We start from the raw sequence: 57,671 nt of genomic DNA, 5'->3' as shown, positions 1-57,671 counted from the left end.
CGAGCCCGCGCCGCCCTGCAGAAGGTCGAAGCCGAGCTCGAGCGGCGCCGCATCGACCAGGCCGACGAGGACAGCCACGACGAGCCCCAGCCCCCCAAGCCGAGCGCACAGGACCGCACGGCCGCGATGAGCGACGAAGACCTCACCGAGGCCATCAACCGCTCCGAGCGTGACCGCGGCACCTACGGCTCCCGCCGCGGCGACCGGCTCAATGAGGACGAGCAGGCTCTGTACGCCGATCGTCGCCGCCGGACCACCGAACGCGTCAACCAGGCCGAGAGCCCCCAGGACCTGAGCGACGAAGACCTCGCCACCCGCATCAAGGAGCTGCAGTCCCGGGAACGAGCCCACAAGTCCTCGGGAACGATCCACGAGGAAGAAGACCTCGCCCCCGAGCGGGACCTATGGAACCAGGTCACCGAGCGTCTGGCAGATGCCGAGACCGAGCAGCAGGCTCGCCGTCTCCACGCCATCCAGCAGCGTCCGCCGGTCCAAGGCCTCGACGACGACGCCTTGGAGAAGGAGTTCCTGAGCCTGCCCGCCCGCCTGCGACACCTGGGCGCGGAGCAGAACGAGATCCTGACGGCCCGCTGGCACGCGGTGTACGAGGAACGGCAGAACCGAAAGGCCGATGTCTACCGCAACGGCCCCGACCCTGCCGGGCTCAACGATGCGGACCTGGACACGGCGTTCCGCGACCTCCACAAGAAGCGGAACCTCACCACCGGCCGGGAGCGGGAGGCCCTGGAGGAGCGGCTGAAGGCCCTCTTCGAAGAACAGAACCGCCGTGGCGCCGAGGGCCGTGAGCAGAAGGTCAACCGTGCGGAGACCCGAGAAGACCCGCTCACCAGCTCGTACGGCATCTCCGTCCGGGTCGACGGCAACGCCTACGGCCAGATCAGCTACCACGAGCACGACTCCCCGTACGCGGGCGGCCACAAGGCCGGATGGAACGCACAGCGCCAGCGTCACGGCAGCACCCTGGGCGCCTTCCCGAGCATGCCCGAGGCTCTGGCCGCGATCGTCGACAGCTACGACACCGACCCCGCGAGCGAGCCGGTGCGCCTGTACGGCCCCGTGCGCCGCGTGTGGGTGCCGAAGATGTTCTTCGAGCTGTACCAGTCCTCCCGCCGGGTCGACGCCTTCCCGGCGGCGAGCAAGGAGCGCCAGACCCTCTACGGCCTGTTCAAGGGGCACGGTTACGGCTGGTCCGACAACACCAACCCGATCACCGGGAGGATCGGCAAGGGCGCGAACATCGACGTGCCCGAGGGCCTGCTCGCAGAGTTCCACCGGGTCACCGAGGATCTGTCGCGCGAGATGATGCTCCGGTCCAGCGACCGGGAACTGGACTCGTCGGATCGGTCGAAGGCCCGCTCCCGGCTGGCCTCCATCAACGCTGCGCTGCACGGGATCGACGGGCAGCGCACCGCAGTACGCAAGGATGGCGGGGACGACGACCGCAAGGTCATCTCCCGCGAGGAGATCGAGGCGCAGCAGGCAGCCCTGCGCGCGGCTCTCGGAACGGATGAAGGGGCTGACGGTGAGCATCTACAGCCAGACGGCCAGGGACCACTGGACGAAGTACCGTCCGCGGGAGCTGGCGGCGATGGACGACGCGGAGACGTTCTTCCTGCGCAAGGGCAGGGAGATCGAGACGGCGATTCTGGCGGCCGAGGAGGCGCTGGAGGCGACCGTGCCGGCGGCGACGGAGTACGAGGGCCGGGCGGGTCAGATCAGGCAGATCAGGGCGGACGCGACCGCGATGGTTCTGCGGGATCTGCTGCCCGAGCCGGAGCCGGAGACCGAGGAGCTGCCGGCGCTCAGTCCGGAGATGCGGGATCTGCTGGCGATGCAGGACGCGGTGTACGACATGTAGCGTCGCGCTTCCGGCCGAACCCTGCCGACGCCGCCACCAAGGGCCCGATCCAGCGTGCCGCCGCGAACGTCGAGGCCATCCGGGTCCTGAAGCGGCTCGAGCGGGAGAACCGCCCGGCCACCGAGAAGGAGAAGGTCACCCTTGCCCGCTGGAGCGGGTGGGGCGCGGTTCCGATCATGTTCGCCTCGGAGCCGAACGAGAAGGAACCCCGCTACCAGCAGGGTGGCGCACGGTACGGCAAGTTCGCGCAGGACCACGCCCGCTGGGCGGAGTACCGCGACCTGCGCACCATGCTCTCCGACGAGCTGACGCCGCTGGAGTGGCAGCAGGCCCGGCGCGGCACGCTGTCGATGCACTACACGCCGCAGCCCATCGCCGAGGCGATGTGGGAGGGCCTCAAAGCACTGGGGTTCGAGCGCGGTGACGTCCTCGAGGCCGGCTCCGGCTCCGGCACATTCTTCGGCGTCTCCCCGGAAGGCGCCCGCCTAACTGGCATCGAGCTGGACCCGACCACAGCGCGGATCGCGAAAGCGATCTACCCGGACGCCAACGTCCTGAACGAGAACTTCGCCGAGACCGACGCCCACCCCGGCACGTTCGACGCGAGCATCGGCAACGTCCCCTTCGCCTCGGTGCCTTTCGGCGACAAGCGGTACCCGGCGGAGTCCCTGCACAACGGGTTCATCACCAAGGACCTCGCACTGACGAGGCCGGGTGGAATCACCCTGCTCATCACCTCCCGGCACACCCTCGACTCCAAGGGCGACAAGGCCCGCAAGCAGATCGCCAAGTACGGCAACCTCATCGGCGCTGTCCGCCTGCCGTCCGGTGTCTTCAACGACGCCGGGACCAGCGTCGTCACCGACGTCCTGGTGCTGCGGCGCCGCGCCGACGGTGAGGACCCGGGCGACACCTCGTGGCTGAATGCGCCCGAGCGGAAGGTCGGGGACGTCCGCGAGCACGTCAACGCGTACTTCACCGAGCATCCCGAGCACATCCTCGGCGACCTGACCACCGAGTCGTCTCCGTTCGGGCCGCGCCTGACCGTCAAGGGCAACCCGGCCAAGGCCGCCGACCAGCTCCGGGACGCGTTGAAGAACATCGCCACCACGGCGAAGGCCGACGGCAACGGGTACGAGCCGCACCCCGACGGCGACAACCGGCCGCCCGTAGTCCTCCAGACCGCGCGAGAGAAGCACGCCAACGACTGGACCGGCCGTCTCTACGAGGGCGACGACGGCAAGCTCTACCAGCACGTCAACGGCGGGAACCCCGTCGTAGTCGAGCCGTCCGACGGCCGCGAGGACCAGCTCCGCGCCCTGATGGAGCTGCGCGACGTCGCTGCCGAGCTGCGTGTGCTGGACCGCAAGAACGCGGAGGACGAGCGCGCCGAGAAGCTGCGCGCCCAGCTCCGCGGCCTTCACACCGCGTACGTCGAGCAGTACGGACCCCTGTCCAAGCCCGGTCAGTTCCGCAGCATGAAGACCGGCACCCGGCCGGACGGAACGGAGGAGCGGACACCGACCGCGTTCGGATATTTCCGCTCCGACCCGGACGCCGGTTCGGTCCTCGCCCTGGAACGGTGGGACGCGGACAAGCAGGAGCCGATCCTCTCCCGCGTCTTCGACGAGCGTGCCGCCGCGCGCCGGCAGCCGCTCGACCGGACCGACGACCCGAAGACCGCTCTGTCCGCGGTCGTGGCCGCGACCGGCGAAGTCGACCTCGGCGAGATCGCCCGCCTGCTGAACATGGCCCCCCAGGACGCCCTCCGGGCCCTGGGCAACGAGGTCTTCACCGACCCGACCACCGGCCGCCTGGAGCTGGCCGGCGCCTACCTGTCCGGCCCCGTCCGCGACAAGCTCGAAGCCGCACGCCGAGCCGCCGCGAAGGACCCGGCGTTCGCCGTCAACGTCTCCTCGCTCGAAGCGGTCCAGCCACCCGACCGCACCATCGGCGAGTTCACGCCGGAGATGGGCGCGCACTGGACGCCGCCCCAACTGCTGCAAGGGTTCCTGCGCGAGTACCTGGGCGACAAGACCCTGCGCGTCGCACATGACGACCGCTACGGCTGGATGCTCTACACCGGCCAGGTCCCCAAGGCCAACAACGTCCTGCACGGCGTCGCAGCCGACGAGGAAAAGGGCACCCGGGGCAAGAACGCGGTCGAGATCGCCCGCGCCATCCTCGGCCACGGCTCACTGACCATCTACCGCGACGACAAGCGCCGAGACGTCGACGAAGAAACGTCACGGCTAGTCCGGCAGAAGGCCGACCAGATGCGGTCGGAGTTCGCGAAGTACGCGACAGCCAACGCCGACCGGCTCACGCGACTGACCGACTCCTACAACAAGATCATGAACGGGCACGTCGTCCGTTCGTACGACGGCATGAGCCCGTCCCTGGACGGCTTCACCCCAGACCGCACCCCGCACGCCTGGCAGCTCTCCGGCGCCGCCCGCATGCAGTTCGAACGGTCGGTGATCCTCGCCCACGAAGTCGGCCTGGGCAAGACCGGCACGCTCGTCATGGGCACCCAGGCCCTCAAGGCGTCCGGACAGATCGAGAAGCCGTACGCCGTCGTCCCCGACCACCTTGCACAGCAGTGGTACGACGAGGCGCGGTTCCTCTATCCCAATGCCGAGATCCACCTGATCACCAGCGGGGACCTGGCCGACGGGCGCCGTGACAGCACGCTGGAGTGGCTGCGCGCCAACAAGCCGGACCTCGTGATCTTCACCGAGCCGGCCTTCGGCTCTATCAAGATGAGCCCCGAGGCGCAGGAGCGGTACGAGTTCCGGGCGCTGGAGGCTCTGCGGGAACAGCTCGACCGGCAGTACGAGGACGCGACCAACCCTGATCACCCGTTCATCGTCGCCAAGATCGAGCAGCGGATCGCGACGATCCAGAACAAGATCAGCAAGAACGCGGCGCCGATGCGCACGCCGGGCCAGACGTACTGGGACGACCTCGGATTCGACTACGCGGTCATCGATGAGGCCCACCGGTACAAGGGCGTCGGCTTCCGCTCACGCGAGGGCGGCGGTGACCCCGCCTCCATCCGCGGCATCGACCTGCACCAGAAGCTCACCGACCTGCACCGCCGGCGTGCCGGCCGCGCCACCGTCACCCTGGCCACCGGCACACCCTTGTCCAACAGCATCACCGAGCAGTTCACGATGCTCGCCCTGGCCGCCCCGTGGGTCCTGGACTCCTACAAGGCCGGCGCCCCGGACCTGTGGGCCGCGACCTTCGGTCGCAAGACCCTCCGTGTCGAAAACGCCCCCGATGGGTCCGGTCTGCGCGTTGTGGAGCGCTTCTCCGAGTTCCACAACCGCCGTGCCATGAAGACCATGTGGGGCCTGGTCGCGGACACCAAGCGCGCTGACGACGTCGACATCCCCCGCCCGAAGATCGCGAACGGCGGCCCCAACCTGGTCATGGTCGATCCGACCAAGGACCAGACAGCCCGACTGAAGCAGCTCGTCGCCCGCGGACGCGCGATCCACAACGGCGACGTCGACCGCTCGCAAGACAACATGCTCGCCGTCTCCAACGAGGGCACGTCCGTCGCGCTGGACCCGCGGCTCGTCGACGCCAAGGCGCCCGCCGGCAACAAGCTCGCCGCCGTCGCCGCCCGGCATGTCGAGCGCTACCACCAGCACAAGGACCGCATCTACAAGACGTACTACGGCAGCACCGAGGACCACCCGACCCCCGGCGCCCTCCAGATGATCTTCCTGAACGAGGGCGTGCCGGGCGGCAACAACCGCGGCTCCTTCGACGCGTACGCCGAACTCAAGCGGCTCATGGTCGCGGGCGGCATCCCCGAAGAGAAGATCGCGTTCGTCCAGGACCACAAGAAGACGGGCAAGCCCGAGGAACTGGCCGCGCTGTTCCGTCGCGCCCGCGACGGCGAGATAGCCGTACTCATCGGCTCCAGCAGCGTCGCTGGCACCGGCATGAACGCCCAGAACCGCATGGTGTCGCTGACCCACGTCGACCTCGACTGGGGCGCCGCGCAGATGGAGCAGCGCAACGGCCGCGCCATCCGCTACGGCAACCAGAACCCCGTAGTCGACATCGACATCTTCGCCACCAAGGGCAGCCTCGACGGTTGGAAGGCCGGGTTCGTTGCATCCAAGGCCGAGGGCCTGGTCGACATCCAGCGCCCGGAGATGGCCGACAGCGACACGCGCGACACCGTCACCGAGCTGGACGTCGACTACCCCGACTACGAGACGATGGAAGCGGAGATCGGCGGCAACCCCTACATGAGCCAGCTCATGAAGGCTCGCCGCACGCTGCGCGACCTGGAGATTGACCAGCACAACGAGGCTGCCGAACGCGTCCGTCGCCAGGAGGCCCTGGCCGACCTGAAGCAGGAACTCGCCGACACCCGCGACGCCATCGCCCGCCGCGAAGAGGCCCTGCCCCGCATCCGCGACGTCCGCGACTCCTTCGCCATGAACCTCGGCGGCCTGTCGTACACGGAGCGCGCCGACGCTGCGGCAGCTCTCCACCGGCAGGTCACCACCCAGCTCCTGGAGCACAACCGCGACGGCATGGGCCCGTGGAAGATCCTGGGCCAGCTCGGCGGGCTCGACATCGGCGTGCGCACCGAGCGCCGCGCGGACGGCAAGCTCGTCGCACACGTCGGCTTCCCTGACCTGGCACGCTCCGACTTCGAGCGGGGTCCGGACGACCTGAAGAAGAAGGGCGCCGGGTCGGGCATGATCACCCGGCTCACCAACGCGCTGGAGAAGGCGCCTGTCCTTCAGCAGGCCGACCGTGCGCGGCTGCCCGAACTCGACGAGCAGATAGCCCTCCTGCAGTCGGCGCAGGCCGCTGCGGACTTCACCCCGCAGATCGAGCACGCGCGGGTGCGCGCGAACCTGCTGGACGACATCGTCGGCCGGATCGCCGACCTCGACAAGCTGCCCGAGATCGACGAGGACGAACTCGACAAGAAGCTGACCAAGACCCAGCGCCGCCAGATCGTCGAGGAACGGCGGGGGGCCCGCATCCCGCTCCAGGCCGCTGTCGGCGCCGCAGTCCTTACGCTCGAAGACTTCGACCGTAAGTTCCCCGAGCCCGAGCGCGCAGACAAGCCGGAGATATCGGAGGAGCGGCAGCCGGAGCAGGACCGGGTGCGGCTTTCCACCGAGGAGGTATCCCAGGCCCTCCGCCAGCTCCGCCCCGACAGCGACGACACCAGCGAGGAGCCCGCCGACGCGCCGGACACCGCAGCAGACGCGGGAGACGGCGACGGCGGTCGCGACCTGCCGACAACGCCCACCGCTTCCGGCGGCGAGAACCCGGAGGACGACGACACCGAGCAGCCTGCGTCGGTCCAAGGCGACGACGCGACCCAGCCGCAGGTCCCGGCCGACGAGGCCCAAGACGCCTCGGACGCCCCCACGGCCGCCGACGACACGGTCACCCTCGCCCGCGACGAGGTCACCCAGCAGCTCGACGACATCCGCCCCGAGGGGACCAAGGCGCCGTCTGCCATGACCGATCAGGAGATCGCGGACGAGATCGTGGCTCTGATGGGTCGGGAGATGGCCGACGGCGAGCTGACCGGCACCGACCGCACCCGCATGGCCGTGCTGGAGGCGGAGAAAGATCGTCGCGCCGGGCGTACGCCGAAGCCCGAGCCGAAGACACCAGCCCCCGCCGAGCCTGATGGCGGCCTCTTTGACGTCGACGAGCCGCAGCCGCAGAGCCCGGTCGCCGCAGATCCGAACAACTCGCTTGATCAGCCTGACGATCTGTTCGGCACTCCGGACATGTTCGCCGACCACGAGGGACGCGACACCCGCCGTCTCCGTCCGGTGCAGATGCGCAACCCCGAGGAACTGGCGGAAGGAGACCGGTACACCGACGCGGACGGTCGTACGCGCACGGTCGCTGAGCCGCCGCGACGTACCGGTCGGGGCCGCGTTCGGGTCGTCACTGGCGACGGCGAGGAGCGGTTCTACAACCGTGACGCCGAGCTCCGGCTGCGGTACCCGGACGAGGAGATTGACGACGACCGCGATGAACAGTCGACGTCTGGCCTCGGCACCGGTGACGCCCCCGCGACCCCTCAGGGAGACGAGACCGGCCGCGACGAAACTCACAAGCCCAACCAGCAGGACGACATTCAGCCGGAGGACGACGGCGAGCAGCCCCAGGGCGAGGAGCAGCGTGGCGAAGAACCGCGTCGCAGCGACCGCGAGGCGGACGGCGCGGCGCCGGACGTAGCCCCCGCAGGCGCCGGCGGTTCGCAGACGCCGGACGCCGACCATGACCGGGACGCCAACGGCGCGGACGCCGGCGAGCCCGACACTCAGGACGACGAGGACGACCGCGAGCGCCGTCGCCGTCGCGTCCGTCGTGGGGGCGGCGGCACCGGCGGAGGAGGCTTCGGCGGTCCGGGCGGCCCCGGGCTGCCTCGGCTCAATCTGCCGCACCCTTCGCGCATTCCGGCGGCCGGCAGCGGCGGAACGGACGGCGACGGCACCGACCGCGGCAGCGTGGCCCCCGACCGTACGCCGCCGCGTACCGTGGCCGACCTCCGCGACGCGTGGCGCCGCGGCCACCGGCTGACCACTGACGAGAACACCCCTGAGCGGCGGGCGTTCCTCGCGCAGCTCGCCGATAACCCGACGCTGACCCTGTCTTCCGGCGGCGGGCTGGTCACCTGGACAGACGACACCGCCCCCGATGGGATGCGGCGTTGGCAGTTCGCGCAGGCCCGCAATGGCGGCCGCTTCGGCAAGATCACGCTCACGGCGCGCACTGCCGACGACGCCCGTGACCTCGCTGACCTTTTCGAGATCACCACCAACGCGAACGGGGAGCCGATCGACTGGCACCAGCCGCTCACTCTGGACGTCATCGGCCAGTGGCGCGACCGTCAGGGCCGCACGCTGCCCGATGCTCTGCGCACGCTGCGTGACCTGTTCCAGGACGGCGACGAGCAGGACAGCGACACCTCGCAGCCCAAGCCGGTCGCCACTCTCCCGGAGGACCTGACCGACCTGAGCGACGACGACCTCGCCGCAGCATGGGGGCAGGGTCTTTCCGAGGCTGACCAGATGCGCGTCGCCGAGGAGATGGACCGGCGCGACAGCGCCGACCAGCGAGTGCGGGATGTCATCCCGACCGCGCAGGCAGCCGACGCCGAAGAGGTTCGACGCCGCGGCGAGGCGATGGACGCCGCGCTGGGCTTCGGGAATGCCGATGTCACCCGGCGCCCGCAGACCCGTGAGGAGCGCCTGCAGCGTGAATTCCAAGATGTCGACGAGGCCCGCTACTCCGCCGCGATCGACGCCACCAACGGCTACTTCTTCAGCAGGGCGAGCCGCAACCTCCTGCCGGTGAGCGAGCGCGACCTGTTCTCCGGCGGTTCCCTGTCCCAGTTCGGCCGGTGGCGGGACTACGCCAGCGAAGAACTGATCGAGTGGTTCGACAACAACGGCGGGCGCCTGACCTACAACCAGTACAAGCAGCGCCGCCGCGCGGACGAGAGAGTCGAGCGCAAGCGGTACGAGGAGGCGCAGCGGCGAGCCGCAGCCGCCAATGACACGGCCGCTCCCGAGGCGGTCAGCACCGCAGGACTCAGCACCGCCGACATCGACCTGCCGTCGTTCACCCTGACTCCTGAGTCCGAGGAGGACGCGAACCGCCGCTTCGGCGGCGCCAACCAGGTCCGTGCCCTGGCCGAGCGAGCCGACCTCCGCCCGGCTGCCGCCGACGCCGGCACGTTCGACGTCTGGATGGACGGCCGCCGCATCGGCACCGTGCGCAACGTGAACCGGAACTCGCCTGAGCGCGCGCAGATGTGGGACGCAACGCCGCTGCTGACGGTCGACCACGACCACAACAGCCGCTCCGCCAACCGGGACCTGGCCGTGGCCAACCTGGTGGTGCGGGCCGACCGGAGCCCCGCCGACGCCACGAACCCCAACGAGGGCACCTGGAACACGGTCAAGGTGCACCTCGCGGGCCGCTCCCCGGAGCTGCCGGAACTCCCCGGCAGCCTCAGCAGCGACCCGGCGGTCAAGGAGCGGTACGACCGGCTCGTGCAGCTCATCGAGTCGTTCCGTTCGCAGCAGTCGCCCAATGGGAACCTGGCGAAGGACCTGGCGCAGGCCCGCGACGAGTTCCAGTGGCTGCGCGACACCCTGGTCGCCACCCAGGGCAACCGACAGGACCGCGACGCTGTCAAGGACCTCGAGCGGCGGTCCCTCTGGGCGGAGCGCCTGCGCGATGGATTCGCACAGAACGACGAACACCGGGCCCCAGACGCGTCCGGCGACGAGCCGGACGGAGCAACCCCGGCGTCGACCGCCGCAACCCCCGGCGGCGCGAAGGAGCCGTCCGTCGACGAGGAGGCCGCGCCCACCCCCGGCGGCGCGGCCACGCCTACCCCGGGCGACGCGGCCACGCCTACCCCGGGCGGTGCGGCCGTCCCGCGTGCGGGCGCGGTAGACCAGCCGCGCCCGGCGGACAGCACCCCGGACGCCCCCGAGACCCCGCGCGGCGACAACGCCCCGGACGCCGGGGCCGCCCCCGAGACGAGCCGCGATGACGACTCGGATACCGCGCGCACTGGCGCCGACGCAGCGCCCGCCCTGGATGCCGGCCCGGCCCGCGAGCCCCGCCCCGCGCCGGGGCCGACCCAGGCGCCCGACCTCACCGACGAGGACGCGAACGAGCCCGAGCACCGTCCGGACCCCGAGCCCATCGGCGGGCAGCCCGCGCACTGGACCAGCGTCGATCAGCTCCAGCCCGGCGACATGGCGCGCATCGACGGCACGACCCGCCGAGGCCGCGCCGTGACCCGCGCCGGGTACGTCCTCGATGCCCCGCAGCGCGTCACCGTGACCCGCCGAGGCCGCACCGAGGACATGTGGCGCACGACGATCAGCGAGAGCCCCGACGGCCGAACCGGCAGCCGCGGCACCATCTACACGCCGCTCAACGCCAGCGCCGCCCGCGCCGAGGCCCCGAAAGCCAACGCACCCGGCCCCCCGGCGAGCGGCGCCCAGGACGACGTCGTCAGCGGCGACCTGCCCGACACCATCGCCACCGACACCCGCGGCATCGGCCTCTTCCCCGGCAGCCACGTCACCGGCAGCGGCGACCGCGAAGGCACGGTCACCGGCGTCACCGACACCACCGTCTCCGTTCGGTGGGCCGACGGCGAGACTGACAACGGAATCGCGCCGACTTCCCTCACGGTCGGTGACACCGACGACCGGCGCCCCACCGGCTGGACCCCCACCGGCCAGCGGCTCCGCCCCGGCCACGTCGTCTCCGACGAGAACGGCGCGCTCCTCGGCCCGGTCGACGAGGCCAACGGCGACAGCATCACAGTCACCACCGCGGAGGGCACCATCACCCACCACGCCGCGGACCTTCGCGTCGTCGGGGAAGTCCGCGACGACACCCCCGAGACCGCCCCCGTCACCGGCATCAGCGAGACGACCGCCGACGAGATCAACAAGGGCGACGTCGTCGTGCTCGACCTCGACGGCGCTCCGACCACCGTGGAAATCCTGGATACCAACCGCGACGGCGACCGCGTCACCCTCCACTACGTCGACACCACGACGGGCGAACTCGGCGCCATCGACATGGACGCCACGGCCGTCGTCCACAAGGCCGAAGGCCCGAACGGCGCCGCACCGGACCTCGGCCCGGACGATGCGCCGGCCGCCGACGACGAACTCACCATCCACGAGCCGCTGCCCTCGCTCGATCCCGTCAACGGCCCCACGGTCGACCCCGACCTCACCCCGGCCGACCGCGACGCTATCGCCGACAACGGCAGCAGCCCCGAGGACAACCCCGACGCCCAGCAGGCCGCCGCCCGGCTCGGCGCCGACCTCCCCGTCACGCCGGAGCAGGCCACCGCCCTCGCGACCCAGCTCCGGGCGAACGCGGACCCGGCGACCACAGAGGGGCGGGCCGCACTGCGCGCCGCCGACCACCTCGACCGCGCTGCCGGCCACGCCGCGCCGGAAGGACTCGACCGCCCCCGTCCGTCCAACGCCGCGCAGATCGGCGAGGGCGACATCATCGCCATGCCCGACGAGCGCCGCGGCGACGAGATCCACGTCTACCGCGTCATCGACGTGGAGGAAGGCCCCGGCGGGGTGCGCAGCCTGCTCCTGGAGGACGAGAACCGGCAGTGGAAGCGGCGCATCGTCCACGCCGCCATGCCCGTCTGGCAGCTCCCCGAGCCCGCCCCGGACACCACCGGCAGCGACACCCCAGACCCGGCTCCCGCCCCGGCGCCGCGCGACCCCACCCCGCCGATCGCCGCGGTGCGGCGCCAGATCGTCGCCGACCACAGCCGAACGGTGGCCATGCGCATCATCGACGAGGCCGTTGCCGGGACCGAGCCGCCCGGCGACATCCACGCCCTCCGCGAGCAGATCGCGCAGCGCCTGACCCCCGATGCCCTACAAGGCGCCCGCAACGCCGCCCGCCAGGACGCGAACGCCGCCCTGGACGCCGCAGGCATCACCGGCCGCGACCGCGCCGCCGTACAGCAGGCCCTCCGCCGGGCCCGCACGAAGGCGCACGAGCGGACAGTCCGGGCCGCGCTCCGCACGATCAACGACCTCGAACCCCTCCCCGGCGAGCCCAACGAGGACCTGGCGCAGCGTGCAGCTGGCCTGCTGCGGCTCATCCCGGACCAGTTCGACGCCCCGTCCCCGTCGCGCCCCCGCAATGTCCCGGACGGTGACGGGTCCGCCGACGCCACCACGCACGTCGACGACGCGGTGACCGCGCTCCTGCGGCAGCTCGAAGAGGCCGGGGTCGACCCGGTCGACACCGATGCACTGACCCGGCTCCTCACGGCGCAGCTCGACGGAACCCGGCAGGCCGCCGCTCGGCGCATCGTCGGCCGCGCCGCCGCCACGGCCCCGGACCGTGCCCGGCAGCCCGGCTTCCTCGCGCGCGTCATCGCTCTGCTGGGTCGCATGGGCCGTCGCCTCATCGAGCTGGTGAAGGCCGCCGCCGAGAAGATCGCCGAGCTGTGGCGCAACAGTCGTGAACGGCTCTCCCGCCTGAAGGCGTTCCTGCGGCGCCTGGTGGGCCGGGTGCGTAACTGGCCGGAGTCCCGCCGCCTGGCGCGTCTGCAAGCCGCGCTCGACTTCCCAGACGTCGAGGGCGAGTCGCTGGCCGCACGGGTGTCCCAGTGGGCGAGCCTGCTGCCCGAGCCGGGCCGCTTCGGGCAGGCATCCCGTCGCGTCTCCTGGTGGCGGCCGACGACGTGGGCGCAGCTCGCCGCGGGCAGGCTCCCCGGCCGCACCGCAGAGACCCGGTGGGTGCCGGACCGTGCCTCAGATGGCGGGCCGGGCCTCACCGCGTTGCGGCACATGGCCGCGTTGCGGGCGGCCGGCACGGACGTCGACCGGGGCGTGACCCGCCATCTGGCCGATGCGCTCGGCGACGACTTCGGCGGTGACCCGCACGGCACCCTTCGCCACGCAGACGACTACGTGGCCGCCACCGAGCGGCGTCTGCTCAACCTCCAGGCCGCGCGCAGCAGCAACGCCATCCAGGACCTGGACGTGGACGTGGAGATCGCTGCCGCCCGCATGGAAGCCGCGGCCGCTCGCCGCGAATGGGAGGAGCTGCGGACCCGCTACGCCGCGGCGGTGCCCGACGCCGTTGCGGCGGCCCTGGCCGATGTCCGCGATCTCGGCCCCCAGGGCGCCGCAGGCATCGTGTTCGGCCCGGACACCACCCCGGACGCCGAGCGGGCCGTGCGCGACGTGCAGCGCCTCATCCCCAGGGACTGGCTCGCCATCCCGGACGGGCGTCGGCTCACCGCCGTCACTGGTGAGGCAGGCCGGTACGAACCCGATACGGGCCGCGCCACAGTCGCCGACCTCGGCGATGCTGGCGTGGGCACGGCCGCGCACGCCTTGGCGCAGCACCTCGCCGGGCACCTGCCGGACCTGGACGCCGCGCAACGTGCCTTCTGGTTCACCCGCACGCACACCGGCCGTCCGGGTGCCCGCACGCTCCACCACAGCGCCCTGGGGCGTCTCCTAGATCAGCAGCAGACGCAGACGGACACGGGTGAGAGCCTCGCCCGGTCGTTGCAGGCCATGTTCACCGGCGACTGGTACGAGGACGACGACTTGAGGTCGTTCCTGCTCGGCCTGCTCGCCACACGATGAAGGAGAAGAGGATGCCCCACACTGTCACCGGCCGGTTCGATGACGGCTCCGCCTACCAGGTGCAGATCACCGGGGACGCGGACCGGCCGGTGGTTGGCTCCGCCCGCGCGGCAGCGCTCGTCGAGCTGCATGCAGGCGAGCCGATCCTGCTGACGCCGACGGGGCCGCTGCGGGCGGTGTCTGGGGACGACGAGGACACCGTTCTCGCCGTCATCCGCCGGTACACCGACGTCAACGGAAGCAGCCGCGCAACACGAAAGAAGGAGTGATGGCCCAGGCCGGAGGACACAGTTGGCAAATCCTGGCCGTTGCGAGACGTCGGCTTCCATGGCGCGTTGAGGATCTCGGAGGCCGATAGCCCTGGCGGGGGCTCTCAGACGCACCACCCACAAGAGGGACATGACGTCCCTCGCTCCCACTCTCGGCCTGATGAGCTGTCTGATCAAAGACCGACTTCTGACGACCGGCGCTCGCTCCCGTGCGGACCCGCGGTCCCCTCACCTCCGGAGAGCCGATGGACGACACCAACACCGCGCGGCGCATCATCACCGAGGACGAATACCAGGACACGGTCGAGCTGCTTTGCGAAGTCGCCGGCCGACACGGGACCAGGCTCTCCGCCGACGCGGTGGTCCACATCATGGAGGCCCTCCTGGCGAGCGCCGGTCTCCTCGCTCCACCTCCGGCTCCGGAGCCTGGCACGTGCACCGCGCTCCTCCCCGACGACCAGGGCATGTGGTGGCAATGCGAGGAGGACCCCGGCCACGCCGACACGTCCCACAGCGACGGCGAATTCCGCTGGACCGACGAGCATCCCGAGGCCGTGCCGCCGCAGGGCTGACCCACCGATGAGCAAGCCAGACACCACGGTGCCGTTGGCGTAGCAAGCGGCCAACAATTCGCCAAGAGTGCCCCGGAGTCCGGGGCCATCTACCGTTCGATGGACAACGTCATCTCGGTGGATGCGTTGCGATCCTCACCAGGGAAGCCGTCCCCGTGAGACGGGCAGCACAGGACACTAACCAGTCAGCCTCCTCACTGTGCGCGCCGTGAACAGATACGGAATCGCCATCAAGGCACTCCCGAAGGGCGGCAAGCCGTTCAGGGACGACGACGAAGACCAGGACAAGGACACCGCGGCCACCGACGGTGCCGACACCGGCGCGCCGACGGACGATGCCCACCCGAGCACGGAGCCCGCCGCCGTCTCCAGCGAAGAGGCACCGGCTCCTGAGTCCGCCGACGAGGAGGTGCCCAACGAGGCGACCCCAGGCGACGGAGCTGCCGCTACCGAGAGTGCCGAGATGCAGGGTGACGAGCCCGCCCCCGGCCCGGAGGACGACGCGCGGCCGTGGTCCGGTGACATGTACGACGAGGGCGACGAGACCGATCCAGCCGACGCTTTCGCTGCCTACAAAGGCACCGACGGTGAAGAGGCATGGCTGGACCAGGCCCCAGACGGCACACTGACGGGGTGGGTTCGCGACGTCACCGGCCAGGTGTGGCGGTATACGGACCCGGATGTCTGGGCCATCGACGTCGACGATGCCCAGATGACCCGCACCCACAGCCAAGCCAACGACAGCAGCGGGGACGCAGCAGGCGAACACGGCGGGCAGGACACTCTGTTCCCGCCGAAGCAGAAGGAGCAGAACAAGTGGAGCTGAACCGCCAGAGGTATCTGGCGCTCCTCAACGAGGGCAAGGTCGCGTTCGCGACAGGAGACCCCTCCGACGCCTGCCCCTACGACCAGTACAGCGGCGACCAGGCACAGCAGTTCGGCGCCCGCTACTGGACCAAGGGATGGATCGCGGCACGCACGGCCGCCGAGGCGAAGATCCCCCAGGACCGGGTCAGCACAGGACAGTAATCAGGCGAGCACGGCACGGTCCCCGGCGGCCAACAGTCCACCCGCCGGAGGTTCCTCGCCGTGCCGACCGCCCCCACGCCCCGAACCCCTGCGCCCCGCAAGGGCATCTGCAGGGCCATCTTCGCCGTCACCGGCGTCGTCGACGAAGTCGCGGACCTGATCACCCCCGGCGCATTCGCCCACACCCTGGCGACCAGGCCCGTCAAAACAGTCTGGCACCACGAGTGGAAGGAGCCTGTCGGCGTCGTCCTTGAGATTGCCGAATGGCAGCCCGGTGACCCCCACTTCGCCGAAATCCCGAACTGGCCCGCCGGGGCCGGGGCACTCGTCGCGACCATCCAGTTCAACCTGCGCACGTCGAAGGGCCGCGACGTGTATGAGCAGGTGCGGCAGTGGCATAACCACGGGGAAGCCCAGTTTTCCATCGGTTACCGCGTCCCGCCGAGCGGCGCGACGAAGCGCTCCGACGGTGTACGCGTGATCCACAAGCTCGACTTGTACGAGGTCTCCCCGGTCCTTCACGGCGCGCACCCCATGACCAGGTCGCTGGAGGTCAAGGCCGACCCTGGATCGGCCGAGCTGGAGCACAAGACCACCTCGTCCAGCGGCCACATCGACGTCAAGGCCGCCGAGCAGCAGGTGGGCCAGGGCGTCATGGTCGCGCTCTATGTGCCCGCTGGCATCGCCGGGAAGATCGCCCGCCGCGACGGCACCGCCGCACGCGACCTGCACATCACCCTGGCCTACCTCGGCGACGCCGACCAGCTTCCCGGCCACCCCGACGACCTCTCCGGCATTGTCGCCGCAGCCCTCGACGGTGCCGCCCCGCTCACCGGGAAGATCGGAGGAATCGGCCGCTTCCCCGACACCGGAGCCGGCGAACCGGTGTTCGTCCCCGTCGACGTGCCTGGCCTGAGCGAACTCCGTGAGCGCGTCGTCAGCGCCTTGGCAGTGTCGCCCCTGTCCCGGACACTGCGCACGGACCACGGGTTCACCCCACACATCACCCTCGGCTACGGCCTGCCGGCGGATATCCCGGCCGTGCCGCCGATCCCCGTCACCTTCGACACCGTGCACGTCGTACGCGGCCCGGACGCTACCCCCATCCGCCTCACCGGCCCGGCCGCCGATGAGTCCTCTGCGGGTCCCGCACCTGCACGATTGAGCACGACTGACCTGCAGGCAAGCATCGAGACCGCCCGCGCCGCAGTGCTCGAAGCCAAGGCAGCAGGCGGACTCGGCAGCAACCATGCCACCGCCATCTACCCGGCCACCCGCGCCGCCAAGAGCAACAGCGCTCGCGCCGCCGTCCTCGAAGCCAAGTCCCGCATCACTCCTGGAGCCACCGTGTCGCCGATCCAGCCGCTGCCCGCCTCGTACGAGGAGATCCGAGACCGCGTCGGTGCAGCCGTCCGCCGCTTGCTCGCCACCGAAGACGGCACCTGGACGTGCGTCGAGGCAACCTACCCGGACCGCGCGATCGTCTCCGTCCACCAGGAAGGCGGCGACCCCGTCAACTACGCCGTGCCCTACGACAGCGCCGGCCCCGAAATATCCCTCGGGGCCCCGCAGCTCGTCGAGCTGACCACCGTGGTCATTCCGGACCAGGGGCCAGCACGCACGGCCGATAGCAGCGAGACCACAGACGGCAGGGTTGTCCGGCCGACAATGCGCGCCCTCGCGGACGCCACCGCCCGCATCCAGGCCGCCGACGGCGCCGAGCAGCTTGAGCCCGTGCGCACTACCGTCGGTGAACTCCTCGCCGCCCTCTCCTCCAAGGGTCTCGACATCGACCCCGACGACGAGGCCCACCAGGAGCAGCCTGTGGCCGCTTCGTCTCCGATGGCCGGCAGCGGCATCGACCTGTGGGACGACGACCCGTACGACGAGCCCCACGACTCCACGCCCGGCCTCGACGGCGGCATAGACGAGGACCCGGACGACGGCGAAGACGACGAAGACACCGTCCGCCTCGACCCTGCGGAAGTGAAAGCACAACTCGCCGCGATCCAGGGCTAACCACGACGACTCAGCCTCACCGTCACGCCGATACCCCGACCGGCCCTTCCTTCAGCTCACCACCCCGCCGAGAACAACAAAACAGCAGGTCAAAGCCCGTGTGCTGCCTTCCTTCGACATGTGAGGAACGGCAGCACGCGACGTTAACCACCCCCGCTCTCTCAAATGCCCCGCGTTGTCGGGTCGTCCCGGTGCTGGCCGGGCGAGCGACGCACGTCAACCGCACCCAGCATCAGGAGAGAGCACCCCGTGAGCACCGCCGTCCTCGAGAGCAAGAGCCTGGTCAAGAACCTCAAGGCCCAGCTCGCCGAGAAGTCCGCCGAAGCCGAGCGGATCTCCCAGACGTTCAAGGTGGAGGACAACGGTGGCTTCGTTGTCAGCACCGAGCAGGCCAACGCCTTCAAGAAGGTGTCCGCCCAGGCGATGGAGCTCAAGCAGCTCATCGCCGACGCTGAGGGCATGAGCGAGGTCAAGCAGTACCTCGCCGCCCCCGACTCCATACCCGCCGCCGGCCAGCATTACGGCCAGAAGCCGCTGGGCGCCGCGGAAGGCAAGTCCCTCGGTGACCTGTTCGTCGAGAGCGACGCTTACAAGAACGCCGCCCAGGCCGGATTCCGTGACCGTCCGTATGTTCGCGCGGAGATGGAGGGCAAGTCGATCTTCAGCCTGTCCGCCGGGACCGTCACACACCAGACCCTCGGCTCGGCGCAGAACCTGGGGATCGCCGAGCGCGAATATCGGAAGTTCCACATCCGGGACCTGTTCCCCAAGAGCAGCACCAAGCAGGCCGTGCTCTACGGCGCGCGCGAGACCGGCTGGACGAACAACGCCAAGCAGGTGAAGGAACGTTACGGCTCCGACGGCGTCAGCCCCGCGACCGGTGCCGATACCGACACCTGGGGCCGGGCACCCCGCTCGAAGCTCTCGCTCGTCCCGGTGATGTACCCGGTCAGCGAGATCGCGCACCTCCTCGACGCCCACAAGAACATCCTGTCGGACGAACCCAGGCTCAAGACCTTCATCAACTCGCGGATGATCGAGGGCGTGAAGTACCAGGAGGACTGGGACCTCCTGCACTCCGTCGGCGACGGTCAGAGCCTCACCGGTATCTTCAACACTCCTGGCGTCCAGCAGTACAAGGGCTTGAACACCGACCAGTACAGCGTCCAGATCCGGCGCAGCATCACCAAGGCCCTGCTCGCCGAATACGACCCCACCGGCATCGTCCTCAGCCCCACGATGTGGGAACACGTCGAGGTCGAAGAGGACAAGACCGGCGCCTTCCGCGTCGCCCTGCAGATCGCCGTCGGCGCAACCAAGCGCGTCTGGCGCCTGGACGTCGTCGAGACGACCGCGATGGCCGACGACAACTTCCTCGTCGGCGCGTTCGGGCTCGGCGCCCAGCTCCACGACAGGGAGTCCGTCTCCGTGACCGTCTCCTCGGAGAACGCCGACAACTTCGAGAAGGGCCTGATCACCTTCCGGGCCGACGAGCGTGTGGCCCTGGAGGTCCCGCGCCCCGAGTCCTTCGTGATCGGCACCTGGACCCAGCCCACCACCGGCTGACCCCGGCGAGGGGAGGCGCCGCCCACCGCCCTGGGCGGTGCCTCCCCTCCGTCCCTCTTCTGCACGACCTGACACAGAGGAATGCCCGGTGGCGGACAAGGAACTCGTCGGACTCGCCGGCGACCTGGATGCGCTGACCGAAGCGCCGGCCACCCGCAAGGGCCCGCCGTGCAGCGTCACGGCCGTGCTGGCGTCGGTCGACACGGAGACCGCGGCCGCGCTGCGCCGCATCCTCTGAGCCGACCGGCTCAGCACGCACGAGGACTAGACCGACGTTATGCCCGGCATCACGGGCCACGAGATGCATGTCAGCCGGTGGCTGGCGAAGCAGCGTCAGCGCGCCGCCAGGCCGGGGCTGAGTGGACGGGCAACGCGATCGTCTGGAGTAGCTCGGCATCGTGCCACTGCCCCTGGAGGCGACCAGAAAGGCCAGCAAGGGCGGCACCAAAGCCTTCGGCGACGCCTGCGCAGCGGGCCCGTACGAGCTCTATGGCGACCCCAGGGAGCACGTAGAGAGGCTGGAGGACGGGACCGAGGTGAAGCTGGCGGTGGGAGTATCGCGCGCCTCACCCACGCGACAACTCATTGTTGCTGCTTGCTAGTTCTCGCTAGGATCTCCGTCCATCGGCCCAAGCTGGCCGGGTGACCGGGCTGGAGGAGGACTAGTGAGTGGAATCGACGCATCCCAGTGGGCAGCATCCGCCGCGCAGGCACTCATCGCGTCCATGACGACCGACTTGTGGGCGAGCACTCGCGACCGCTTCGCGCGTCTGCTGTCCCGACGTCCTGATGCCACTGAGGACGTAGCTGAAGAGCTGGACGAGTCACGGCAGCAGCTGCTTGAGGCCGGGGCAACAGATGAAGCCCGCGAAGAAACTTCAACCGAGTGGGTCAGTCGTTTCCGCAGGACTCTGACCCGGGACCCCGCACTCCTGGACGAACTCCGTTCTCTCATTGCCGAACATGGGCTGGAAACTCCAACCGGCACCGGTGGTGTCACACAGAATGTCAGCGCCACGGGGGGCGGCATCGTCTTCAATCAGGGCACTGGCACCCAGACGAACCAGGTTCAGGCGAAGTGACTTCCCCTGAAGAGAACCCACAGAACATCCGGCAGAACATCCACGCGGATGACTCTGGCGTGGCCTTCGTTCAAGGAACAGGTGCCCAACACAACAACGTCACACAGAACTACTACGGCTCGGCGGGACTGCCCGCCACACCGGAGAATCTGTATCGGCAGGGCAAAATTAAGCTGAACGCGGGCGACGAGGAGGGTGAGCTATTTATTCTGGCCGCCGCAGAAGCAGGTCACGTCGAAGCCGTCAAGGAAATGCGCAAGATGGCCTCCGTCAGGTGGGCATACCTTAGCGAGGAGCGAGACCGCTGGAACCTGAAGCTCATCGAATTGGGTGTGCCCGATGGCTACGAAGACCTTGCCGCCTGCAAAAAACTCAGAATGAGTCATGCCGATACGGCGGATGAGCGGATGGAGCTACTAGAGGAAGCCATCTCCTATTACAAAAAGGCCATTGATTGCGGTTTGGAGGGCGCCACAGAAAATCTCGGTATGCTTCTCCATGACGAGGGTATGCATGAAGAGGCGATCCCCTACCTGGAGCGCGCCATCGTGCACATCAAGGATGAGGGAGATTTTGTCTGGGATGACGTAGAAGCAGCCCTCAGATCGGCACGCAAGGCACTAAAGAGACAGCAGCAGAAGGCCGGGCGAGAGCAACTGAGGGAAAGCGGTGCGCGGAGATGGTGGCGCCGAAACAGTTAAGTCTTTCCAGTTAGCTGTGGGCGGTTAGCCTGTCAGGCGGGATTCGAAGAAGCTCCTTGCGACGAGGGCCTGATCCCGCTCGTCAAGGGCCTTGACCCGCTACCTGGCTAACTGCGCAATCATGGCCGCGTAGGCGCCCACCAGATCCGACAGCTCCCGCTTCTCCTTGCGGACACAGGCCGACTCCTCGCGGAACTTGTCGAGCTCGGCCTCGGCTTGACCGGTTCGCTCATGCGCCAGGCGGCCTTGAACTCCGCCTGCTGTAACACCCCGTGTCCTTCCCGTAGCACGCGACCCAAGCGAGCACCGGCGCGCATCCTCCCTCGACCACCGCATCCGGAGGAAGGACACCATGGGTCTGTATCGCCAGGACGGCACCCGCATCACGAAGGCAAGTTTCCCCGCAGTCGCGCTCGACGATCCGCCTGTTCGGGTCACCGAAGACGTCTACGTTTCCGAGCCGTACGGGCGCGGGGACGGGCAACCCGAGGGCTCCAAGCGCTTCCTGCTGTACCCCGCCGGGACCATCGTCGCGCGCTCCGCCGTTGGCCGCCTGTTCACCTCGGCATCGATTGACAGCATCAGCCCCGCCAAGGGCCCTGCTGCAGGCAGCACCGCCATCACGATCAAGGGCGCCCACCTCGACGGCGTCTCCGCGGTGACCTTCGGCGGCACCGCCGGCACGGGCCTTCACGTCCGCTCGGCCACCGAACTGACCGTGACAACGCCTCCCGGTGCGGCCGGGCCAGTGTCCCTGGAACTCGCCGACGACAGCGGTGCCATCACCAAGGCCGACGGCTTCACCTACGAGGCCGCGGCCGGTGGCTGACCGGAGCTACAGGGGCCCCGTATGAAGCGGGGCCCTTCTCGGCTTACCCGCACCGCGCGACACAAGCCGAGTCCCCTGTGCAGGGTGCGCGCGTTCGGACTGACACCGCTTCGAGGAGCTACCCATGGCCACCACCGCCCGCACCCGCAAGACCGCCAAGGCGGCCTCCGAGGAGGCCCCGGCCGAGGCATCCGCCCCCGAGACAGACATCCTGCTGGCTGACTCGGCCCCTGCCGCGCCGGACGCCGCCCCACTGGAGCCGCCGCACGTCGACGAGTCCCCGGAGCCTCCGGCGCCGAGCCCGTATGTCACCCCGACCGAGGTCATCCCGGACGAGGAGAACTTGTCGGACATCATCCTCGACGACGCCACCGGGCAGCCGCCCGCCGACGTCGACGCCGTGTTCGTGCCGCTGACCCCGTTCGGCTCGACCCTCCAGTGCACCATCCGCCTAGTCGAGCGCACCTTCCTCGGGCCGCACCACAACCCCGTCACCCGGCTCCTCCAGCCCAAGGGTGCCGTGGTCTCCGAGGGCATCGCCGCCCGCATCCGCGAACGCCTCGACGCGCAGGCCGCGCGGACCAGCACCAACCAGTAAGGAGGCGAAGGGGTGTCGGTCTACGACCACAAGCCCATGTGGGCCGGGGCGCACTACGACCCGGCCCCGTCCGGCGGCGAGGTGACGCGACTCGACTTGTACGCCACGCCCGAGCGTGACGGGCCGGTGGTCGCATCGGCCGCACCCGCTGTCCGCCTCCGGGCCGGGGTGTACCGGTTCGACCTGCCCACCGTCCCTCCCGGCCGGTACTGGGGTGCGGTCACATTCACCCCCAACTCGGCCGGGCAACCTGTCACGGACACGTCGGTGCGCCTCGACCTCCCGACCGGTCAGGGCCTGGTCGGGTCGCCGGAAGCGGTCGCGGACACCCTCGGCGTCCCGCTTCCCCTCACCTCCGCCCAGCGCGCCGCCTACGAGGGGGAGATCCGCAACGCACATGCGGATGTCGCCGCGTACCTGAACCGCCCTCTGGTGCCGACGGCGACCACGCTGCGCGGCGTCACGCCTCGCTGGGCGGGTGCCCTCGACGACATCGACGCCTGGCTGGTCCACGTCGATGACATCGCCGAGGTGGTCTCCTACCGAACCAATTCGGACGGCACGTACGACGTGGATCTCCTCGTCGGTCTGAACGGTGCCCAGGAGGAAACGGTGGTGCGGTATGTCGTCGCGCATGCTGCCGAGTCCGTCCGGCAGCGGCCCGACCAGAGCGCGGGACCGGGCCGCCGGGTCTCCTCAGTGAGTGCCGAAGGACAGTCCATCTCGTACGACGCCGCGCCCACCACCGGGCAGGCGGGCGCCCTCCCCACGATCGACAGCCTCAACCGGCTGCGTCGCCTCGTGTTCCAGCCCTTGTCCCGCCCGTCGCGCGCCCCGTGGCCGTACTCGTCCAGCCGCACCCGCCGCTGGCGCTGATCAGAAGAAAGGAACGGGCCATGGGCGACCTGTACCAGTCGTACGCGGAGCTGGCGAGCGGCCAGATCGAAGGCATCCACTACCAGCGGACGTGGCGCATCTCCGCCTTCTCCAGCCTGCTGCACCTCGCCATCCACGGAGGCGGGATCGAGCAGGGCACCACCGAACTCGCCGACGCGGCGGCAGGCGACGTCCACGACTTCTACACCCTCGACGGATTCAAGGAAGCGGGCACCAACGCGGACCTGCACATCACGTCGACCCGATTCGACGAGCCGCAGGGCCTGGCGATGGCCAAGGCCGCAAGCCACATCGTGTCCTGGCACGGCGCAGCCGGCACCACGGCCATGACCTACCTCGGCGGGCTCGACTACAACCTGCGCGACCAGATCGGCGAGGCCCTGGCCCATGCGGGCTTCGCCGTCAGCGTGGCCGCCGAAGACCTCAACGGGAACGACCCGGCGAACATCGCCAACCGCGGCACCCGACGCATGGGCGTGCAGCTCGAACTCACCAACGCGCAACGCGCCCAGTTCTTCGAGAACGGCGACATGAGCCGCGCGAACCGGAAGAACACCACCACCGCCTTCACCACGTACATCACCGCAGTGACCACGGGCATTCGGCAGGCCCTCGTCACCCCGGGGAAGGGTTGACCCGGTGGCCGTCGTCCTCCCCAACCGGCTGCTGACCTTGTACGCGCTCGAGCACCCGTGGGCACGAGATGCGAACGGCGTCCCGGTGCCACCGGACCCGAACCAACGGTCCGAGCCGCGTGGCACCCGGCCCGGCTCTGCGCTGGAGCAGCCGGACGGCACATGGTCCCTGCGTCTGGACCCTGCCGCCTGGCCCGTGGAGCCCGGCGACGTCGTCGGCGACGAGACCGGCATGACGTGGACCGTCACCACCGCCCGCGTCCACCGGGTGCCCGGCTGCCCGGCCGCCGACTACGTCCAGGTAACCGCCACCCGCAACCCGCCGGAAGCGCCGTGACATGGCGAAATTCACCCCGAATCCCGCGCTGGAGACGCTGCTGGCGCGAATGATCGCCCCCCACGTCCAGCGCATCGCCTACCAGGTCGAAGTCGAAGCCAAGCGCCTCGCCCCGCCCACGAAACGGTGGGTCACGATGGCCGACGACAAGGTCCGGCCCACCCACATCCAGGCGCAGGGCCAAGTCGTGCCCGGCAACCTGCGCTTCACGATCAACAGCATGGACTGGGACCGCAAGCACCGCGGCGTCGGCCTGAACACCTACATGCTCCAGCCCCGCGACCAGTCCTCCCGCGCCGTTGCGAACCTGAAGAACTGCCGATGCGCAACGGCGATCGATCCGGAAGGCATCGCCCGGAACATCAGCACCGGCCAGCCGATCATCACCGGCAATAAGGTCACTGTGACCGTCACCGCGCGCGGCCCGATGGTCGTCGAGGCCGAAGTGGGCACCGTCTATCCGGGCAACCTGATCGCCGACGGCGCCCACTTCATGGCCCGCGCCGCGGCGATCGTGGCCGCCCGACACTGACACGGCCGGAGAGGGTGCCGTGCAGTCGCCCCCTCCGGCGGGAGCCCGCGACGCAAGCACCCACCGCTGCTCACAGTGCGCGGCATGACTACGAAGAGCCCCACCAAGACCGCCACGCCGGAGGCCCCGGCCGACGAGGTCAAGACCGGCCACTCCACCCCCGCCCTCGGCGCGGGGATGGAGACCATCACCCTGTCTCACCACCTCAATATCGAGGGCACCAGCTACCTGCCGGGCGCCAAGATCCGCGTGCCCTCCGACTACGCCCGCCGCCTGCGCCGGCAGGGCTACGTCGCCCGCACCTGATGGCCGCGACGTACGAACTCGCCCATGCCGATCCGGTCTCGGTGCTCCTCACCTGGCTGCAACAGCACCCGCGCGTGGCCGAGGCCCTGGGCGGTCCCGGCCGCGTGTCCGGGATCTCCGAGGCGCCGTGGCCGCACCTGCGTGTCACCCACGGGCCCGGAGGGGACATGCGCACGTTGACGTGGGCGACGGAGCCCGAGGTGACCCTGGAGGTGTACGGCGACCCCGGCGGCTGGCCGGGGCAGGCCGAACTGCGGCGGATCATCCTCGTTTGCGCGGCCGCCGCCACCGAGTTGCCCGGCATCCCGCACACGCCCGGCCAGCCGGTCGTCAGCGGTGTCCGCCCCTCCGGCACCCTCCTGTGGTCCCCGCTCGTCGACGGGCAGCCACGATGGCTCCTCGGCCTGCTGGTCACCCTGCACCCGTAGGCGAGGGCCCGGCTGTGGACACCTATGACGAGGGGGTGCGCCTGCACCTCGTGCCCCTACGGCAGAAGCAGACGAAGGAGTTTGTCGCCGAGTGGCACCGGCACCACCGGCCGCCGCCCGGCGCCGTCTTCACCGTCGGTGCCGCCGATCAGCACGGCATGCTGCGGGCCGTCGCGATCGTCGGGCGCCCCGTCGCCCGGCACCTCGACGACGGCGAAACCCTGGAGGTCACGCAGGTTATCTAGACATCTCACGGGGCTAAGGCGTCAAGCGGCGAGGTCCACGGCGGGCGCGAGGGCCGCCACGGAAGGCGGGTCGGGAAGGGGCTCCCTTCCCGACCCGCCTACACGAGAGGCACCCTCTCCTGTTGACCGGATGGGCTACCGAACGTCGTACGACATACCCGTTGCGCCGATTCCCGACGGGCACTCGGCCTTGTTGTACTCCCAGCGCCAGTACGGGCTGCTGGCGTAGGAGCGGCCGTTGCCGCACTTCACGTAGACACTCACGTCAATCCCCATGCCCTGACAGTTGGCGTGGGCCCGCCCCCGGCCGTACGCGTAATCGATCCAGGTCGAGCAGGCAGCAGCAGCATCCCTCTGCGTCCCCGTGGCCGAAGCCGCAGTGGCCGTTCCCGGGGCAATGATCCCCGCCAGCATCAGGCCGGCAGTTGCTGCGGATATGCGTCGGAAGTTCATGATTCTCCCTGGTCTCGTTGATGAGCTCGTCGCAGCGCCGACGACAGAACTGTGCGGCGCTACTGCGCGGCGTTGTTTAGCCTCGCCTGGTTCTCGCCGTGCAGTGAGAGCAAAACGCGCCGTTGCCATCGCTCCACGCCGACTTCGCCGCCTCCAAGCCGGCGAAGTCCTCGGACTCCGCCTCGCCCTTCCTGACCGAGCGTGATTCTGATTACAAGTAGCCACTTGTTACTTCGCCGTAGCTTCGGGAAGGCTGGGTCGGTTCGACCGAACCAAAGTCGGCACCTGCCAGACATGGCGCACATGCCTGACAACCCCTCGGATACCTGTGAGGCATGTACCTGAACAGGGCACTTGCCTCACATGCCTGACACCCACTTCTCACCCGAGATAACTCGCACGGCAACCGACGGCGTCCGCAACGCCAACAGCTTGCCTACGGGGCCTGCTGGCGCGCGGCACAGGCCCTGGGCTACTCCCGTCTGATCACGTACACACAGGACGGCGAGTCCGGTGCAAGCCTGCGCGGTGCCGGGTGGCGGATCATCGCGCAGCGACCGCCCCGCGGCGGCTGGCACTGCGCGAGCCGCCCTCGTACGCCGCGTGGAACGGAGAACGTCGCTCGGACCCTCTGGGAGGCCCCGTAGCGCTCCGGCCAGCGCGCGACGTTAGTCTCCCGCTCTCCCCAAGGTTCCGGGGCCCGATCACCGGACCCCCAGGGAGCAGCCCCTCATGGCAGGCGAGACCGCCAACAACAACGAAATCGTCATCCCCTCGCTCACCCGCGTGTGGCTGGCCGAAGTCGGTACCGCAGCGCCGGCCGACGCCACCGTCGCGATGCCCGCGGGCTGGCGCGCTGTGGGCCTCACTACCGAGGACTCGCTGAAGTTCAACAACGAGCCGAACTTCGAGCAGGTCCGCAGCGCTCAGTCCTCGTACCCGACCCGGACCTTCCAGACTCAGGACGCGTCGACCATCGAGGTCGACCTCCAGCAGTGGTCCGGCGAGAACTTCCGGGCCGTGTACGGCGGTGGTCAGATCGACACGGTCACGGCCGCCGACAGCAAGAAGCACTACAAGTTCACGCCGCCGCGGATCGGCTCGCGTACCGAGATCGCCGCGTGCATCGAGGTGATCGACGGTGGCAAGAGCTACCGCTACATGGTCCCGCACTCCATGCAGATGGAGGGCGTGAACACCGAACTCGCCAAGACGAAGGAAGCAGTCCTGCCCCTCCGGCTGGCCGTGCAGGGCGGCGACGACTCCGACGCCTGGTACGTCATCACCAACGACCCGAGCTTCGCGCCCGCCCCGGCCGCACCCCCGGCGGCCGGCTGACCTCTTGCTGCGGCAGCGCGCGACACAAGCTCCACCGGCTTGCCAGTGTCCGCGCGCTGTCGCACACCGCGACTCAGCCCGCACACCCGAGAGGCCAGCGCTTCATGTCCTTCGTCATCGACCTCGACGCCGCCGAGCGCCGGGAGGTCCAGTACCCCCACGGCATACCGGTCAAGTACCGTGAGGAGCAGTTCATCTACCCGGCGGAGCTGCCGGCTAAGACGCTCGACCCTCTACTTTCCGACGACCTCGACCTCGTCGGACTCCTGCGCGACGTCGTCGAAGCCAGTGAGAACCCGACCGCTTCCGTCGTCATCGACCTCATCTTCAAGCGCCCTCACCTGCCGCGCCGGTTCGTCGAGGCTATCTACGAGGTGCACCGCATCCTCCTGGGCAAGGAGGAGTACGAGCGGTTCGAGGCGCTGGGCCCCTCTCTCCCCACTTACGTCCGCCTCACCATGGGCCTGATCAAGGTCTACGGCGTTGACCTGGGAAAGTCCTTCGGACTGGTCGGCTCCTCCGAGAGCGCTGGGGAGACGTCGAGTCCGACCTCAGCCGATTCCACGGGCTCGACGCCCGCGGACTCTGGCGACAGCCAGGAGAGCCCGGCTTCCTCGGACTGAGGCGTCTGATCGTCCTGATCGACGGCCTCCCCGAGGACTCCCGCGTCCAGTCCGCCCAGATCAACGGGTGGACCAAGGAGACAGAGCTCCTGGCGCAGCTGATCGAAGAGGTCAGCATCCTGGCCGCCGACCGGCGACGTGACGAACCAACGTCCATCCCTCGCCCGTTCAACCCCGCCGACGCCGCCCCCCAGCGGTCCGGCGCGCAGCCGCAGCCGCAGCCCGCCCCCAAGCTCACGGGGCACCGGCAGATGCTCACGGCCGCGATGCAGAGAGGAATGGTCCGCAGTGGCTGAGGGCCTGCAGGCCGGCCGCCTTGACGTGCCGGTCGTCGCCGACCTCGCCGGGTTCGCACGCGAACTGCGCACAAAGGTCGAGGCAGCCGCCGAGGGCCTGGCCGTCAAGGTCAAAGTCAAGGTCGACTCCAAGGGCCTGCGCAAGAAGCTCGAGTCCGCCGTCAAGGAGGCGTCGAAGGGCGTCAGCGCCAAGGTCAAGATCAAGGTCGACGACCAGCGGCTCCGCGCCGAGCTGGACAACATCGCGCGGCGCATCGCCAGTACAGACGTACGCGTCCCGGTCCGGCCCGACGGTGACTCCGACGGCAACGGCCGCGGCGGAGGTCTGCTCTCGGGCATCCGCAACCTGATCCGCGGCGCGCAGGGTGAGGCCGACCGCACACCGGTCAACGTGCCGGTGCGGATGCAGATGCCGCGCGGCCGCAGGTCGATGCGGATGCTCGGCATCGGTTCCCTGCTCGCCCTGGCACAGCCCGCCGTCGCCGCACTCACCCAGTACGGAGCCGGGCTGACCGCACTCGTCTCCGCAGCCGCGCCCGCCGTCGGCGTCCTTGGCGCGATACCCGGCCTGATCGTCGCGACCGGCACCGCGGCAATCGGGACGAAAGTGGCCTTCAGCGGGTTTGGCGAGGCCCTGAAGCAGACCCTCAAGGCACAGCAGCAGGCCGCCTCCGGCGCCCAGCAGACCAAGGCCCAGCAGGAGGCCCTGACCCAGTCCCTCGACGGGCTGTCCGCCTCAGCCCGCAAGACCGTTACGACGGTCGGGAGCCTGAGCGGCGCATGGCGCAAGATGCGCCAGTCCGTGCAGGAACGTTTCTTCTCGCAGGTCGCGAACGAGATCAAGCCGCTGTCGTCCGCGGTGCTGCCCTTGCTGAAGGACTCGCTGGGCGACACCGCAGGCCAGATGGGCAACCTGGCCAAGCGCGGCGCGCAGTTCATGCAGTCCGGCCCGTTCCGCCGGGACTTCAAGAAGATCGCGGCCACCAACAGCACGGCCATCGGGCACATGACCGATGGGCTCGCGAACCTCGGCCACGCGAGCCTCGATTTCCTGGTGGCCTCCGGCCCTTTCGTCGAGCGGGTCAGTGGCGGCGTCGAACGCTTCACGCAGTGGACGCGCGCCTCTGTCCAGGCCGGACGCGAGACCGGCTCCCTGGCCAAGTTTCTTGATCACGCCGGCGACAAGGCCAGTCAGCTCGGCCGCTCCACCTGGGATCTGGTCAAGGGCCTCGGGGGTGTAGGCAAGGCCGCGCAGGACAGTGGCAACGCTCTGCTCGACGGGTTCGAGGGCACCATGATCCGCTTCAAGCGGTGGGCGAACTCGGCCAAGGGTCAGACGTCGATGAAGCAGTTCTTCAGCGACGCGGGCCCCACCTTCCACGAATTGAACCGCCTCGTCGGCGACTTCTTTCTCGGCCTGGGCCGGGCAGCGAAGGACAACGGCGTCACCGATCTGATCCGGCAGATCAGGACGCAGCTGATGCCGGCCCTCGGGACCTTCTTCGATTCGATCGGTCATTCGATCGGTCCCGCGCTGATCAGTCTGGTCTCCAACCTGGCCATCGCAATCGGAAACCTCTCCGCCGCCGGGACCGGCCTTGGCGTCCTCCTGGCCGCCTTCAACGGCTTGCTGCACGTCTTCAACTCGCTGATGGGCGCGATCCCTGGCGCGAACACCGCGCTGGCCGCCCTCCTCGGCACGATGCTCGCGCTGAAGGTGATCAGCGGAGTCACGAGCATGCTGCGCGGCTTCGGCACGTCAATCATGGCCGCGGGCCAGTCCATGAACGCCACGGTGGGCGTCCTGCGCAACGGCACTGCCGTGGCCGGGCAGCAGGTCTCCGTCTGGAACCAGATGCGCACCGCCTACCGGGGGGCAGCCGCCGATGGCGGTCGGCTGTCGGGGACCCTGCGCGGCATCGGAGCCGCGAACCGGGTGGCGTCGAGCGCCGTGGGCGGCATGGTGTCCGCGCTCGGCGGCCCCCTCGGTATCGCCATTGCCGGCGTCACCATCGGGCTCGGGCTCCTCGCCGCGAAGCAGGAGGCCGCAGCCCGTGCGGCAGCCGCGCACGAGGAACGCATCAACTCCCTGGCCCAGGCCCTCGCAGACTCGAACGGGCAGATCGACGCGAATGTCAGGGCGCAGGCGGCGCAGTACCTCCAGGACGTCAAGCTCTCCAGCGGCAAGGGCAAGCTCGTCGATGTCCTCCGCAGTGCGGACGTCTCCCTCAAGCAGGTCACGGACGCCTACCTCGATCAGGGCGGCTCCATCGAGGGGCTGGAGAAGAAGCTGCGCGGCCTCGCGAAGGAGACGGAGCACTACGTCTCGATGGGGCCCAAGGCTGACGTCCTGAAGATGACGCCCCAGGGCGAGAAGTACAAGGCGGCCGCCGACGCCCTCAAGGACATGAGCGGTGAGCTGGACAAGTCGAAGTCCAAGGCGAAGGAACTGAACGAGGCGGTCAACGGATCGGCCAGCACCGGCACGTCCGCTTACAGCCGGCTCCAGGCCGCCGTGCAGGGCTTCAGTGACAAGACCAAGAGCGCGGACGAGCGGGTGGACGCCCTGCGGCGCGCTCTCAACGCCCTCAACGGCAACCAACAGTCGTTCCACGACGCAACAGCCCAGCTCAACAGCGTGATGCTGCAGATCGACGACACGATGAAGGGCAACATCGACAAGGCCGAGGGCTGGGGCCAGGCTCTCGTCGACAATGACGGGCTGGTGAACACTGCCACCCGCAACGGCCAGAGCCTGAACAGCCAGCTCTCCGAGCTGCGTGACGCGATGCTCGGAGTCGCTACCCGTGCGCAGGAAGCTTCCGAGCAGGGCCTTATGCCCATGTCCGAGGCCATGAACAAGGGGCAGGAGGCCATGGAGCGGGCCCGCGCGAAGGCGATCCAGCTCGCGATGGACATGGGCATTCCCGAGCAGCAGGCCAAGGCGCTCGCGGACCAGATGGGGTTCATCCCGGAGACCGTCACCACGCTGATGACCACCCAGGGCATCCCGCAGGCCACCGCCGAAGTCCTCGGTCTGCGTGGTCAGCTCGAGGGCCTCGGCAGCGGAAAGTCGATCACCGTGTCCGCGCCCACGGCGGAGGCGCGGGCACAGCTCCAGGCGCTCGGCTTCCAGGTGCAGGTGCTGCCCGGCGGCAAGCAGGTGACGATCACCGCGCCGACCGATGGCGCGCGCCTGAGCATCGCCGCCCTGGCCCAGGACATCGCCAACGCCCCGAACCGGAAGGACGTGACGGTCAACGCCATCGTCCAGCAGGCGACAGGCGACCTCACCTCGATCCGCAACCAGGTGGCGGGCCTGCCCCCCGGCAAGACGCTGAAGATGGAGGCGCCGACCGCGACGGCGCAGCAGGCGATCAGGGATCTCGGCTACAAGGTCAAGGAACTCAAGGGCAAGCAGATCGAAATCACGGCGCCGAACTCGACACCGATCCAGCAGGTCCAGGCGATCCAGAACAAGATCAACAGCCTGACCGGCAAGACGGTCACCGTCACGGTGGAGTACACGACGTCGGGAAAGCCCTACGTCTCCGAGCACGCGGACGGTGGAATCCTGCGGTTCGCCAACGGTGGCATCCGCCGCGCCGGTAGTCGCATCCAGGCGTTCGCCTCCGGGAGCGAGCGGCACGTCGCGCAGATCGCGCGGCCCGGCGAGTGGCGCCTGTGGGCCGAGCCGGAGACCGGGGGCGAGGCGTACATCCCCCTCAGCTCCGCCAAGCGGACCCGGTCCAAGCAGATCGTCGAAGAGGTTGTGCGGCAGTTCGGCGGTGTCGTCGCGTGGGCGAACGGCGCCCTTCGCCAGTACGCCGGCGGCGCGGTCGCTGTCAACCGCGGCACCCGCTCGGCGGCGCCGCGGGCCTCCGTTCCGCAGGCGGCCACTCCCGCCCTCATCGGCGGGGACCTCAACCTCACGATGACCGGCCGCCCCATGAACCCAGGAGAAGCCCTGAACGACGCGATGTTCGAGCTGCGCCGCATACGTATGGGAGGCGCACATGTCGCTGGCTGAGGGCGAGTGGAAGCTGTCGTACAACTCCAACGGGGTGCACCCCGCCGCCTCGTTCACGTTCGGCACCGTCCGAACCGGCTACTACCTGACCGATGCGTTCGAGATCACGTACGGCGACATCGACACCGGGGACACCCCCATGCCACGCGCCGACGGCGTCCGCTTCGGCCAGGACTTCAAGTCCGCGGCCGCCATCACGTTCGAGGTCGGCGTCGACGCGGTCGACGACGCCCCCACGCAGCAGGGTCGCCATGGGGCGAACCTCGACCGGCTGTCGGTGATGGGCCAGGCGTGGGATGCCGAGGCGCTGCGCCTGCGGTTCGCCACGCCGGCGGTGCTGTCCACCGTGCAGGGCGGCCGCGCCCGCCGCTTCTACGGCCGTCCCCGTAAGTGGGCGCCGGCCGCGTCGAAGCTGACACGCCAGGGCTACACACCGGTGGCGTGCACCTTCGTGTGCCAGGACGACACCGCGTACGACGAGGTCGAGCAGGTCGCCCGCGTCGACATCCAGCCCCCGCCGCACCCCGGTCTCGTGGGACCCCTGACGACGCCGCTGACGATGACTGGCCGGAGTAAGGGAGTGGTGCAGGGTGACCGGATCGTGGGCGGCACCAAGGCGACCTGGCCCGTGATCACGATCTACGGGCCCATCACCCAGCCCGCCTGCGAAGTCGTCGACCGGTGGAAGGTGAGTTTGGACCTGACGCTCAACGTGGGCGAGCGCGTGGTCATCGATCCTCGGCCGTGGGCACGGACGGTGCTGCGCAACGGCAACGCGAGCGTTGCCGGGCTGCTGTACCGCGGCTCGCCGCGCCTGGAGGACATGCGACTACCCGTAGGCCGACAGGACTTCGTGCTGCACGGGACAGATGCGACGGCAACCGCGTACATGACGGTGGCCTGGCGGGACGCCTACGCGCACCTGTAGCCGGGCCAAGATCATTCCTGCCCAATTGTGCAAGCTGCCCGAGCTCGCAGCCAGGGCGCGACGTAATGGCCGCGCGCCCTCGACAGTCCCTCCGTTCGATGCGTACAGCAGAGGGAGTAGCAATGGCGTGGGACAGCGTCCCCTGGTTCACCGAAGGCGGAGCGGAGCACAGCTCGGAGGTCGCGAGGCTCTTGGCATACGCGGCTTTCGGTGGCGCCGAGGGCATCGTCGGCTCCGGCGACCTCCAGGTCAGGGCGCTGTCCACGCCGGCGGCCGCCGTGCAGGTGCTGCCCGGGGCGTGTGCCGTCACCAACCGGGCACCCGGCTCGGCGTACCAGTCGTATGCGGCGCGCTTGCCCGTCGCCGAACAGGTGCCCATCGCCGCCACCGGCGTCGCGGCCCGCTCCGACCTGATCGTGGCCCGAGTGGAGAACCCCTACTCCTACGGAGAGACCTGGCCCAACCCCGCCGACCCGAAGGTGGGCCCGTACGTCTTCACAAGGGTGATCAGCGGCGTACCCAAGACGACGACGAGCGTCCGGCAGATCCGCTCCGGGGACTCAGCCATCCCCCTCGCGCGCATCGACATCCCGCCGAACACCTCCACGATCACCCAGGCCATGGTCACGGACCTGCGTGAAATGGTGAGCCCCCGTCGGGACCGGCGCCTGTACACCGGCTTCCCCGACGACCTGAGCACGCTCGGCTACTCCGACAACCAGTGGCACAACTGGCCAGGCCCGCCCGCCCGGTGGAACATTGCCGTGCCGCTATGGGCAACCCAGGTCAAGATCATCACCACGCTGGCCGGCTTCCGGATGACCAACGCCAACGTGTACGCCTCGATGCAGCACAGCTTCGGAGGCATCCTCGGCCAGGACACCGACATCGACGACGACCAGGGCAGGACGACCCGCCGCAGCACCGTCGTGATCGCCGACTCCTTCGGCATCCCCGCTTCCATGCGCGGCACGGTGCAGCCCCTCTTCCTCCAGACGTACATGCACCGCAGCGAAACAGGCGACGTGTCCGTGGACGGCTCGACGTCGATCATCTGCGACATCGACTTCACCGAAGCTCCGACCGCGGAGGAACGCTGATGCCCAGCGGCTGGCGCTTCATCGCCCAGCGCGCGCTGCCCGAAACGATCCTCGACTGGGAGGTCCCGTTCGCGCTGTCCTCAAACCCCAAGCGCGCCCTCAGTGGTCCCGGCACGATGGCCGGCACCATCGAGCCCGAGTACGCGCGGATGATCGGCGCGGACGACAAGCCGATCATCCGGGAGTGGGACACCAAGCTGTACCTGGAGATCGACGGTGTGATCCGGTGGGGCGGTCTGGTCACGAAGACCGCCTTCGACGGGCCAAAGGCCAGCATCAGCTGCGAGGGCTTCAGCAGCTACGCCCAGGGCACGCCGTACGAGGACTACATGGTCTCCGGCGCACTCATCACCCCGCCAGATCCCTACGCCGGGAAGGACAAAAATTATGACGGCTGGGTCGACGGGCAGAAGGGCAAGCAGCGCGTCCCGCCACCGCCCAAGCCCTACGGTGGCCCGCGCATCGACGCCTTCGACGCCTTCCGCAACATCTGGTCGCACATCCAGAACCGGCCGTACGGCGACATCGGTCTGAAGATCGACACTCACCGACTCGGTGAACTTCTCGGTGCCGAGGACGGCTCCAGCCCGTGGGAACTGGCCTGGTGGGACAACCCCGACTGCGGGCAGTCGCTCGACACGCTCGCCCGCACCACCCCCTTCGACTGGATCGAGACCCACGCCTGGGCCGGGGGCGGCAACGCGATCGAGCACCGCATCCGGCTCGGCAACCCCCGGCTCGGTCGGAAGCGAACCGACCTCAGATTCGCTGACGGCGAGAACATCATCGCCATCGCCAAGCCCGAGGGCATGGGCGACGACTACGCCAACGAAGTCGTCGTTCTGGGCAAGGGCGAGGGCCGCAAGATGAACCGCGCCCAGGTGCACCGCTACGACGGACGGCTGCGCCGCGTCGCCACCGTCACCGACAAGACGCTGGCCACGGACACGGCGCTGCGCACCCGCGGCGAGCAGGAACTCGCCGGCCGCACACAGGCCCTCCAGATTCCCGCCATCCAGATCGTCGACCACCCGAGCGCGCCCTTCGGCTCCTGGCAGCTCGGCGACGACATCCGCGTCCAGGTCAACGTGCCCTGGGTCGGCGACGTCGACGTGTGGCACCGGATCGTCGCCGACGAGATCAGCGCCGACGGCGCCGTGGTCCTCACCCTGAAGCGCTCCGACGCCTTCCACTACTGATCCAGCACGCGACACAAACAACGGCGGCCGCGCAGCATCCCGCGCCATGGTCAACTTCCTGGACACGCAGTCCGACGCTCGGCGCTTCGCGGCGCTGCTGGCCGACTACGACCGCCGCCTCCAGGCCCTCGAACGGTCCACGCAGGCCGCTCACACCAGCATCGAGGGCGGCACCATGGACATCTACGACACCGGGGGCACCCTCAAGGGATCTGTCGGCGTCCAGCCGGACGGTGGCGTCGCCCTGGTTCCCGTCAACACCGTCCCGCCGCCCACTCCCACGCCGCCGACCGTCCAGCCAGTGCTCGCCGGCCTCCTTGTCGGCTGGGACGGGCAGTGGGACGACTCCTACCAGACGCCCACGGACTTCTCACTCATCCAGGTCCACGTCGGCCCGGCCCCGGACTTCACGCCGAACGTCAGCACGCAAGTCGCCACAATTACCGCTCCGCTCGGCGGCACGGCCACCATCGCCATCGAGGGCTACGCCCCGGCGTGGGTCCGCCTCGTCGGACAGAACACCGCGGCCGTCATCGGCCGGCCGTCCACCGCCGTCCAGGGGCTACCCCGGCAAGCCGTCTCCCAGGACCTGATCGACGGCATCGTCACCGAGGTCAAGCTCGCCCAGAACGCCGTCACCCAGGCAAAGATCGCGCTAGGGGCAGTCGGGTCCGCTGCACTCGCCGCCGGAGCGGTCCTCGAGGACAAGCTAGCCAAGGCCGCGGTCACCGTCGGCAAGATCGCCGACGGCGCGGTCACCCTCAACGCCCTGGGAGGAGCGCTTTCGGACTCGGCCGCCCAGCGCTACGTCGACGCGATGGGCGACCCCGCGGCGTGGCAGACGCTCTCCAAGGGCACCGGGGCCGTCTGGAGTCACCTCACCGGCGTCGCCACCGCCCCGACCGGCCAGACCGTGGGCCAGGCCCAGGGGTTCGTCCAGCTCCGCGGCACCACCCTCGTCCCGTACGAGCCCGGCACCCTCTACCGCATCAGCGCCCGCGTCCGGCTCACCGCTCCCGCCGGGGGATCGGACTCCTTCTACGTCGGTGTCCTCGGTATCGGCGCCGACAAGGCGACGCTGGTCAACCGCAACGGCGCCAACAGCCCGAACGCCCACTACTACGCAGCCGCATCCAGCATGCCGCTCGCCACCGCCGACGGCTGGGTGACCGTCGTCGGGTACCTGAAAGACCGGGCAGCGGCGGGCGCGAACGGCTCGGCCGGCCCGAACAACGACCCCCGCTCGGCGGGCACGGTCCACGCCGACGTGCGCTTCATCACCCCATACCTGTGGCTGAACTACAACGGCCTGGACGGCAGCCCGAACGCCAGCGTCATGCAGGTCGACATGGTCACGATCGAGGCCCTGAAGACGGGCCTGGTCGACTCCACGAACCTCGTCGCCGGCAGCGTCACCACCGCAGCGCTCGCCACCGACGCGGTGACCGCTGGCAAGGTGGCCGCCGACGCGATCAGCGCGCGCGAGCTGCAGGCCGGTTCCGTGACCGCCACAGAGCTGACTGCGGGGGCCGTCACCGCCAACGCGGTCGCCGCCGGGGCCATCACGGCGGACAAGATCCTCGCCGGGGCCATCACGACCGAAAAGCTCGTCGCCCTCGCCGTCACCGCAGAGAAGGTCGCCTCCCTCGCGATCACCACGGACAAGCTCGACGCCCTGGCGGTGACCGCCGACAAGCTGGCCGTCAACTCGGTCACTGCCACCAAGATCGAAGCAGGAGCGGTCACCGCGAGCCACATCAAGGCCGGTGCGATCACCGCCGACAAGCTGTCGCTCGGAACCGACGGCAACCTGATCGCCGATCCGTCCTTCGAAGGCGCCGTCACCGACCAGCGACTCCTCGACCAGACGTGGTGGACGACCATCACCCCCGGCAACAGCACCCCCCGGGCCGTCCAGGTCAACGCCGCCGCGACGACGGCCACCACCCGCACACACACCCTTGCGCTGGCCCCCGCAGTGCCTGGTCAAAAGATGTTCCTGGCCACCGACTACTTCGCCTCCAGCGACTGGGCTGGGACACGGGTGAGCATCTACGCCCGCTGGGAGGACGCAGCAGGCGGCACACTCGGGTTCAGCACCGTCACCACCGGCGACAGCAAGTTGACCCGCGGCTCCTGGCAGCGCATCCAGGGCGTAGCACCCGATGCGGCCCCGGCGAACACCGTCCGGGTCCGCATCATGCTGTCCACCGTCGACTCGACGGCCGGCACCGTGGCCTACGACAATGCCGAGGCTCGCCCCGTCCTCTCTTCCGGCCCCGCCGGCGGCCGCGCCGAGCTGTCCCCGCTCGGCCTGCTCCTCTACGACGGCGACGGCCAAGAGTCGGTGTCCCTGGTCACCGGGCGCCCCAACTACGTCACTCTGCAAGCCGACGGGGTGGCGGTCGCCACCATCGACCAGCACGGCAACGCCGCCTTTCAAGACCTGGCCGTCGCCGGCAAGCTGACCGTGGGCGGTGACCCCATCAGCGCCCTGCTCGACGCCGGACCACGCGGCATCGTCGCATCGGCCCGTATGACCTCCACCGTCACCACGAGCGGCAGCGAGCTCGGATTCGTCGAGCTGGCCTTCACCGCCGACCCGACGCGCATGTACCGCGTGGTGCTGGACACCTACGCCGACGCGAGCGTTGCCGGTGGCGAGCTCCAGCTGTTCCTGCGCGACGGCGGAAACGGCGCACCCCGGATCACCTCTCCCCAGATCCAGTCGGCAATCCACCAGCTCACCACCGCCGACTGGATGCGCGTGCGGCTGGAGACCATCCGGTCCGGATCGGACTTCGGCGCGGGCCCCCACCGGCTACTGGTCACCTTCGTGAACTCGTTCGGACCCTCCGGGCAATCGGTGTCCCTCAAGAGCGGCAGCACGTACCCCGCGTTCATGTACGTCGAGGATGTCGGTCCCACCATCCCCGAAACCGGCGTGTACAGCACCGGCGGAGGGACAAGCGCACCCCCGCAGCAAAAGTACGTCCGCACCTATGACGCCTCGTGGTCCGGAAGCTACGCCAACCGCAACGCGTACAACTCTTACTACGGCAACAAGGCGCTCCAGGGCTATTACTCGTCGACCAACGGCATACAGGCCGCGTTGATCGGCTTCCCTTCGAGCGTGCCCTCCGACCTCAGCGGCGCGACGCTGCTTAAGGCCGAGGCTTTCGTCTACTTCGAGCATTGGTACGACAACGCCGGCGGCCGGGCGATCATCAAGACACATGGCCACAACTCCCGGCCCAGCACCTTCTCCTGCGACTCGAAGTCGATCAGCGTCAGTTTCGCCCGCAACGAAGGCAAATGGGTCGACATCACCAGCATCTTCGACCCCGGGTGGTTTCGCGGCATCGCGCTCGACCCGAACAGCTCGTCGCCGGCCTACTACGGCATCGCTCGGGGCTACGACGCCACCAACCACCCCCAACTCCGCCTCACCTTCACCAGGTGATCGCGGCATTGAAAGGAAGTCCACCACATGCCCGTGCTGTCCCTCCTGCAGGAGCACGAACTTCTGGCCAACCCGGTCTTCTGCCAGCGAGTCCGCATGGCCTTCTCCCGGATCGCCCGGGAGGTGCTGGCCGAAGACCCACAGACCCCCGGCCACCCGCTCCGGGTCTCCCTCGCCCGCACCGTCCTCACGCCCAACGACTTCACCAGCCCCGGCCTGACCCCCGTCATCGCCTCCGACCCCGTCGTCTCCGGCGCCGCAGCCGCCGGTCACGTGACCGGCGAACCGGACAGCGCCCAGGCTGCCGTCACCGACGAGCAGATTCTCACCGCCGTCCGCGACGCCTGGAACCTGACCTCCGGTGTCACCCCGACACCGTGACCCCGGCAACGCTCCGCCAGCACGAGACACAAGAACTCGCGGGCGTGCACCGTACGGCCCGCGGGGAGCCGTGGGCCCTCGGGCCCCGGCTCCCGCGCACCTACATGACCCGACGACCGAGGGGACCGCCAGTGGAAGCGCTCGTCTCGCTGGCACCCGTACTCGCCCCTCTCTTCGGGATGCTCGGCGCGTTGGGCGGCGCGTGGCTGGTATACCGGCAGAACAAGAAGAACACCGAGGCGACAGCCGTCAGGAACCTCACTGACGGCTTCACCAGCCTTCTCGAACAGCAACGCGCATCGACGGACCAGACCATGGAGCGGATGGCCACCCTCGAAGCGAAGTACGACACCCTTGAGCGCCGTGTCGAGCACCTCCAGGAGGAGCAGCGGCAGTGGCGCCGGTGGAAGGCGGCCGCAGTCGAGTACATCCACGACCTTCGCGACCTGGTCCGCGGCACCCTCCGCAGTCCGGCGCCCGAGCCGCCTGCCGAGATCGCGGCCGACATCGAGCGGCGCGATCTCCAGTAGAGCCAGCGCACGACACAAACCCGCTGGCACCCTCACGCTCTGCCCTCCACGTCACCCATCGGAAGGGCAGAACCCCTATGTCGACCCTCGACTCCATTACCACCGGCGCCCAGGTCGGCGCTCTCCTGCCGCTGCTCACCGCGATCGTGCAGCGCCCGGCCTGGTCGGCGGAGGTGAAGAAGGTGGTTGCCGTCGTCCTCGCCCTGGTCGCGGGCGTCGTCACCGTGGCGGCGTCCGGCGGCTGGGCACAGTTCCAGCACGGCACCCTCACCTTCGCCACGCTCACCGCCGTCCTTGCCGCCTCCCAGGCCACGTACGACCTGCTCTGGAAGCCGAGCAAGGTCGCCCCGGTGATCGAGTCGGTCACCAGCCCGAAGCCCTCGGGACAGGCCGGATAGCACTGCGGCCGGTAACCCGCCGGGACGCCGGCGGGTATCATCCGCATCAAGGTGGCCGCTTCGCCGCCGAACCCACTGCGTTGAGGGTTGCTGCTGGTTCCAGGGAGTTTGGGTCTTCCTTTTCCTCCTGGGTCTGGCCAGCAGACACACAGCCCGAGACCACTGCACGCGTGTAGAGCGTCCAGGGCCGGAGAGTGGTTGCTCCTGCGATGACCCGGCACACGGAGTGGGTTCGGTTGCGAGGCGGCCATCGCCTACTACACGCCGGCCGCCGCGTGCGGCACCACGGCTTGATCAGCGACCAGGAGGAACCGCGGGGATGTCCGACGCGCAGCCACCTGCCGAGAAGGTCACGGCAGAGGTCAAGCGCCTGAAGGAGATGTCGCACCAGGCGTTCTTCGAGGCATGGACCACGTACGTACAGGGCGGCACCGACGAGAATGCCCCGCGCGAGGTGCAGGCGGCGGCCTTCCGCTCGCATGATCTGGCCAGCCGTACGCTCACCGCAGTCGACCGGGCCGCCCGCGAGCTCAAGACGGTGGTCGCGCGCCGGGAGGGCGAGTCGAAGCGGGAGCACCAGGCCCGCATCAGCACCTTCCGCCAGCAGCTCCACGACGCGCGGCAGCCCATCGTGGACGCGGTGGAAGACCTCGCCGCCGACGAGGCCGAGTACCTCGCACAGCTCGACGACGAGGCGTTCGCCGAGGAGTGGACCGCGTTTGTCCAGCAGGCCGCCGGCAGCACACGGTCCGGCCGCGACTACGTCCAGGGGTTGGCGTTCCGTTCCCCGGAGGTGGCGCCGCGCACCCAGGCTCTGTCCGTGCAGATGATGCGGACCCCGGAGAAGTTTCTACCCGCGGCGGAGGGCGAGACCCGCAAGGCGCACCTTGCGCGCGTCACACAATTCCGCTCACGGTTGGAGGCCGAGCTGCGGTTCCTCCAGTACACGCTGAACTACTCGGTGGCGCGGTGGGGGCGGATGCCGACCGCGCCGAACTACCGCCTCCAGGCGATGCGGCTCCTCGTCGAGAGGCACCCGGAAGAGTTCTCCCAGTTGCGCAACGCAGTGCGCAACGACGCGCAGAAGGCGCGCGAGGAGGTGCGTCGGCAGCGGCGCGCGGAGCGCCGGACGCAGGCGCGCCCCGCGACCTAACCAACGCACCCGCACCCCGGGGCGCGCCCGACCGGGCGCGCCCTTCTTGATGTCCGCGCGCGCCTGCGCCACCGTGGCGCGCCGCCGGCCGATGGAGGCCGTGACCGCGCCCCCTGCAAGGGCGGCAGCAGAACCCGGCGCGCCTGACCGCGGCGCGCCGGGCGAATCCGCAGGTCCAGGGCATGGCGCGCCACCGAGTAGCGCGCGTTCGAGCGCGGGGCGCGCCTTCGGGATGGCGCGCCACCGTCATGTCGGCGCGCCACCGGCAAGCGCGCCGTGGGAGAGGAGAGGCGCGCCATGGGGGCGCGCGGTAACGGGCGCCCGGTTCTCCACGGCGGCGCCGGGGCGCGCCCGCCCGGGGTGGCTGCGGCGCGCTGTCGTTGCGGCCGGGGCGCGCCTACGAAGTCAGATGGCGCGCGCTTGGACACGACGAAGGCGCGCCCGCGCGGCGGCCGGAGTCGCGCGGGCGCGCCTTCGGCAGGTGGCGTGACGGGATGCGGCGGGCGCGCCTCACCCCGGATCGGGGAGGTTCAGGCGCGTCCGGAGCACGTCACTTCACCCGACGGTGGCGAGGTCGGTGTAGAGCGTCGCGAACATCTCGGCGATCTTCAGCTCCGGCTTGCCCGCGAGGCGGTAGGCGTTGGCGATGTCCCGCTCGCCGCGCTCCTCCAGCAGGCCGATCACCATGGGGCGGTGCTCGATGACATACGTCCGCAGCTTCGTCATCGGCGGCGGCGTGCCCTCCTGCGGGCCGGAGATCGGCTCCAGGTGCTCCTGCATGGTCACGCCCAGAATTCGGGCCTGGATCTCCGCCTCGGTGAGCAGCACGGCCATCACCTTGTTGACCTTGTTCGCCTGGGCGGGGCGGGGCCGGGGGAGGTCCTGCGGCTCCTCCGCCTCGCTCACCTCCTCCGGCCGCTCGGCGGTGGGCAGCTCGGCGGCCGGGTCCGGGGGCGGCGGCGTCCCCTCTCCGACCAGCTCGGGCGCGTCCGCGACTATCGGCGCGTTCTCCGCCTCGTCCGCGTGGCCTGGCGGAGCCTGCTGTTCACCGTCCTCCAGGCCCACCTGCGCCTGCGCGGCCTTGACCTTGAGGTGGTCGAGCGACTTAGTGATCAGGTCGTCGGCACTCATCACACCCCACCCGGTCTCCGTCTTCACGGCCGTCAGCGTGCGACGGCCGTGCTCCTCGCGCAATTCGAGCAGGGCGTTCTCCGGGTCGGTGGGGTGCATCAGGGCGTCGCGGATCAACGCGGCGGCCTGCTCGCCGGTCAGGCCCAGGGCCTGTCGGCCAGGCGACTGGCGCGGCGCAGGCTGCTCGGGCTGCTGTCCGTACTCCTGCAATTCCGCGTCGGGGCGCAGTTCGGAGGCGGAGCGGGACTCGGCGGCGTCCTGCAAGCCGAGGCGGCGCAGCAGGGCGTCCACGGTGAAGTCGTGGAACCGCTGGGTCTCGCCGGGCTGGATCTTCATGTGGAGGGTCCGCACGCCGGTAAGCCAGGCTTCACCGATGGCGTGAAGGTCCACGATCGCGTCGACGGCCGCGGGAAGGTTCTTCTCCGCCTTCACCTTCCGGGTCGTGTTGCGGGTCGGCTTGTCGTTCTCGAACGCCGTGACGATCTCTGTGCGGGCGAGCAACAGGCACGGGCCCTGGTGGCGGCGCAGGAGCCACAGCACCTCGCCCCACCGGTCCTTGGCCCGGTTCCATAGGTCCGAGTCGATGACGACCGGGTCGTCGAGGGTGGGCACGCGGGAGCGGTTGCGCTCCGCCTTGCGGATCGCACGGTTGCGCGCATACATGGCGATCTCGTCGCTGAGCATGTCCCACAGCGAGGTCATGGAGTCGATGACCAGCATGTTCGGCTTGCCGTCGACGCGCGGCTGGTGGTTCACCCAGCGGATCGCGTCGAGGATGTCCTGGTACGAGCCGTCGTGCGGGACGATCTCGTAGGCGGCGCCCGGAACGCGGCCGTAGTAGTCGGCGGTGCCTTCGCTGCCGCCGATCTCGATCCAGTACGTCTTGCCGATGAGGTCGGAGCCGGAGCCGCGTGCGGCCTCGTAGGACTTGCCGGTCTTCTCCGGGCCGGTGAGCAGGATGATCGGCGGGTTCGGCTTGCCGGTGGGCTTCCGGCTCTTGCGGGTGCGCTGGGGCGCGGTGATTCCAGCCACGGAACGGGCCTTTCGCTTCGGGTCTTCCGGGTTGCTCTCCCGGATGTTGCGGCGCGAAGGGCCTTAGCCTCTCGCCCTGACGCGCGCTGTACTATTTTAGCGCCTTTGGGCTGAGAATCAATCCGCTTGCAGCAGGTCAGAGACCGGATTCTCCGCAGGTGGATCAGTGTCCTCCCGATGCCGCCGGTACCAGGCATCCAAGTCCCGCGCGTCGCCCACGACTCCGTGGAGCGCCGTAGCCGGCACCGCCTGCCACTGGGTGATCGCGTCGTCGTACTCGGCCCGGACGGCCCCGACGTCCCGACGGCACAGGGCACACGTGATCTCCTCCCACGGCTCGCCGCCCAGAGCCTCGCCGAGCACGACCAAGTCGAGGAGGTCGTTGACCATCACTCGCAGCCGTCGCGCCGCCTCGATCCGCTCACGGGCCACTACGGCGGAGCTGATGCTGCCCACGCCCTGCCGGGCCAGGTCGGACAGGTCGCGGTGCGCGCGGGCGGCTGCGAGACGGGCCAGGTTCTCGGAGGTCATGAAGGTCCGATCGTGCCAGCGGCAGGCGCCCTGTATCAGGTGCGCCCGCCGCGAAGTCGTGCAGGTGCCGTACGTCAGGATGCCTGAGCGGTCTCGCTACCGGCTTCAAGGCCGACCAAGTCCACGCCGTCGCCGCGCTCCTCCTGCTTCTCCGCACGGTAGCGGGAGTCGAGACGAGGGCCGACGTTCTTCCGGCCGTTCTGCGGGCTCTGTCCGAGGCGGCGGCCGAGCTGGGTGGGATTCAAGTCCCCGCGCGGGCCGAACCGGTGATGCTCGTGCGCATCCCTGGCCGCCTTGTAGATGGCGTACAGCTCCTCCTCGGACAGCACCTTTACCGGCTTGATCTCCGGAGCGGGCTCCGGCTCCTGCTCGGTCTCCTCCGGCGCCCCGCCCTTCGGATCCGGCGCCGAGGGCTCGGCCGGCTGCTCGGGTGCGGGGGCCTTGGCCCTCTCGGCGGGCACCTTCGCCATGGGACGCGGTACTGCCGGCGTCTTCCGCGGCGCCGCGGGCACAGGCGTCGCAGCCTCGAGCAGCGCGCCGGTTCCGTCCTCGTCGACCCAGTCGGAGCCCGCGCCGCGAGCACGGACGAACCCAGAGATGTGCAACCCGAAGCTGCCGCCGAGGGGCACCATCGCGGCGACGGCGCTGCCGATCACGTACACGTACATGCGGTTCTCCGCCATCACGGCCGGAGCGCCGCCGGTACTGAACCACTCGGACAGCGCGACCATGGCGTGGCCGACGTTCGCGGCGATCGAGATGCACAGCAGGAACGCGAAGATGCACCACAGCGACCAGTAGTAGCCGCCCTCCGCGCCCCGCTCCGTGCGCTTGCGTATCGAGGTGACGGCTCCAGCGTTGAAGGCGAGGAGCAGCTCGAGCGAACCAGCCATCGCGGCAGCCGCGAAGGAAGGGAAGCCGATGAGCGTTCCGGCCCAATGGAGTTGGTACAGGGAGGCGAGCATCATTCCAAAGCCGGCGGCCGCGGCTCCGATGCGGAGGTTGCGGTGCCAATCTCGCAGGTCCCGTTCACCCTGGGTAATGGCGCGTATGGTGGGCAACTTGGGCAAGACAGGTCTCTTTCATTCGGGTCTTCCCCGGGACCTATGCTCGTCGGCCCTCGGGTTCCCAAACGATATAACCTCCACCCGCCGGCGCGCTGCCCTCGTTCGCGCAGGCCCCGTCACAGGCCATACGGCGGGTGGCTGTTCACCAGTCCAGCGGCTTATGGGGCATGCGCCGGTCCTGCCCCACGACCTTCGCCAGGTACGCCCGGTCCTCGATGCGCGACAGCAGTCGCTCACCGAGGACGGTCTTGATGCCATCGCGCCGCAGGTTGGTCGAGAAGACCGTCGGCCTGCCCGACGCGAGGCGGGAGCCGACCAGGTCGGTGGTCTCCCGACGCACGAACTCCGTCTGCACGCCGTCCATCTCGCCGCACAGCTCGTCCAGGATGAGCAGGTCCGGGTCCTCGACGTGGCGCCTTCGGATCTCGTACCGGCTCATACCGTCGGGGCCCCCGTCCGGGCGACGCCAGGTGAGGTACGTGGCGTGCTGCACGAATCGCACGAGCAGGCCCCGGTCGCTGGCCTCGTTGCCGAGCGCCGCCACGGCGGTGGTCTTCCCCGAGCCGATGTTCCCCGACACGATGAAGTGCATCGTGCTGGGGCGGGCCTTCTGCCTCTTCGCCTCGACGACCGAGTCGAGCCAGTCACTCAGCGCCTTGGGACGCTGGTTGTCGTCCAGGTCGGGGAACCGCCACTTCAGGTAATCGTCATGGTCGGCCGCTGTCATGCTGTTCTTCCAGGCGAGAGTGCGGGCGCGGGCCTGGGGGACGGAGACGTCCTCCCACAGGTCGGTCTCGCCGTCCTCGGGCGGCGCGGGCACGCCCAACTGCGAGAGGTCCGCCCCGCCGCGTCGGAGCGCCGCAAGTGTGCGCTCCGTGATCTCGAACAGCCGCTTCGGCTCGCGTTCGGGGATGAAGCGTTCGGCGGCCATGATGCTCACCGCTCGTTCTCCTTTCGCATCAGGCGGGGACGATGCCAAACGTGGCGCCGTCGTCGGGGGCGGTCAGAGCGGGCGGCCCGCACGGGCCGTTCGTCCCCCAGGTCGCTGCATCGCTGTAGGGGGCGGGGCGGCCGCCGTACTGGGCGGGCATCGGCTTGTTGTTCCGCTCGTCGCTCAACGCGCGCTGGAACTGATGTGCCGTGGGGAAGTGCACCCCGGTGCGCTGGAATGCCTTGGCCACCTGCTTCTGCGTGTACTCGGCGTCCAGGGCCTGCTGGCTGAGCTTGACGAGTCCGAAGTACCACCCGGATTTCTGCTTGCCCGCGTACGGGCCGAGGTGCTGTATGGCGTGGTCGTAGTACCAGGTGGCGACTTCCTGGGCGGGCGTCTTCACCTTCGTCTCCCCGGCCATCTCGCCCTGCTTCTCCGAGGGGCTGGGCTGCTGGGCCTTCTTCGCGGCGGCGCGAGCGGCGGCCGGCGGGACGCGGCGCGGCTTCTTCTCCGGCTCCGGCTCGGGCTCCGGCTCCTCCCACTCCGGGGCATCCTCAGCGGGGACGTCGTCCGGCCTGGCATCCGGGTCGGACGCGAAGCCGTCCGAGCCGAGGCTGTTGTCGGGGTAGCGGACGCGGAACGACCCGTCCTCCTGCTCGACGACCGGGACATCCAGCTTGTGGCCGAAGGTGATGTAGTCCTTGGCCCACTGTTCGACGGGGTACGCGCTGACCGCGGCGCCCATGGCCGTCTTGCCGTCGAGGAAGCGGCGCCGCTCCAGGCGGTAGTAGCCATGCGCGGCCAGTTCATGGAGAGCTTTACGAACGGCGTCGCGCCCCTCGCGTCCCTCGCCGCGTGCGAGCTGTTCGGAGCGGACGTTCCAACTGTCGTGCTGGTCCAGACAGTACGTGAGCAGGCCGAGCGCACGGTAGCTGATGCGAATGTCGCGGGCCGTCGCGGACTCGACCGCGACGAAGAGGGGGCGGCGGTTGTGGCGCACCGCGCTGCGATTGGTCACGCTGCTGCCCCGCTCACCGTCTCCTGCGACAGCCGGAAGTGGGTGTGCCACGTCTTACGGCCATGAGAACCCATCTCGTACACGCGCCGGGATTCGGCCATGCCCTCCTTGCGGAGTTCAGAGAGGGGTTCGCGGGCCTGGTGGTTGGTCAGGTTGCACGCATCGGCGGCGTCCTGCACGGTGACCCACCCGCCGTCGCTCTCCAGGACGAGGTAGCAGTACAGGCGGAACGCCCGGTCGGATATGCCTTCGGCAAGCGCCGGGGCGATGTGGGTGTGGGTGGACAAGGCAGGGGTCCTTTGAGGGAAGGGCCCGGCCGCCGCAGCGGGGCGGCCGGGGCAGTCGTTCGACGGTGCGCGCGTTACTGCTGGGTGTCGCGGGCGGGCGCGGCGGGGAGCATCGGCACACCGCGCAGCAGACCGTCGAGCTGCCCCTCGTGGAACGCCTCCATCACGGCTTCCTTGCCGCCCTCCTTCCAGCGGAGGGAGACGGAGCCGGTCGGCTTGCCCCCGGGGATGCGCGTCAGGCCAGGAATCACTTCGCCGGTCAACTTGTCGACAATTTCGCCCGTCGCCTTGTCGTACGTCGCCCGCTTGATCATCGCGTCACGGAAGGCGGGGCGCGCCTGGATGATGGCCTCCGCCTCACCCTTCTCCTCGGCGAACTCGTTGAACGCGTCCTCGTCGCCTACCTCGTACTTGTCCTTGGAGATGGCCACCGTATGCGTGGCGACAGCAACGCCGTTGACCTTGGCGTCGACAGACTTGGTGCTGCTCTCGGGGTTGTCGTAAGCGGCGAGGAGCGGACCCTTCACGGCGGCGATCTTTTCGTCAAGCGCGGGCACGACGTGGTCCTTGAACAGCTTGGCGAAAACCGAGAGGAGCGCGGCATCACCCAGGGACAGGGCAGGCTCCGGCGCCTGGTTGACGTCGTCGTACGACATTGGGGTCCTTTCTCACCCAAGGCACGGCCCAGGGCTTTTCGGGTCTGTCCCGGGCGGGGTGCAGAGGGTGCCGCCAGTAGGTACGTCGACTGGCGAAATCTGTGACACCAAGGCCCAGGTGGCTGGGTTGCTCTCCCAGCCGCAGCAAATACTACAGGACGCGTCGCCGCATGCGCTACGCCTCCTCCCGAACTCACCGAGAGCCGCCCCAAGCTGTGCCGCCGTGCCGACCGAGACACCGCGACATAAGCAAGATGCGCCGCCTACCTTCGCCGGAGCTCGCCCACCCCTGGTGACGTCGCCAGGGGTGGGCGAGCTCCGGTACTGCCCCATCCGGAACGAGGGCGGCACCGGCCCGGCGGCGGGCGCGGCCCGGCCATGACGGCATGCCCCGCTTGCGAGGCGGGGCGCCGCGGTTGAAGTCCGCGGGCTCGCAGACCGCGCCCACCGCCGGCACCACGAACCAGAAGGACAGCCGTGACCGAGACCGTGCCCGCCCCCCGCTACACCACCTACGTGCCGCTCACCGACCTCGCCCCCGCGCCCGGCAATCCGAAGAAACACGAAGTCGAGCGGATCATCGAGAGCATCCGCACGCACGGCTTCGTCGACCAGCCCATCGCCGACGAACGCACCCAGACCATCCTGGGCGGCCACGGCCGGCGCGAAGCCCTGATCGAGATGCAGGCCCGCGGCGAACAGCTCCCCGCCGGGCTCCTCCTGGACAACGACGGCGGCTGGCTCGTCCCCGTCCAGCGCGGCTGGGCCTCCCGCTCCGACGCCGAGGCCAAGGCGCTGAACATCAAGCTCAACAAGATCGGTGCCGACGGCGGTTGGCGACCCCGCTCCCTCGCCGCTTACCTCGAAGACATCGTGACTGAAGACGCCGAGCTGTATGACTCGCTCGCCATCTCCGAGGACGAGCTGGACAAGCTGCTGCGCCAGGTCGACCCCGAGACGCTGCCCGGCGCACTCAACGAGGACCAGGCACCCTTGCTGCACCTCCCGGACGACGGTGCTGGCGGCCTGGGCGGCGACGGCCTCAGCCCGGACGACGAAGGACGCGCGCGCCTGACCGCCTGCCCGGCCTGCGGCCACGCATTCACGCCCGGACGCTGAGGAGCAACCCCATGTCCAACCGCCGCAAGCCCCACCGCTCCGGCGCCGGACGCCCCACTCTGCTGTCCGAAGATGTCGAGAGCCGCATCATCGCCGCATCCCGCACCGGCATCGCCGTCGAACTCGCCGCCGAGGCGGCCGGCATCTCAAGCGCCACCTACCACCGGTGGATGGCCCGCGGCCGCGCCGAAGTCGCCGCACGCGAGGACGGGCAGGCCCCGAACCGGGACGAGGACCCCTACGTCGAGCTGTTCGAAAAAGTCCGCACCGCCCGTGCCATGGCCGGCGCCCGCGCCATGGCCAACATCCGCCGGGTCGCCGACGGCGGGATCGTCACCAAGGTCACGACGAGGAAATTCCGAGACCCGGAGACCGGCCAGATCGTCGAGGAAGTCACCGAGGACCGCACGGCCCCGGACTGGCGCGCCGACGCCTGGTACCTGGAGCGGCAGCACCGTCACCACTACGGCAAGGATGCCGCGATCGCCGTCGAGATCACCGGCATCGACGCCGGCGTACCCGAGGAGGAATCCAGCGTCGACCTCGCAGCGATTGCCGAGCGGCTGAACAAGAGCCTTTTCGCGGTGCAGTACCCCGAGCCGCCCGAGCTGGAGGACGGCAGCGTCCTGGACGCCGAGGTCGTCGACGGGTGAGCCCTGCGTTCCGGCCAGCCCGGCCCAACGCCCTGTTGATCACAAGCGATACGCTCCACCGGCAAAACGATCACTCATCCGGAAGGAACCAGCAGTGGGCGTTGTCAACAGCTTCACCGGCGGCACCGTGACCGGCGCCGTCATCCAGGGCGGCGACATGGTCTTCACCACCACGGCACCGTCGACCACCAGCGCGGCGACCGCCACCACGGCCACGCGCCCGATCAAGTCCCCCGACGGCACCGTGATACTCCCCCCGCCCCACGGCGAGCGCATCGCCGCGCTCCTCGAGCACCTCAAGCTCGTGCCCGACCTCGCGGCCGAGGCGGAGACGTACGCCGCGCAGATGCGCGGCCACTGACTGGCCACACGAGCACGGACCGGTGGGCCTCCTCACCGGTTCGTCGCCCCCTCGGGCGGGGCTGCGCCAGCCTGTGCACGCGCGTTGGCACGGCGGCCACCCTCACGTCCGGCGTTTCGGTCGCACAACGTCGTCGGCCCCCAGGCAGCACGCGACACTAACCCGCACCACCGGTCACGGTGCTCCCTCCCTGCTCACCAGCACTGGAGGAAGCACTGTGACCGTTCTGTACTACCCCGGCGCCAGCCGCGCGTACGACTACTCGTCCCGCTACGAGGGCAGCGAGATCAAGCCCAACTGCGGCGTCATCCATACCACCGAGGGCACCTCCCTGCCCTCGTACGACCAGGGCGCCGAGGCGCCGAACATCACCGCCGTGCCCAACTTCGCGAAGAAGCGGCTGGAGTTCTACCAGCACTACGCCTTCGACCGTTCCGCCCGCGCCCTGGTCAACCGCGCCGGCGGCGTCGAGACCAACACGCTCAACTGCATCCAGATCGAGCTGGTGGGCACCTGCGACCCGGAGAACGAAACCAGCTGGGACGGTGAGACGGCGGGCGAGGACTACATCTACTGGCCGGACGCCCCCGACTGGGCCCTGCAGGACCTCGCGGCGTTCATGGCCTGGCAGTACAAGAACAACAACATCCCGCTGACCGGCCCGGCGACGTGGCTTCCCTACCCGTCCTCCTACGGCGACACCGACGCCCGGCTGTCCTTTGCCGAGTGGAACAACTTCCAGGGCTGGTGCGGCCACGCCCACGTCCCGGAGAACGACCACGGCGACCCCGGCAACATCAACTTCGCCAAGCTCGTCACCCTGGCCAAGGCCAAGGTCAACGGCAGCTCCAGCTCCGACTCGGGCACCACCGGCGCCACGCCCCAGCCCGTACCGCCGTTCCCCGGCACCTCCTACTTCGGGCCGGGCAAGAACAACTCCTACATCACCCTGCTCGGCAAGCAGCTCGTGAAGAAGGGCTACGGCAAGCACTACGCCTCCGGGCCCGGCCCGAAGTGGTCGGAGGCCGACCGCCTGAACGTCCGCGACTTCCAGCGCAGCCGAGCGGAGCTGCGCGGTGACGCGGACGGCCTGCCCGGCCCCCTGACCTGGCGCCTGCTCTTCTCCTGACCCCTGCCCACCGGTCGGCTCACCCCTCGGCGAGCCGACCCCATTCCGAAAGGCCCGCTCCCGTGGCAGGCGAGACCGTCATTACGGTCGTCGGCAACCTGGTCGACGACCCCGAACTGCGCTTCACCCCGTCCGGCGCCGCGGTCGCGAAGTTCCGCATCGCATCTACCCCCCGCACCTTCGACCGCCAGACCAACGAGTGGAAGGACGGCGAGAGCCTCTTCCTGACCTGCGCAGTGTGGCGCCAGGCGGCGGAGAACGTCGCCGAGTCCCTGACCCGCGGCACCCGCGTCATCGTCCAGGGGCGCCTCAAGCAGCGCTCCTACGAAGACCGCGAGGGCGTCAAGCGCACCGTGTACGAACTCGACGTCGAGGAGGTCGGCGTGAGTCTGAAGAATGCGACCGCGAAGGTGACCAAGACCGGGGCGCAGCGTCCGGTCGTCACCTCGGTAGGCCGCCCCATGGGCGACGATCAGTGGGCGACGGAGCCGCCCTTCTGAGCCTGTCCCAAACCGGGAACGTGCCGCGCAGGTGGTCTCCTGCGCGGCACGTTGTGCTACGCGGCCGGGGCGATCCAGGCTTGCGGCAGCGCCAGCAGCTCCCCGTCTTCGCCATCCGGGGACGCCTGCCCGCCGGAGGCGGGCGGCTCCTGGGCAGCACCACCAGCGGGCGGCTGCGTCTGGGCGGCGTCCGGTTCCGACGGCGGTGCCGGCGTTTCAGTGACCGGCGGAGCCGGATCGACCGGCGCAGGTTCGACGGGCGCTGGAGAGGGATCCTCCGGCTCAACCGGCGTCGGCTCAGGCTCAGGCGTCGGCTCGTCCTTGGACTGGGGCGTCGGCTCCGGCTCGGGCGTCGGCTCGGGCTTGGGCTCCGGCTCCTCGGGCTTCTGCGTTTGCTCGCTATCCACTGGCTCCCGGTCCGGCGACGGAGCAGGGGCCGTAGCGGGCGCAGTCTCCGTCGACTCCCCGGACGAGCCACCTGTCAAGTTCGTCCCTGACGCCGGGTCGTCCGGTCTGGCTGTGGCCGTACGCGTGTCCGGCCCGGTTGCGGGCGGCGGCTCAAGCCCTGCGGCGAGCGCCACGATGTCCTCCTCGCCCGGCTTCACGACGTCAGGCGACGCGTCAGGCACGCCCAAGACGGCCCGTGCCGCCAGTAAAACTGGCGCGTCGACCGTAGCGTCCTGTGGGGCGTAGAGGATGGTGCGCACCTCGTGCTCATCGAGCCCGAGAGTGCCCAGCGTGAGAGCGGCAAGGCGGGGCGGCAGCGGCTCGGCGTGACCCATCGCGGTCGCCTGATGGGCTGCGCCGGCAGACGTCTTCGCCGCAGCCAGCAGTTCCCCCTCGTAGTCCTTCAGCCGCTCCTCGTCAGTACCCCACAGCACGTACCGACCTGAGAGAACCATGTTGGGGTACAGCTCACGGGAGGCGTCCTGCATCGCCCACGTCTTCGCATATTCAGCTGTCCCGAAGATGCGCAGGCCAAGGCGTTCCTTGCCGTACGAGAACGTAAAGATGGTGGAATCCGGTCCCGTCGCGGCCTTGGTCGCCATCACCATCCCGTCGGAGTCAGTGCACTCCGCTTCCAGGTCGTCGATGGGGCTGCAACTGATCTTCCCCGCAACGGAGAAGTCCTTGAAGTCGGGAGCTGTGAACGGTTCCGGCCCCAGGTTGCGGTTGTCCTTGGCCGCCTCATTGCGCGCGGTGCTCCTGTCCGGTGCGCTCGCGGCAGTCGAGGCCGAGTTGACGCCCGTGAAGTGCCCAAGCGCCCAAGACCCGGCAAGTGCCGGCAGCAAAGCGGCAGCGATAACCCACTTCTTCGCACGGCCACTCGGGCCTACCGGCGCAGGCGGTTCCTCCGTGTGCGGCGGCAGGTCGACAGGCGGAGCAGGCTCGGTAGATCCCAGCAGCTCGTCGAAGTCCTTGAACTCACAGTGATCACGCACCAGGCGCTCGACCTGTTCCAAGGGCAGGTCCGGCATGGCGGCGCTGACCTGCCGCACAGCCGAGTAGAACGACTGCGGGCTCAGGAACAGGTGGCGCTCGCCGTCCACATTGACCACGCCCACATCGGTGAGCGGAACATCATCGTCGTGCGCGTCCGGAGCAAGGACGTGGATTTTGATGCGCGGCACGGAGGGGTTCACGGCCGCCCCTCCGCACTCGGGCAGCCGGATATGGCGCTGCTCAACTCAGCCGGTCTCTTTCTTCACTGCTCTGCAAGATGCGCGCGATGCGGGCGGCCGTCTTCTCGGCACGCTCGGGAGTGATGGCCTCGATGTCGGTGAGGACCAGGTGTCCGCCTCCGGGCAGGTCCATCTCCTCGCGATGGATCTCCGGCTCGTCCAAGCCGTCGCCCGTCCCGGCGTCATCGCGGGTTTCCTGCGGATTCTGCGCACGCTCGTACTCGCGGAGCATCGCTTCCTTGGCGGCGCGCACGCGCGCGGGACTGCGCCGGTAACCGGGACGCAAGGCGCCTGCGGCCGCCAGCATCCGGCGGGTCTCCTCGTCGTGAGGGATGGGCCCGCCGTCTAGCGCCCGCTCCAGGCGCTCGCTCTGGTCAGCTCGTCGCGACATGCGCCCTCGCCTCTCGTGTCTCAACCCGTGTACCGACGTATCTGTTTCTGCCCACTGCCGCTGTCAGCAGCTCCTCGATCAATTGAGAAGAGGACTCCCCGGCCGGCATGACCTCAGCGAGCTTGCGCAGCGACCGTACCGTCAGGGTACGAACAGCACCGTCCGTCTTCCCCATGATCTCCGCGGTACGCCCAGGACTCTCGCCGTCGAAGAACCGCAGGATCAGGACCTGCTGCTGCTGGGGTCTCAGTTTATGCAGGTGGGCTGTAACGGCTTGGGCCAGAGCACGGTTCTCCGCGTACTCCTCCGGGCTCTGGCCGATGCGTGGCCGGTCCAGTTCCAGGTGGTCGGCGTACAGCACTTCCGAGGGACGCCGCTGCACGGACCGCAGGTAGTCCAGCGCAGTGTTCTTCGTGATCGTGCGCAGCCAGGCAAGGAAGCTCGTGCCGGGCCGGTACTTGCTGACGTTTTGGGAGACCTTCAGCCAGACCTCTTGGCTCAGGTCCTCCGCAACGTGCCCGTCGCGGATGTAGAACCGCACCCAGTGGTAGACGGTGTCGCTGAGCTCGTCGTACAACGCCGAGATGGCGTCGGCCCCGTCCGCCCCGCCTGCTGCGGCGCGTGTGACCAGGGCTTCCAAGATGTCAGCCACGGCGTGTTGTCCCCCCTAGAGCGTTGTGCTGCGCTGGTCCGCTACAGCGCCGCCCTTGGGCTGCCTTCACGTTCCCCTCACAAGAGGAAGATCACATTCCGTAGCGACGCGGAGGCAGCATAACCGGACACATACGGAATGTGCCGAACAGGCCAGCGACACCCTGCGACGCACACTGTGATATATGGTGCGGGCACGCGCCGGGAGAGCAACCCGGACACAGACCCGAAGCGAGAGGACCCGCGGCCATGCCCGCATTCATCAGCGACACCGATCGAACCTTGATGCTCCTGCCGTTCGAGGAGTGGATCTCCATCAGCGCGGCCGCGCAGCGCGCTGACATCGACGAGGACGCTGCCGCTAGCGTCGTACGCGTGGGCCGCCGCCGCGGCGTCCTGCGCACCCGCGGGAAGGGGCCCGCCCAGCAGGTCCGGCGGATCTACCCCGCCCCGCGCCGCACCCCCGCCCCGCCGAAGCGATAGCGACCAGTCCGCAGCAGACACCTTGGACTTCTCCCGGGTGTAACAGATTCCGCTGATCCACGTACGTGTCAGTGCCGGACTGAACGCAACCGGCTCCACCCGGCCGGTTCGGGCCGCCGGGGGACACGCACGAATGGACAAGGACAGCTATGGCTCGCGGTGGCTCCAATGCATTGCTGAGTTTCGAGACGATTGCCGAGCGAATGGAAGTTCCAAAGCGCACCGTGCTCGACAACTACAGGAATTGGGACATCCCCATCGTGCGCATCAGCGACAGGATCCTGCGTGTACGGGAGCGCGATTTTGAGGCATGGGTTGATGCCCGCACGGAGTGAATTCGAATAAACGAGGCAGGCACTACTACCGCGATTAGCAGGCGCATCACCGACCGCCCCGCCTCCCGCTCGGCGGCTTGACCTGCCGCGCCCCGCCCTACGTACAGTCCAGCTCCCTGGCCAGGGCATCACCCATGAACCGACCGAGATCGCGAGAGGCGTCCCGTGGCACGCAAGCCCACTGTCTACAAGCGGTGCGACTGCCCCGATCAGAACAGGCCCAAAAAGGGCGGATGCAAGCACAGCTGGTCCTACAACCTCACGAGCAGCGAGGGCAGGCGAACCCGGGCCTCCATTCCCGACTCGGTCGGCCTGACCCAAGCCCAGGCTCAGGCGATTCTGGACAGCCTGCCCTCCGGCGCGGCCCCGGAACCCGCCGAAGTGAACCTGACCTTCCGGCAGTGGGCGGCCGACTGGCTCAGCAGGCGCCGGCCCAAGGAGATCACCCTTGTGAAGTACGAGATAGCCATCCGCAGACACCTCAATCCACGCTGGGGAAGTCAGCGCCTGCGCACCATCAAGAGAGCGCAGGTCGAAGCCTGGGTGCAGGAGATGGAAGCCAACAAGGGCATCGCCAACTCCACCGCGGATAGCCACTGGAAGGTCTTCCAGATGATCATGAAGGATGCGCTGCAGAACGGGAAGATCACGGCCAACCCCACCTACGAGGTCGAAGGACCCTACGTCGGCGAGTCGACGTACTACGTCTTCAGCCCAGAGGAATGCTGGGCAATCTACGACGAGTTCCCGGAGCGCTACCGCCCCATCCCCATGGCCGGCTTCGCCTGCGGCACCCGACAGGCAGAGGCGTTCGGTGTATGCGTCGACGCCATCGCCCCAGACGGCAAGCTGCTCACCGTGCGTCGGCAGGTGCTCAGAACGAAGGAGACCGGCTACAGGCCCCGGCTCATAGACCGCCTCAAGACGAGCCCGCGCCTCAACACGAAGGACGTGCCTGTGCCTCCGTACTTCCAGGACATCCTAGGGGAGCACATGGAGCGCTTCCCGCCGCTCGCCACAGAGACCATCCTGTGGGAGCACAGGAAGAAGACTGGCGACTGCAAGCGCGGCTCGGCCCGCGCGCTCTTCTGGACGCCGCGCGGCAACCTTGTGAGCCGAGACACCTTCAACGATGCTCTATGGAAGCCCACCCTCCGGAAGCTGGGCATCAAGGATGAGAACGGGGAGCTCCCCACATTCCATGACCTTCGGCACACCTTCATCTCCGTGTGCCTCCAGGGCGGAATTCCCGAGCACACTGTGGCTGCCTGGGTCGGTGACACTGTTGAGCAGCTGCGGCGCACGTACAGCCACCTCCTGAATGACCACGCTGACACGCACGGGGCGGTGGCCGCCAGCCTGACAGCGCGGCCGGCGGCGGCCTAGGTATCACTCGCCACCTGCGCGAGCTGAAGCTATCCGTCGTACCACCATTTTCGAAGAGCCCGAGCAGCCGATGCTGCTCGGGCTCTCGCGCGTTCCCGAGAACACGCGGAGAGAGCCGTGAGCAGCACACCTTCGCAGCGGCAGGACGAAACCGGCCTCGACCAGGCCCTGCAGAACGTCACTGAGTCGCTTGCCCAGACCGACGGGAAGGCCGCTCTTCGGCCCGGACACGGCGTTGGTCACGCTGTCCCGCACTTAGACGGTGTCTTGATTGGTGGTAGTTCGTTGGGTCGAGCATGGGGATAGTTGAGCGGCTGGTGC

49 protein-coding genes and 1 pseudogene (1 of these 50 running past the window's edge) are annotated in these 57,671 nt (G+C 69.3%); 39 read left to right on the top strand and 11 right to left on the bottom strand.

All coding sequences use genetic code 11. The features are described from left to right. The 19 genes from IE295_RS30210 to IE295_RS30120 form a co-directional block, all read left to right on the top strand. A protein-coding gene (locus tag IE295_RS30210) for a helicase-like domain-containing protein (protein ID WP_190066969.1) crosses the window boundary here: on the top strand, window positions 1-14,070 show its 3' portion. It extends 2,160 nt beyond the left edge of the window; 14,070 of the gene's 16,230 nt are visible here — the last part of the coding sequence; its start codon lies beyond the left edge, outside the window; the stop codon is at window positions 14,068-14,070. A gap of 11 nt (window positions 14,071-14,081) precedes the next feature. Beyond that, window positions 14,082-14,339: a hypothetical protein gene (locus IE295_RS30205; RefSeq protein WP_190066968.1), complete on the top strand. Its 258-nt coding sequence runs from the start codon at window positions 14,082-14,084 to the stop codon at window positions 14,337-14,339. Between the two features lie 245 nt (window positions 14,340-14,584). Then, on the top strand, window positions 14,585-14,911 hold the full coding sequence (locus tag IE295_RS30200) for a hypothetical protein (RefSeq protein ID WP_190066967.1): 327 nt from the start codon (window positions 14,585-14,587) through the stop codon (window positions 14,909-14,911). 199 nt (window positions 14,912-15,110) lie between these two features. Then, entirely contained in the window at window positions 15,111-15,737 is a 627-nt protein-coding gene (locus IE295_RS30195; protein WP_190066966.1) for a hypothetical protein, read from the top strand. Further along, window positions 15,728-15,940: a hypothetical protein gene (locus IE295_RS30190; protein ID WP_190066965.1), complete on the top strand. Its 213-nt coding sequence runs from the start codon at window positions 15,728-15,730 to the stop codon at window positions 15,938-15,940. Before IE295_RS30195 ends, IE295_RS30190 begins: the two co-directional genes overlap by 10 nt. Before the next feature lie 60 nt (window positions 15,941-16,000). Then, on the top strand, window positions 16,001-17,959 hold the full coding sequence (locus IE295_RS30185) for a 2'-5' RNA ligase family protein (protein WP_190066964.1): 1,959 nt from the start codon (window positions 16,001-16,003) through the stop codon (window positions 17,957-17,959). Window positions 17,960-18,208: 249 nt separating this feature from the next. Continuing rightward, window positions 18,209-19,525 (top strand): phage major capsid protein, encoded by a 1,317-nt coding sequence (locus IE295_RS30180; RefSeq protein WP_190066963.1) that lies wholly within the window; start codon window positions 18,209-18,211, stop codon window positions 19,523-19,525. An 88-nt stretch (window positions 19,526-19,613) separates the two neighbouring features. Continuing rightward, window positions 19,614-19,763 (top strand): hypothetical protein, encoded by a 150-nt coding sequence (locus IE295_RS30175; RefSeq protein WP_190066962.1) that lies wholly within the window; start codon window positions 19,614-19,616, stop codon window positions 19,761-19,763. A 427-nt stretch (window positions 19,764-20,190) separates the two neighbouring features. Further along, window positions 20,191-20,607: a hypothetical protein gene (locus tag IE295_RS30170; protein ID WP_190066961.1), complete on the top strand. Its 417-nt coding sequence runs from the start codon at window positions 20,191-20,193 to the stop codon at window positions 20,605-20,607. After that, on the top strand, window positions 20,604-21,308 hold the full coding sequence (locus IE295_RS30165; RefSeq protein WP_190066960.1) for a tetratricopeptide repeat protein: 705 nt from the start codon (window positions 20,604-20,606) through the stop codon (window positions 21,306-21,308). Before IE295_RS30170 ends, IE295_RS30165 begins: the two co-directional genes overlap by 4 nt. 352 nt (window positions 21,309-21,660) lie before the next feature. Next, complete coding sequence (locus IE295_RS30160; RefSeq protein WP_190066959.1) at window positions 21,661-22,137, top strand: IPT/TIG domain-containing protein; 477 nt, start codon at window positions 21,661-21,663, stop codon at window positions 22,135-22,137. 124 nt (window positions 22,138-22,261) lie between these two features. After that, window positions 22,262-22,735, top strand: coding sequence for a hypothetical protein (locus IE295_RS30155; RefSeq protein WP_190066958.1), 474 nt, complete (start codon window positions 22,262-22,264; stop codon window positions 22,733-22,735). A 12-nt stretch (window positions 22,736-22,747) separates the two neighbouring features. After that, window positions 22,748-23,611 (top strand): hypothetical protein, encoded by an 864-nt coding sequence (locus IE295_RS30150; protein WP_190066957.1) that lies wholly within the window; start codon window positions 22,748-22,750, stop codon window positions 23,609-23,611. 20 nt (window positions 23,612-23,631) lie between these two features. Then, window positions 23,632-24,267 (top strand): poly-gamma-glutamate hydrolase family protein, encoded by a 636-nt coding sequence (locus IE295_RS30145; protein WP_190066956.1) that lies wholly within the window; start codon window positions 23,632-23,634, stop codon window positions 24,265-24,267. A 4-nt stretch (window positions 24,268-24,271) separates the two neighbouring features. Continuing rightward, window positions 24,272-24,604, top strand: coding sequence for a hypothetical protein (locus IE295_RS30140; RefSeq protein ID WP_190066955.1), 333 nt, complete (start codon window positions 24,272-24,274; stop codon window positions 24,602-24,604). Window position 24,605: 1 nt separating this feature from the next. Further along, a complete protein-coding gene (locus IE295_RS30135; protein WP_190066954.1) occupies window positions 24,606-25,136 on the top strand; it encodes a hypothetical protein in 531 nt (176 codons plus the stop codon). Window positions 25,137-25,220: 84 nt separating this feature from the next. Beyond that, window positions 25,221-25,442, top strand: a complete 222-nt coding sequence (locus IE295_RS30130) for a hypothetical protein (RefSeq protein WP_190066953.1) — start codon at window positions 25,221-25,223, stop codon at window positions 25,440-25,442. Next, a complete protein-coding gene (locus IE295_RS30125; protein WP_190066952.1) occupies window positions 25,442-25,870 on the top strand; it encodes a hypothetical protein in 429 nt (142 codons plus the stop codon). The genes IE295_RS30130 and IE295_RS30125 overlap by 1 nt, the downstream gene beginning before the upstream one ends. A 14-nt stretch (window positions 25,871-25,884) precedes the next feature. Continuing rightward, a complete protein-coding gene (locus IE295_RS30120) occupies window positions 25,885-26,115 on the top strand; it encodes an XF1762 family protein (RefSeq protein WP_224323478.1) in 231 nt (76 codons plus the stop codon). 135 nt (window positions 26,116-26,250) lie between these two features. On the opposite strand, the gene IE295_RS30115 is transcribed toward IE295_RS30120, so the two are convergent. After that, on the bottom strand, window positions 26,251-26,568 hold the full coding sequence (locus IE295_RS30115) for a hypothetical protein (RefSeq protein WP_190066951.1): 318 nt from the start codon (window positions 26,566-26,568) through the stop codon (window positions 26,251-26,253). A 467-nt stretch (window positions 26,569-27,035) separates the two neighbouring features. Between IE295_RS30115 and IE295_RS34595 the strand changes: the two genes are divergently transcribed. The 12 genes from IE295_RS34595 (at window position 27,036) to IE295_RS30060 (ending at window position 42,007) form a co-directional block, all read left to right on the top strand. Beyond that, a complete protein-coding gene (locus tag IE295_RS34595; RefSeq protein WP_372479569.1) occupies window positions 27,036-27,215 on the top strand; it encodes an XF1762 family protein in 180 nt (59 codons plus the stop codon). An 85-nt stretch (window positions 27,216-27,300) separates the two neighbouring features. Then, entirely contained in the window at window positions 27,301-27,906 is a 606-nt protein-coding gene (locus IE295_RS30110; protein WP_190066950.1) for a phage tail tube protein, read from the top strand. A gap of 104 nt (window positions 27,907-28,010) precedes the next feature. Further along, the gene (locus IE295_RS30105) at window positions 28,011-28,529 is read left to right on the top strand and encodes a hypothetical protein (RefSeq protein ID WP_190066949.1); all 519 of its coding nucleotides are present in this window, start codon (window positions 28,011-28,013) and stop codon (window positions 28,527-28,529) included. A gap of 288 nt (window positions 28,530-28,817) precedes the next feature. After that, the gene (locus IE295_RS30100) at window positions 28,818-32,855 is read left to right on the top strand and encodes a hypothetical protein (RefSeq protein ID WP_190066948.1); all 4,038 of its coding nucleotides are present in this window, start codon (window positions 28,818-28,820) and stop codon (window positions 32,853-32,855) included. Further along, window positions 32,842-33,783 carry a hypothetical protein gene (locus IE295_RS30095; protein ID WP_190066947.1) on the top strand — a complete coding sequence of 314 codons (942 nt, stop codon included), beginning with the start codon at window positions 32,842-32,844 and terminating at the stop codon, window positions 33,781-33,783. The genes IE295_RS30100 and IE295_RS30095 overlap by 14 nt, the downstream gene beginning before the upstream one ends. 122 nt (window positions 33,784-33,905) lie before the next feature. Continuing rightward, window positions 33,906-34,883 (top strand): hypothetical protein, encoded by a 978-nt coding sequence (locus IE295_RS30090; RefSeq protein WP_190066946.1) that lies wholly within the window; start codon window positions 33,906-33,908, stop codon window positions 34,881-34,883. Next, window positions 34,883-36,082 (top strand): hypothetical protein, encoded by a 1,200-nt coding sequence (locus tag IE295_RS30085; protein WP_190066945.1) that lies wholly within the window; start codon window positions 34,883-34,885, stop codon window positions 36,080-36,082. Before IE295_RS30090 ends, IE295_RS30085 begins: the two co-directional genes overlap by 1 nt. Before the next feature lie 46 nt (window positions 36,083-36,128). Further along, window positions 36,129-39,545 (top strand): hypothetical protein, encoded by a 3,417-nt coding sequence (locus tag IE295_RS30080; RefSeq protein ID WP_190066944.1) that lies wholly within the window; start codon window positions 36,129-36,131, stop codon window positions 39,543-39,545. A 27-nt stretch (window positions 39,546-39,572) separates the two neighbouring features. Further along, window positions 39,573-39,926 carry a hypothetical protein gene (locus tag IE295_RS30075; protein WP_190066943.1) on the top strand — a complete coding sequence of 118 codons (354 nt, stop codon included), beginning with the start codon at window positions 39,573-39,575 and terminating at the stop codon, window positions 39,924-39,926. Between the two features lie 131 nt (window positions 39,927-40,057). After that, complete coding sequence (locus tag IE295_RS30070; RefSeq protein ID WP_190066942.1) at window positions 40,058-40,456, top strand: PilN family protein; 399 nt, start codon at window positions 40,058-40,060, stop codon at window positions 40,454-40,456. Between the two features lie 77 nt (window positions 40,457-40,533). After that, window positions 40,534-40,854: a hypothetical protein gene (locus IE295_RS30065; protein ID WP_190066941.1), complete on the top strand. Its 321-nt coding sequence runs from the start codon at window positions 40,534-40,536 to the stop codon at window positions 40,852-40,854. Between the two features lie 319 nt (window positions 40,855-41,173). Further along, window positions 41,174-42,007, top strand: coding sequence for a hypothetical protein (locus tag IE295_RS30060; RefSeq protein ID WP_190066940.1), 834 nt, complete (start codon window positions 41,174-41,176; stop codon window positions 42,005-42,007). Window positions 42,008-42,562: 555 nt separating this feature from the next. Here the strand turns inward: IE295_RS30060 and IE295_RS30055 are convergent. The 7 genes from IE295_RS30055 to IE295_RS30025 form a co-directional block, all read right to left on the bottom strand. Continuing rightward, window positions 42,563-44,170 (bottom strand): DEAD/DEAH box helicase family protein, encoded by a 1,608-nt coding sequence (locus IE295_RS30055; RefSeq protein ID WP_190066939.1) that lies wholly within the window; start codon window positions 44,168-44,170, stop codon window positions 42,563-42,565. A 117-nt stretch (window positions 44,171-44,287) separates the two neighbouring features. Beyond that, window positions 44,288-44,701, bottom strand: coding sequence for a hypothetical protein (locus tag IE295_RS30050; protein ID WP_190066938.1), 414 nt, complete (start codon window positions 44,699-44,701; stop codon window positions 44,288-44,290). Window positions 44,702-44,775: 74 nt separating this feature from the next. After that, window positions 44,776-45,771 carry a hypothetical protein gene (locus IE295_RS30045; protein ID WP_190066937.1) on the bottom strand — a complete coding sequence of 332 codons (996 nt, stop codon included), beginning with the start codon at window positions 45,769-45,771 and terminating at the stop codon, window positions 44,776-44,778. Window positions 45,772-45,910: 139 nt separating this feature from the next. Continuing rightward, the gene (locus tag IE295_RS30040; protein WP_190066936.1) at window positions 45,911-46,708 is read right to left on the bottom strand and encodes a P-loop NTPase family protein; all 798 of its coding nucleotides are present in this window, start codon (window positions 46,706-46,708) and stop codon (window positions 45,911-45,913) included. A 19-nt stretch (window positions 46,709-46,727) separates the two neighbouring features. Next, window positions 46,728-47,717, bottom strand: coding sequence for a hypothetical protein (locus IE295_RS30035; RefSeq protein WP_190066935.1), 990 nt, complete (start codon window positions 47,715-47,717; stop codon window positions 46,728-46,730). Beyond that, window positions 47,714-48,004, bottom strand: coding sequence for a helix-turn-helix domain-containing protein (locus tag IE295_RS30030; RefSeq protein ID WP_190066934.1), 291 nt, complete (start codon window positions 48,002-48,004; stop codon window positions 47,714-47,716). Before IE295_RS30030 ends, IE295_RS30035 begins: the two co-directional genes overlap by 4 nt. A 74-nt stretch (window positions 48,005-48,078) precedes the next feature. Further along, window positions 48,079-48,660 carry a hypothetical protein gene (locus tag IE295_RS30025; RefSeq protein WP_190066933.1) on the bottom strand — a complete coding sequence of 194 codons (582 nt, stop codon included), beginning with the start codon at window positions 48,658-48,660 and terminating at the stop codon, window positions 48,079-48,081. Window positions 48,661-49,137: 477 nt separating this feature from the next. On the opposite strand from IE295_RS30025, the gene IE295_RS30020 reads away from it, so the two are divergent. The 5 genes and pseudogenes from IE295_RS30020 to IE295_RS30000 all read left to right on the top strand — a co-directional run. Beyond that, entirely contained in the window at window positions 49,138-49,779 is a 642-nt protein-coding gene (locus IE295_RS30020; protein ID WP_190066932.1) for a ParB N-terminal domain-containing protein, read from the top strand. Window positions 49,780-49,790: 11 nt separating this feature from the next. Then, a complete protein-coding gene (locus IE295_RS30015) occupies window positions 49,791-50,432 on the top strand; it encodes a hypothetical protein (RefSeq protein ID WP_190066931.1) in 642 nt (213 codons plus the stop codon). A gap of 94 nt (window positions 50,433-50,526) precedes the next feature. After that, window positions 50,527-50,793: a hypothetical protein gene (locus tag IE295_RS30010; protein ID WP_190066930.1), complete on the top strand. Its 267-nt coding sequence runs from the start codon at window positions 50,527-50,529 to the stop codon at window positions 50,791-50,793. 217 nt (window positions 50,794-51,010) lie between these two features. After that, window positions 51,011-51,922, top strand: a complete 912-nt coding sequence (locus tag IE295_RS30005; RefSeq protein ID WP_190066929.1) for a peptidoglycan-binding protein — start codon at window positions 51,011-51,013, stop codon at window positions 51,920-51,922. 62 nt (window positions 51,923-51,984) lie between these two features. Continuing rightward, a pseudogene (locus IE295_RS30000) lies at window positions 51,985-52,348 on the top strand (single-stranded DNA-binding protein); the annotation flags it as partial. A gap of 130 nt (window positions 52,349-52,478) precedes the next feature. Here IE295_RS30000 and IE295_RS29995 read toward each other — a convergent pair. From IE295_RS29995 to IE295_RS29985, 3 genes are all read right to left on the bottom strand, one after another. Further along, a complete protein-coding gene (locus IE295_RS29995) occupies window positions 52,479-54,065 on the bottom strand; it encodes a hypothetical protein (RefSeq protein WP_190066928.1) in 1,587 nt (528 codons plus the stop codon). A 40-nt stretch (window positions 54,066-54,105) separates the two neighbouring features. Next, a complete protein-coding gene (locus IE295_RS29990; RefSeq protein WP_190066927.1) occupies window positions 54,106-54,411 on the bottom strand; it encodes a hypothetical protein in 306 nt (101 codons plus the stop codon). 67 nt (window positions 54,412-54,478) lie between these two features. Then, window positions 54,479-55,147, bottom strand: a complete 669-nt coding sequence (locus IE295_RS29985) for an RNA polymerase sigma factor (protein WP_190066926.1) — start codon at window positions 55,145-55,147, stop codon at window positions 54,479-54,481. A gap of 248 nt (window positions 55,148-55,395) precedes the next feature. On the opposite strand from IE295_RS29985, the gene IE295_RS29980 reads away from it, so the two are divergent. From IE295_RS29980 to IE295_RS29970, 3 genes are all read left to right on the top strand, one after another. Next, on the top strand, window positions 55,396-55,629 hold the full coding sequence (locus tag IE295_RS29980; RefSeq protein WP_190066925.1) for a hypothetical protein: 234 nt from the start codon (window positions 55,396-55,398) through the stop codon (window positions 55,627-55,629). 149 nt (window positions 55,630-55,778) lie between these two features. Next, window positions 55,779-55,964 (top strand): DNA-binding protein, encoded by a 186-nt coding sequence (locus tag IE295_RS29975; protein WP_190066924.1) that lies wholly within the window; start codon window positions 55,779-55,781, stop codon window positions 55,962-55,964. Between the two features lie 165 nt (window positions 55,965-56,129). After that, window positions 56,130-57,350, top strand: a complete 1,221-nt coding sequence (locus IE295_RS29970) for a tyrosine-type recombinase/integrase (protein ID WP_190066923.1) — start codon at window positions 56,130-56,132, stop codon at window positions 57,348-57,350. The last annotated feature ends 321 nt before the right edge of the window (window positions 57,351-57,671 follow it).

This window comes from Streptomyces griseocarneus (assembly GCF_014655595.1).
Lineage (GTDB): Bacteria > Actinomycetota > Actinomycetes > Streptomycetales > Streptomycetaceae > Streptomyces > Streptomyces griseocarneus.
Note: the sequence above shows the minus strand (reverse complement) of the source record. Positions and strands in the feature narration are given on the sequence as shown.

What these genes read in the sequence shown, in the direction of transcription:
- IE295_RS30065 (WP_190066941.1), top strand. Translation starts at nt 40,534, where the DNA reads ATGTCGACCCTCGACTCCATTACCACCGGCGCCCAGGTCGGCGCTCTC.
- IE295_RS30135 (WP_190066954.1), top strand. Translation starts at nt 24,606, where the DNA reads ATGGCGAAATTCACCCCGAATCCCGCGCTGGAGACGCTGCTGGCGCGA.
- IE295_RS30205 (WP_190066968.1), top strand. Translation starts at nt 14,082, where the DNA reads ATGCCCCACACTGTCACCGGCCGGTTCGATGACGGCTCCGCCTACCAG.
- IE295_RS30015 (WP_190066931.1), top strand. Translation starts at nt 49,791, where the DNA reads ATGTCCAACCGCCGCAAGCCCCACCGCTCCGGCGCCGGACGCCCCACT.
- IE295_RS30110 (WP_190066950.1), top strand. Translation starts at nt 27,301, where the DNA reads ATGGCAGGCGAGACCGCCAACAACAACGAAATCGTCATCCCCTCGCTC.
- IE295_RS30130 (WP_190066953.1), top strand. Translation starts at nt 25,221, where the DNA reads ATGACTACGAAGAGCCCCACCAAGACCGCCACGCCGGAGGCCCCGGCC.
- IE295_RS30085 (WP_190066945.1), top strand. Translation starts at nt 34,883, where the DNA reads ATGCCCAGCGGCTGGCGCTTCATCGCCCAGCGCGCGCTGCCCGAAACG.
- IE295_RS30025 (WP_190066933.1), bottom strand. Translation starts at nt 48,660, where the DNA reads ATGTCGTACGACGACGTCAACCAGGCGCCGGAGCCTGCCCTGTCCCTG.
- IE295_RS30090 (WP_190066946.1), top strand. Translation starts at nt 33,906, where the DNA reads ATGGCGTGGGACAGCGTCCCCTGGTTCACCGAAGGCGGAGCGGAGCAC.
- IE295_RS30075 (WP_190066943.1), top strand. Translation starts at nt 39,573, where the DNA reads ATGCCCGTGCTGTCCCTCCTGCAGGAGCACGAACTTCTGGCCAACCCG.
- IE295_RS29990 (WP_190066927.1), bottom strand. Translation starts at nt 54,411, where the DNA reads ATGCTGGCGGCCGCAGGCGCCTTGCGTCCCGGTTACCGGCGCAGTCCC.
- IE295_RS30105 (WP_190066949.1), top strand. Translation starts at nt 28,011, where the DNA reads ATGTCCTTCGTCATCGACCTCGACGCCGCCGAGCGCCGGGAGGTCCAG.
- IE295_RS30145 (WP_190066956.1), top strand. Translation starts at nt 23,632, where the DNA reads ATGGGCGACCTGTACCAGTCGTACGCGGAGCTGGCGAGCGGCCAGATC.
- IE295_RS30060 (WP_190066940.1), top strand. Translation starts at nt 41,174, where the DNA reads ATGTCCGACGCGCAGCCACCTGCCGAGAAGGTCACGGCAGAGGTCAAG.
- IE295_RS30200 (WP_190066967.1), top strand. Translation starts at nt 14,585, where the DNA reads ATGGACGACACCAACACCGCGCGGCGCATCATCACCGAGGACGAATAC.
- IE295_RS30050 (WP_190066938.1), bottom strand. Translation starts at nt 44,701, where the DNA reads ATGACCTCCGAGAACCTGGCCCGTCTCGCAGCCGCCCGCGCGCACCGC.
- IE295_RS30155 (WP_190066958.1), top strand. Translation starts at nt 22,262, where the DNA reads ATGGCCACCACCGCCCGCACCCGCAAGACCGCCAAGGCGGCCTCCGAG.
- IE295_RS29975 (WP_190066924.1), top strand. Translation starts at nt 55,779, where the DNA reads ATGGCTCGCGGTGGCTCCAATGCATTGCTGAGTTTCGAGACGATTGCC.
- IE295_RS29980 (WP_190066925.1), top strand. Translation starts at nt 55,396, where the DNA reads ATGCCCGCATTCATCAGCGACACCGATCGAACCTTGATGCTCCTGCCG.
- IE295_RS30095 (WP_190066947.1), top strand. Translation starts at nt 32,842, where the DNA reads ATGTCGCTGGCTGAGGGCGAGTGGAAGCTGTCGTACAACTCCAACGGG.
- IE295_RS30080 (WP_190066944.1), top strand. Translation starts at nt 36,129, where the DNA reads ATGGTCAACTTCCTGGACACGCAGTCCGACGCTCGGCGCTTCGCGGCG.
- IE295_RS30125 (WP_190066952.1), top strand. Translation starts at nt 25,442, where the DNA reads ATGGCCGCGACGTACGAACTCGCCCATGCCGATCCGGTCTCGGTGCTC.
- IE295_RS30160 (WP_190066959.1), top strand. Translation starts at nt 21,661, where the DNA reads ATGGGTCTGTATCGCCAGGACGGCACCCGCATCACGAAGGCAAGTTTC.
- IE295_RS30115 (WP_190066951.1), bottom strand. Translation starts at nt 26,568, where the DNA reads ATGAACTTCCGACGCATATCCGCAGCAACTGCCGGCCTGATGCTGGCG.